This is a genomic window from Nodosilinea sp. LEGE 07298 (assembly GCF_015207265.1).
Taxonomy (GTDB): Bacteria; Cyanobacteriota; Cyanobacteriia; order Phormidesmidales; family Phormidesmidaceae; genus Nodosilinea.
The window spans coordinates 1-46073 of sequence record NZ_JADEXE010000014.1; the positions used below are offsets into that span (position 1 = coordinate 1).

General features: G+C 56.6%; 40 protein-coding genes. 18 read left to right on the plus strand and 22 right to left on the minus strand.

Annotated features, from left to right (window positions below; genetic code table 11):
* Positions 1 to 168 precede the first annotated feature (168 nt).
* The 4 genes from IQ273_RS03490 to rnhA form a co-directional block, all read right to left on the minus strand.
* Positions 169 to 2277, minus strand: a complete 2109-nt coding sequence (locus IQ273_RS03490; protein WP_194021787.1) for a peptidoglycan DD-metalloendopeptidase family protein — start codon at positions 2275 to 2277, stop codon at positions 169 to 171.
* Between the two features lie 983 nt (positions 2278 to 3260).
* Positions 3261 to 3716, minus strand: a complete 456-nt coding sequence (locus tag IQ273_RS03495) for a tRNA (cytidine(34)-2'-O)-methyltransferase (RefSeq protein WP_194021788.1) — start codon at positions 3714 to 3716, stop codon at positions 3261 to 3263.
* Positions 3717 to 3935: 219 nt separating this feature from the next.
* Positions 3936 to 5087 carry a glutamate--cysteine ligase gene (gshA, locus tag IQ273_RS03500; RefSeq protein ID WP_194021789.1) on the minus strand — a complete coding sequence of 384 codons (1152 nt, stop codon included), beginning with the start codon at positions 5085 to 5087 and terminating at the stop codon, positions 3936 to 3938.
* Between the two features lie 98 nt (positions 5088 to 5185).
* Complete coding sequence (gene rnhA / locus IQ273_RS03505) at positions 5186 to 5680, minus strand: ribonuclease HI (protein ID WP_194021790.1); 495 nt, start codon at positions 5678 to 5680, stop codon at positions 5186 to 5188.
* A 170-nt stretch (positions 5681 to 5850) separates the two neighbouring features.
* Between rnhA and IQ273_RS03510 the strand changes: the two genes are divergently transcribed.
* Positions 5851 to 6300, plus strand: a complete 450-nt coding sequence (locus IQ273_RS03510; protein ID WP_194021791.1) for a hypothetical protein — start codon at positions 5851 to 5853, stop codon at positions 6298 to 6300.
* Between the two features lie 64 nt (positions 6301 to 6364).
* Positions 6365 to 8323 carry a DNA polymerase III subunit gamma/tau gene (locus IQ273_RS03515; protein WP_194021792.1) on the plus strand — a complete coding sequence of 653 codons (1959 nt, stop codon included), beginning with the start codon at positions 6365 to 6367 and terminating at the stop codon, positions 8321 to 8323.
* Between the two features lie 6 nt (positions 8324 to 8329).
* On the opposite strand, the gene IQ273_RS03520 is transcribed toward IQ273_RS03515, so the two are convergent.
* From IQ273_RS03520 to IQ273_RS03545, 6 genes are all read right to left on the minus strand, one after another.
* Positions 8330 to 8683: a phenylpyruvate tautomerase MIF-related protein gene (locus IQ273_RS03520; protein ID WP_194021793.1), complete on the minus strand. Its 354-nt coding sequence runs from the start codon at positions 8681 to 8683 to the stop codon at positions 8330 to 8332.
* A gap of 148 nt (positions 8684 to 8831) precedes the next feature.
* Positions 8832 to 9314: a flavin reductase family protein gene (locus IQ273_RS03525; protein WP_194021794.1), complete on the minus strand. Its 483-nt coding sequence runs from the start codon at positions 9312 to 9314 to the stop codon at positions 8832 to 8834.
* Positions 9315 to 9436: 122 nt separating this feature from the next.
* Positions 9437 to 10072 (minus strand): peroxiredoxin, encoded by a 636-nt coding sequence (locus tag IQ273_RS03530; RefSeq protein WP_194021795.1) that lies wholly within the window; start codon positions 10070 to 10072, stop codon positions 9437 to 9439.
* Between the two features lie 275 nt (positions 10073 to 10347).
* Entirely contained in the window at positions 10348 to 10662 is a 315-nt protein-coding gene (locus IQ273_RS03535; protein WP_194021796.1) for a DUF6464 family protein, read from the minus strand.
* 723 nt (positions 10663 to 11385) lie between these two features.
* On the minus strand, positions 11386 to 11919 hold the full coding sequence (locus tag IQ273_RS03540) for a DUF3122 domain-containing protein (protein ID WP_194021797.1): 534 nt from the start codon (positions 11917 to 11919) through the stop codon (positions 11386 to 11388).
* Between the two features lie 10 nt (positions 11920 to 11929).
* Complete coding sequence (locus IQ273_RS03545; protein WP_194021798.1) at positions 11930 to 13390, minus strand: tetratricopeptide repeat protein; 1461 nt, start codon at positions 13388 to 13390, stop codon at positions 11930 to 11932.
* A gap of 230 nt (positions 13391 to 13620) precedes the next feature.
* Between IQ273_RS03545 and IQ273_RS03550 the strand changes: the two genes are divergently transcribed.
* The 6 genes from IQ273_RS03550 to IQ273_RS03575 all read left to right on the plus strand — a co-directional run bounded on the left by IQ273_RS03550 (position 13621) and on the right by IQ273_RS03575 (position 20329).
* Positions 13621 to 13968, plus strand: a complete 348-nt coding sequence (locus IQ273_RS03550) for a hypothetical protein (protein WP_194021799.1) — start codon at positions 13621 to 13623, stop codon at positions 13966 to 13968.
* A 256-nt stretch (positions 13969 to 14224) separates the two neighbouring features.
* On the plus strand, positions 14225 to 15982 hold the full coding sequence (locus IQ273_RS03555; protein WP_228052282.1) for a sodium:solute symporter family protein: 1758 nt from the start codon (positions 14225 to 14227) through the stop codon (positions 15980 to 15982).
* Between the two features lie 67 nt (positions 15983 to 16049).
* The gene (locus tag IQ273_RS03560; protein WP_194021801.1) at positions 16050 to 16280 is read left to right on the plus strand and encodes a hypothetical protein; all 231 of its coding nucleotides are present in this window, start codon (positions 16050 to 16052) and stop codon (positions 16278 to 16280) included.
* Positions 16281 to 17106: 826 nt separating this feature from the next.
* Positions 17107 to 17694: a 3-isopropylmalate dehydratase small subunit gene (gene leuD / locus IQ273_RS03565; RefSeq protein WP_194021802.1), complete on the plus strand. Its 588-nt coding sequence runs from the start codon at positions 17107 to 17109 to the stop codon at positions 17692 to 17694.
* A gap of 110 nt (positions 17695 to 17804) precedes the next feature.
* Positions 17805 to 19439, plus strand: a complete 1635-nt coding sequence (locus IQ273_RS03570; protein WP_194021803.1) for a hypothetical protein — start codon at positions 17805 to 17807, stop codon at positions 19437 to 19439.
* 197 nt (positions 19440 to 19636) lie between these two features.
* Entirely contained in the window at positions 19637 to 20329 is a 693-nt protein-coding gene (locus tag IQ273_RS03575; protein WP_194021804.1) for a GvpL/GvpF family gas vesicle protein, read from the plus strand.
* A 67-nt stretch (positions 20330 to 20396) separates the two neighbouring features.
* On the opposite strand, the gene IQ273_RS03580 is transcribed toward IQ273_RS03575, so the two are convergent.
* Positions 20397 to 21824 carry an ammonium transporter gene (locus IQ273_RS03580; RefSeq protein WP_228052275.1) on the minus strand — a complete coding sequence of 476 codons (1428 nt, stop codon included), beginning with the start codon at positions 21822 to 21824 and terminating at the stop codon, positions 20397 to 20399.
* Between the two features lie 191 nt (positions 21825 to 22015).
* Positions 22016 to 23806, minus strand: coding sequence for an aspartate--tRNA ligase (aspS, locus tag IQ273_RS03585; protein ID WP_194021806.1), 1791 nt, complete (start codon positions 23804 to 23806; stop codon positions 22016 to 22018).
* 146 nt (positions 23807 to 23952) lie between these two features.
* On the opposite strand from aspS, the gene IQ273_RS03590 reads away from it, so the two are divergent.
* Together IQ273_RS03590 and IQ273_RS03595 are read left to right on the plus strand one after the other, a co-directional pair.
* Positions 23953 to 24834, plus strand: a complete 882-nt coding sequence (locus tag IQ273_RS03590; protein ID WP_194021807.1) for an HAD family hydrolase — start codon at positions 23953 to 23955, stop codon at positions 24832 to 24834.
* A gap of 29 nt (positions 24835 to 24863) precedes the next feature.
* Entirely contained in the window at positions 24864 to 25430 is a 567-nt protein-coding gene (locus IQ273_RS03595; RefSeq protein WP_194021808.1) for a DUF1802 family protein, read from the plus strand.
* A gap of 106 nt (positions 25431 to 25536) precedes the next feature.
* Here the strand turns inward: IQ273_RS03595 and IQ273_RS03600 are convergent, their stop codons facing one another.
* The 3 genes from IQ273_RS03600 to IQ273_RS03610 all read right to left on the minus strand — a co-directional run bounded on the left by IQ273_RS03600 (position 25537) and on the right by IQ273_RS03610 (position 29962).
* A complete protein-coding gene (locus tag IQ273_RS03600; RefSeq protein WP_228052276.1) occupies positions 25537 to 27174 on the minus strand; it encodes a tetratricopeptide repeat protein in 1638 nt (545 codons plus the stop codon).
* Positions 27175 to 27242: 68 nt separating this feature from the next.
* Positions 27243 to 28523 (minus strand): ATP-binding protein, encoded by a 1281-nt coding sequence (locus tag IQ273_RS03605; RefSeq protein ID WP_194021809.1) that lies wholly within the window; start codon positions 28521 to 28523, stop codon positions 27243 to 27245.
* A 29-nt stretch (positions 28524 to 28552) separates the two neighbouring features.
* On the minus strand, positions 28553 to 29962 hold the full coding sequence (locus IQ273_RS03610) for a 1-acyl-sn-glycerol-3-phosphate acyltransferase (RefSeq protein ID WP_194021810.1): 1410 nt from the start codon (positions 29960 to 29962) through the stop codon (positions 28553 to 28555).
* Positions 29963 to 30361: 399 nt separating this feature from the next.
* Between IQ273_RS03610 and IQ273_RS03615 the strand changes: the two genes are divergently transcribed.
* Positions 30362 to 30925: an FHA domain-containing protein gene (locus tag IQ273_RS03615; RefSeq protein ID WP_194021811.1), complete on the plus strand. Its 564-nt coding sequence runs from the start codon at positions 30362 to 30364 to the stop codon at positions 30923 to 30925.
* Here IQ273_RS03615 and dprA read toward each other — a convergent pair.
* The 5 genes from dprA to IQ273_RS03640 all read right to left on the minus strand — a co-directional run bounded on the left by dprA (position 30922) and on the right by IQ273_RS03640 (position 36123).
* Positions 30922 to 31971, minus strand: coding sequence for a DNA-processing protein DprA (dprA, locus tag IQ273_RS03620; protein WP_313898013.1), 1050 nt, complete (start codon positions 31969 to 31971; stop codon positions 30922 to 30924). The two genes, IQ273_RS03615 and dprA, sit on opposite strands and share 4 nt — an antisense overlap.
* Positions 31972 to 32117: 146 nt before the next feature.
* Complete coding sequence (locus tag IQ273_RS03625) at positions 32118 to 32396, minus strand: hypothetical protein (RefSeq protein ID WP_194021813.1); 279 nt, start codon at positions 32394 to 32396, stop codon at positions 32118 to 32120.
* Between the two features lie 63 nt (positions 32397 to 32459).
* Complete coding sequence (locus IQ273_RS03630; RefSeq protein WP_194021814.1) at positions 32460 to 33989, minus strand: bifunctional aminoglycoside phosphotransferase/ATP-binding protein; 1530 nt, start codon at positions 33987 to 33989, stop codon at positions 32460 to 32462.
* Between the two features lie 129 nt (positions 33990 to 34118).
* Positions 34119 to 34739, minus strand: coding sequence for a 50S ribosomal protein L25/general stress protein Ctc (locus IQ273_RS03635; RefSeq protein WP_194021815.1), 621 nt, complete (start codon positions 34737 to 34739; stop codon positions 34119 to 34121).
* Positions 34740 to 34788: 49 nt separating this feature from the next.
* Positions 34789 to 36123, minus strand: coding sequence for an adenylosuccinate synthase (locus tag IQ273_RS03640; protein ID WP_194021816.1), 1335 nt, complete (start codon positions 36121 to 36123; stop codon positions 34789 to 34791).
* A 319-nt stretch (positions 36124 to 36442) separates the two neighbouring features.
* Here IQ273_RS03640 and IQ273_RS03645 point away from each other — a divergent pair, with 319 nt between their 5' ends.
* The 3 genes from IQ273_RS03645 (at position 36443) to IQ273_RS03655 (ending at position 39945) form a co-directional block, all read left to right on the plus strand.
* Positions 36443 to 37504 carry an adenosine deaminase gene (locus tag IQ273_RS03645; protein WP_194021817.1) on the plus strand — a complete coding sequence of 354 codons (1062 nt, stop codon included), beginning with the start codon at positions 36443 to 36445 and terminating at the stop codon, positions 37502 to 37504.
* Positions 37505 to 37701: 197 nt separating this feature from the next.
* The gene (locus tag IQ273_RS03650) at positions 37702 to 38595 is read left to right on the plus strand and encodes an AraC family transcriptional regulator (RefSeq protein WP_194021818.1); all 894 of its coding nucleotides are present in this window, start codon (positions 37702 to 37704) and stop codon (positions 38593 to 38595) included.
* A 165-nt stretch (positions 38596 to 38760) separates the two neighbouring features.
* Entirely contained in the window at positions 38761 to 39945 is a 1185-nt protein-coding gene (locus tag IQ273_RS03655; RefSeq protein ID WP_194021819.1) for an NAD(P)H-quinone oxidoreductase subunit H, read from the plus strand.
* A 209-nt stretch (positions 39946 to 40154) separates the two neighbouring features.
* Here the strand turns inward: IQ273_RS03655 and IQ273_RS03660 are convergent, their stop codons facing one another.
* Positions 40155 to 40481 carry an RNA-binding protein gene (locus tag IQ273_RS03660; RefSeq protein WP_194021820.1) on the minus strand — a complete coding sequence of 109 codons (327 nt, stop codon included), beginning with the start codon at positions 40479 to 40481 and terminating at the stop codon, positions 40155 to 40157.
* 332 nt (positions 40482 to 40813) lie between these two features.
* Between IQ273_RS03660 and trxA the strand changes: the two genes are divergently transcribed.
* Positions 40814 to 41137, plus strand: coding sequence for a thioredoxin (trxA, locus tag IQ273_RS03665; protein ID WP_194021821.1), 324 nt, complete (start codon positions 40814 to 40816; stop codon positions 41135 to 41137).
* Positions 41138 to 41239: 102 nt separating this feature from the next.
* Here the strand turns inward: trxA and IQ273_RS34295 are convergent, their stop codons facing one another.
* Entirely contained in the window at positions 41240 to 41365 is a 126-nt protein-coding gene (locus IQ273_RS34295; RefSeq protein WP_255534359.1) for a hypothetical protein, read from the minus strand.
* Between the two features lie 95 nt (positions 41366 to 41460).
* Here IQ273_RS34295 and glgA point away from each other — a divergent pair, with 95 nt between their 5' ends.
* The 3 genes from glgA (at position 41461) to IQ273_RS03680 (ending at position 45982) form a co-directional block, all read left to right on the plus strand.
* Entirely contained in the window at positions 41461 to 42993 is a 1533-nt protein-coding gene (gene glgA / locus IQ273_RS03670; RefSeq protein ID WP_228052277.1) for a glycogen synthase GlgA, read from the plus strand.
* A 407-nt stretch (positions 42994 to 43400) separates the two neighbouring features.
* Positions 43401 to 44714 carry a GTP cyclohydrolase II gene (locus tag IQ273_RS03675; RefSeq protein WP_228052278.1) on the plus strand — a complete coding sequence of 438 codons (1314 nt, stop codon included), beginning with the start codon at positions 43401 to 43403 and terminating at the stop codon, positions 44712 to 44714.
* A gap of 2 nt (positions 44715 to 44716) precedes the next feature.
* On the plus strand, positions 44717 to 45982 hold the full coding sequence (locus IQ273_RS03680; protein ID WP_194021822.1) for a URC4/urg3 family protein: 1266 nt from the start codon (positions 44717 to 44719) through the stop codon (positions 45980 to 45982).
* Positions 45983 to 46073 lie beyond the last annotated feature (91 nt).

Genomic DNA, 46073 nt, shown 5'->3' on the forward strand with positions numbered 1-46073 from the left:
TTATTCTCCGGGGGCTAGGGAGCAGGGGGGCTAGGGAGCAGGAGAGCTAGGGAGCCAAGCGATTCGGAATGGTGGACATATTTCAGCCGTCGAGTACTAGAAAATTTCTCAATCAAAAAGCGAGCCGATAGACCTTATCGGCTCGCTTTTTGATGACAAAAACACCGGCTAGCGATCGGGCAAATAAGCCATCGGGTTAACGGCTCCACTATTAGGCGGATGAATCTCAAAGTGAAGGTGAGGACCGGTACTATAGCCGGTACTACCCATCTCAGAAATCTGCTGTCCCTGTCTGACCTGCTGACCCTCACGCACCAGTAGACGGCTATTGTGGGCGTAGCGGGTCATACTGCCGTCCGCATGGCGAATATCCACTAGGTTGCCGTAGCCACCGGAATTCCAGCCTGACCGCACCACTACACCCGTAGCAGCCGCCACAATTGGCGTACCCACTGGTCCAGCAATGTCGATGCCCCGGTGCATGCGGCCCCAGCGCCAGCCATAGCCCGAGGTGAACGTACCCTGGGTAGGCCAAACAAAGCCGTTAGACAGACTGGGTGCCTCAGGCAGAAACTGGTCAGCCCCAGGCATCATTGGCATGTTAGGCGTGACGGTCTGCCCTACTGGCATATTGGGTGCAACCCGATATGCGTCGGCACCTAAAGGTGCGGCAGCTAGCAATTGACTGGGGATAGCGTCACTCTCAAGCTGAACAGGAGCGGCCTGTGCAGGTTGCTCAGGAGTTTCAACAGTAGGGTCAAGCGACGGGCCAAGAGCTGCAACGGCCTGGGGCTGGTCCTTGGCTACGTCGGTAACCGTCCATTGGGTATCGGTGGTTTGAGCACCTTCTCTAACGGCCAAAGCTGTAGCACTAGCCGATTCAACACCGCCAGTCGCCGCTGGCGCAGCCAGAGCAGCAGGTTGAGAGGTGTGATATTCAAGCGACACTGCTGCTGGACTATCTGCACCAGTGCGGCTACGCTCTAGCTCTTGGCGAGCCTCACGGATGCGAGCATTCAGCTCGTTGCGATCGACTAAAGCGCTGTTAGATTCACGGATGCGGGCCAGATGATCGCGAATGACCTGCTCTCGGGTTCTGGGGGCTGCGGCCAGTTCGCTGACTGCCGAGCTAACGAGTTCGTCAGCCTCAGCTACTTCAGCAGGAACTGATGCTACCGGGATACTAATGCTGTCGCCAACCAGTAAAGCTTCAGGGCTTTGTACGGTGTGGTTATGGCTGAGTAACTCGTCTAAGGTGACACCATTGCGTGAGGCAATAGACCAGAGCGTATCCCCTGGCTTCACCTGGTAGGAGTGCAATGCACCGGAGTCGGTAACTGCACTTGTACTTGACATGCTTGACGACCGCAGCGGTAGCGCAGCCATCGCAAGGTCTTTCTTGCTTTCTACGACCTGAGCACTTGCGGTGACCGGAGTCGGGGTCTGATTGGCTACAGATGCCTCGTTCCCGTCGTGGAGGGGCAAGCTGGCCTGCCATGCGTCGACCGGGGCTGCTTCAACGATAGGTTGCACAGTAGGGACTACGACGCCGCGTTCCGTGGCCTGCTGACTGTCGGCTAAGGCACCTTGAGCATCAGCGACCACCCAGGCTTCATTAGCACTAGAAACGGTTGCCTCAGAAGCGGTGGTCTCATTGCTAGACAGTACCGAGACAGTCTCGATAGGCTCTAGCTCAGTCTCAGCGCCGATATCCTCTATCGGCAGTTGATTGAGGTCTGAGTCGGCCAAAAGCTCTTCAGAAAGCTCATCTTCTTCGTCCAAAGATAAGGTTTCGTCCAGCTCCCAAGTTTTTTGAAATTCATCTACGGAAGGGATATCGCTGGTAGGCAGTAAGCCGCTAGCGGCGGTTAAGTCACCCCCAACCCCTCCAGATACGTCAGCCTTAAGGGCAAAGCGAGAGGCATCAGCAGCGGTAGTCAAGTTATCCATGCCTACGGCAGGCACCCGAATAACCTGTCCAACTCGCAACATGTCGTCGGCAACAATGCCATTGGCCGCCTTAATGGTCTGAACATCGGCCTCGTGTTGAGCAGCGATTTTCCAAAGGCTCTCACCAGGCTCAACCGTGTGATAAGCCGACGAAGTGATCGCCTGGGCCGGGATCAGCTTGGGCGTTTGGCCTTGCTCGCGATGGGCAGCGGGCAATACAGTCAAGTTGGGGCCATCGGCAGCTAGGGCTAACTCGGGCTCGGTGAGTAGCGGAGCAGAAGCTCCGAAAGATAGGGCTAGGCCCAGCATGGCTGCTGAGGTTTGCACTCGACGATAACCTCCTGAAGTCTCCGATTGAGCGCCACTCAAACTAGAGGGTAGACAATCAACTTTAGACTCTTTGGGAACTACGCGTTTCAAGGAACGACCTCCTGTAAACCAGCGCTTAGCAGCCTGTAAAATGCCTTATCAACCAGCAGACACGGGATTAACCGGTGGGAAAAAGCCCTGTCTTAAGTTAAAAGCTGTAAGGCAAGCTGCTAGCAGAAGAACAACAACGGATCGACAGATTTACGCCTTGGCTTGGTCACGATAACCCGCTTTGGCAACCTAGGCAAGTTTACATGAGTTAACACGAAAATCAATACCCAGACATTCACTGTCATTTCCCTGAACACTAAGCTCGTGACCGGGAACTTCACGTGCACAACATAAACGTTTAACCCTAAAAAAAAGTATTTGGCAAGCGTATTGCTTTGACCCTGACCGAGAAAACACGATGGACACCAGATGGGCACCAAAGCAGGGCTGAGCTCGGATGGCGTGCGTTTAGAATGCACGAAAAGCTTGGCCCACAAGCGCGATCGCGGTCTTGGCGCGGTCTTAGCAAAGGGCCTTTAGAGGGTCTCAAAGCCTAGGGCGCAACCCGAAATAGGGGCGATTGAGCCAGGCCATATAAATTTCTTATCTGGGGTGCCTCAATTTTGTATCCTCGGCAACCGCTTATTTTTGGAGCCTTTTTTTTAAGTAACTTGTTACTAAATAGAGCCTGGTTTTAGGGGATAAGCCCTAAAAACGCTGGTTCAAACCGATTTTAGGCCACGTCTGTAATAGGGTTGAGCTACAGTCGTTTCATTACTTTATGGCTATTGAATATTGCCATTTAGGTGTAAAACCTTCCTTGAAAATTGTTCCTGGGCTTGAGCTCCGCTAGCGTAAGGGGCAGCGAGGCGGCGATCGCTATTGGCAGGAGTCGCCAAAAACTGAGGCTTGGCTCAAGAGCAGCTTCACGGCAGATCAGAATCGGGTTGTTAGGATGACAGCTGCCGCAGAGCCTCAAATAGGGCAACAGCGGCACTAACCGACAGGTTGAGACTGCGAACGATGCTGCGATCCATAGGGATAAAGGCCGTTTCATCGCAGTCGGCCAGCACCTGTTTTGGCAGCCCTTCAGTTTCGCTGCCAAAAAGAAGCCAGTCATTGGGGCGATAGGTCAAATCTGTATAGCTACATCGCCCCGAGGTACTAAAGCCGATGGTTCGTCCTCCCCGTTGACGCTGCTGGGCGTGAAAAGTTCCCCAATCGGGGTGCAGAGTGAGGTCGACTTGAGGCCAATAGTCTAGGCCAGCTCGCTTGAGGGCGCGATCGCTAAGGTCAAACCCAAGCGGGCCAACCAGGTGCAGAGGGGTTGCTGTAGCGGCACAGGTGCGAGCTATATTGCCCGTATTGGGGGGGATTTGGGGATTGACCAGAACAATAACAGGCATATCAACCAGAACTAGAACAGGGAGCTTGACCGGGTGGGTCTAGACTCGTCTATGGCAAAGGAAAAAATGTCTAGAGGATATAGTTTTTATTAATATATCCTTCGGTAGTTTCACCCTTGTCAGAAATTTGTCGGTAAGGGGTGAATCGGGCTCTAAAGATAATGCTTTCCTTATTACACCTATAAGGAATTGTTTACTCTTGGGTAGCCTGTGGTGCCCTCAAGCGGCACAGGGTTCGCAGAGATCTTGGGCTAGGATCGCCTCGGTAGTCGCGACCTCTGCGATCGCCTCCTGTACCACCTGGGCAACCGACTGTCCAGATCCGTGCTGCCGTAGCCAGCGCTGGGCTTCGTTACCCTCCCGCAAAATTTTCTTCACCGGACTGAGGAAGCAGCTAATACCGTTGGCTTTAGCGATCGGCCAGACCTCGTCGTAGAGCTGCTGCACCCACTGCCGCGCCAGAATGGGGCGACCATCTTGCCAATGACGCAGTTCGGCATCCAGGCTGTGCCTGGCCACGGCGGCTTCGTTGGCGTCGGTAAGGGCAACTAGATCACCATTACGGCTGCTTTCGGGAAACTTGCTCATTGTTAGCGGATCCAGCCCAGGGTTTTGAATTAGCTGAATCAGCCGCGCTTCAAGCAGCGTGGTAACCGCCAGCAGCGCCACCGGGTCGCTAATCAGGTCGCAAATGCGCAGCTCCAGCCGGTTGAGGTTGTAGGGGCGGCGATCGCCGTTGGGCCGCACCGCCGACCACAGGTGGCGCACGTTTTGCATAGTGCCTGCCGCGAGCTGATCCTCCATCCACTGAATGTGGTGGGCGTGGCTAGTAAACAGGGGCACCAACTCCGGGGTTTTCGGAAAAACCTGCCAGCGGCTGGAGTGGGAGCCGGTAACTTGGCCACCCAAAAACGGTGATGACGCAGTTAGAGCCAGGTACAGGGGGGCTTCGACCCGCACCAGACGACAGGCCCGCATAAGAATCTCTGGGTCGGAGAGGCCGATATTGATGTGGACGCTGGCGGTGACAACGGTGGTGCCGTAGGTTTGCTCGATATAGCTGTGGTAAGGGTTATGGGGGTCAGAGCGATAAAAGCGATCGGTTGGCCCCAGAGCCAGAGTGCTGCCGGGTATCAGCGTGTAGTTACCCAAACCTTTGAGGTAGCGGCGCAGCTCGTGGCGGGGGCGCACTAGCTCGCACAGCAGTTTTTCGTACTGGCAGAGGGGTGGTGTGGTGTACTCCACATTGCGGCTGTCGGGCTCTCGCACAAAGCCGTTGAGGTCAGCCACAATCCGATCGGAGAGACCGACAATTTCCCCAGCTGGGGTGCCGGTGTACATCTCAATTTCAAACCCTTTAGACAGCAGCACGGCATTCCTCGCTGGAGACAGCACACTATATATAGTCAGACTCAGTTGGCTCTTAATCATCCTATCGACAACCGCCACCCTTGCATGGGGAACGGCGGCTAGGGTAGCACTGCCGTAGCGAGGGCGATCGCACGGTTGGCCGCATAGGCGCGGGCAATGGTATCGCAGCGCTCGTTACCCACATCGCCGGAATGGCCACGCACGTAGATCCACTGGAGGGGGCGATCGAGGGTTTGGTTGACCTCAGTGGTGACTACGTCCAGCACTTCCCACAGATCGCGGTTGAGTACGGGCTTTTTGGCTGAGTTCACCCAGCCTCGCCGCTTCCAGCCCGCAATCCACTGGGTAATGCCCTTCAGCACGTACTCACTATCGGTGTGAATGGTGACGGGCGTCGTTTGCCCGCTGTCGCGCAGCAGAGTGAGACCTGCGATCGCCGCCTGCATTTCCATGCGGTTGTTGGTGGTTTGGGCGGCACCGCCACCGAGTTCGTGTACACCACCGTCGGTCAAGTACAGCACGGTGCCCCAGCCGCCTGGGCCAGGATTGCCGGAGCAGGCTCCGTCAGTATAGATTCGCTCAATAATTGCCATTTGGATTTACAAAAGTCCTTAAAAAATGCAGGGTTACCTCTGTAGGCTGCAGGATCGTGAGGGGGCATCCTAACGGTAAGACCTAATTGTCCCTGTGGACGTCAGACATCAGGTCATGGGCAGGATGCACCTACCTTCGTCACAGCTCTCCTACTGGTGAAGTTACCCCCATGATGCTACGAGAACTGGAAGCCTTTGAGGCCTGCTGGCTAGATCTTAAGGATGTTTACCCCACCAGTGGCCCCGATACCATGCTGATTACCCACGCCATGGGCCAGCTGGTTGACCTATTCGAGAAACCCGCCCAGGTAGAACAAGGGCTACCCGACCACCTCAAAATCTTGTTTCGGCGCTTGGCACTGGCCTATTTCCAGGGCTATTTCCCGAGGCAGGCGCAGTCAGATATCCGCTTAGCTGCCAAGTCCCCTGTCCAATCCAGCGATCGCAGCGATCGGCAGCGACGCCAGGAAATTGCGGCGGCGGTAGACCGGGTGAAAGCGCTAGCCAAAAAGTCTCAGGCACGCATGTGTAAAGCACGAGGTCAGGTTACTCAGTGCGCCACCTCTGAACTAGAAACACTGATTATTGATTTTCCAGAGCATTGGCAGCCAGTAGCCTGAGTTCGGGCAAACCAAGGGCTGCTCCAGCACCCAGATTGGCGAGTAAGCAAGGTATCTTAGTGCTATGGCCTACGAACCCTTGCACCATAAGTATCGCCCCCAGACCTTTGGCGCTCTGGTGGGGCAAGATGCGATCGCGACCACCCTGGCCAATGCCCTACGCCAGCGGCGCATCGCTCCGGCCTACCTCTTTTGCGGCCCTCGGGGCACGGGCAAAACCTCCAGCGCCCGCATTTTAGCTAAATCGCTCAACTGCATCGCCCAAGACCACCCCACCCCAGACCCCTGCGGCACTTGCGAAACCTGCCGCTCGATTACCAATGGCTCGGCCCTCGACTTCATTGAAATTGACGCCGCCAGCAACACGGGAGTCGACAACATCCGTGAACTGATCGAGCGGGCTCAGTTTGCCCCGGTGCAGTGCCGCTACAAGGTATATGTCATCGACGAGTGCCACATGCTCAGTACGGCGGCGTTCAATGCCCTGCTTAAAACGTTAGAAGAGCCGCCCAGCAACGTCGTCTTTATTTTGGCCACGACCGACCCGCAGCGGGTGCTGCCAACCATCATCTCTCGCTGCCAAAAGTTTGACTATCGGCGCATTCCCCTAGAGCCAATGATTGGCCACCTGCGCAAAATTGCCGATCTAGAAGAAATTGCCATCGACAACGACGCCCTGCGCCTGGTGGCCCAGGTGTCTCAGGGGGGGCTGCGCGATGCCCAAAGCCTGCTCGATCAGCTCAGTCTGTTGGAGCCTCCGGTCAATGCTGATGCCGTTTGGGATCTGGTGGGAGCCGTGCCCGAGCGCGACTTGCTGGCCCTCGTGCAGGCCATTCTCAGCGACGACGGTACCGCCGTACTCGACAGCGCCCGCAAACTGATGGATCGAGGCCGGGAGCCGCTGATTGTGCTGCAAAACCTGGCTGGGTTCTATCGAGATTTGCTGATTGCTAAGACGGCAGGCGATCGCCAGGACCTGGTGGCGATTACGCCTCCTACCTGGGCCGACATGCAAGCCCTGGTACAGAGCCTGGATCCAAAGCTTTTTTTGCTGGGTCAACAGCACCTGCGCGCTGCCGAGGGACAGGTTAAAAACACTACCCAACCCCGGCTGTGGCTAGAGGTAACGCTGCTGGGGCTGCTGCCCTCTACTCTGGCGGGGCAGGCAGGGGGCACGACTGCGATCGCGCCGCCGCCATCCATATCAATTGCTAGGCCAGCGCCGCCCGTCAATTCATCCTCCCCATCCGCATCACCGATCGCGCCTGCACCCGCCGCCTCAGTTTCCCCTTTGTCTTCGACTGAGGCGGCCCCTGGAGTCGCCCCTGGGGAACAGATGCCGGCATCAACCAATGGGGCAATGCCTGGTGGACAATCCCTTGATCCTGCCGTCGCATCTAACTCACCACCGCCCGATGCTCAAAATGCTCCACCGCCCGACCCTGGCGCGACCCCAGCGCCCAATCTAGACCAGCTCTGGCTCCAGGTGATTGCGGTGCTAGAGCCTCTAGGCACCCGCGCGCTCATGCTGCAGCAAGGCAGCCTGCTCTTTTTTGATGGCGTTGTCGCTCGGGTGGGTATTAGCTCTAGGCCTCTGTTTAAGATGGCCCAGGGTCGCGTAGAAAATGTCGAAGCGGCCTTTCAAAAAGTGCTCAATCAAAAGGTGCAGGTTTCCCTGGAGGTGCTGCCCGACCCAAAGCCTGAGGCTCCAGCCCCCACGATTGCCCCGGCTCTCAGCCAGGGAGTAGAACCGCGCCCCGCCCCTGTTGATCTACCGCCTACCCCATCACCTGTTTTTGAAGCGCCCGCCCCCGTCGCCCAGCCCGAGGCGAGTCAGGCAGATGCTTCGCCGCTGCCAGCCATTGCCAGCGACTTTGATCGGGCCGTCAAAAACTTTGCCCACTTCTTTAATGGTCAGGTTGTCGACTTAGACGACGGCCCTAGCCTCGATCAAACACCGCTCAAACCCTCTGAGGCAGCGGCTAAGCAGCCCTCTCACCCCGACAAAGACGTGCCGTTTTAGGGTTGGCTAACCAAAGGTGCTGCCGTTCCAGCCCCACATGGCACCGGGGGCATCGGCAAACTCAATATAAGTGCGGTTTTTGGGCACGCCCAGAGCCGTTTCTAGCTGGGCACAAAACTCCTGGCTCATGGCGCGGGTTTTAGCGCCACCCATGGTGCCCACACTTTTGATTTCGACATAGCAGACGGGCTCGGTGGTGCCGCCAAAGGTCATTGGCACACCAGCCTCAAAGGCCGTCATCACATAGGATTCGGGCTTGCCCAGGTGGCTGGCCAAACTAGCAGAAAGATCCTTCAAGAGCCCTTCGACCTCAGCCTGATCGGGTGATGAGATCGACGTCTGAACTTTGATCAGAGGCATAGTGCTGGAAATTAGTAAAGGAATGTAGAAATGGCGGAAAGCCCCGCAGAGCAGTATTCGTGGAGTGGTAGAAGAGGGGGGCACTGGGTAGAAGTAGCAAGCTCACAACGGTTCATCCACCCATCTACCCATCTACCCATCCACCCCTTTAGCCGCCGTAGTTCCAACCGGTGCTCTCCAGCAGAAGGGGTTCGCCATCGCGGTGGACAGCCGCACCAACGACCTCGCCCACAAAGACAGTGTGGTCGCCGTGCTCTACAGTCCCAACAACCCGACACTCGACATAGCCTAGGGTGTCTTTGATGATGGGGCAGCCGGTTTCGGGGCCGGGGTAAAACTCTATGTCCTCAAACTTGTTGCCGACTCGGCGCAGCGGCTTGAAGAAGTTTTGGGCCAAGTCTTTTTGACCCGCCTCTAAAAAGCTGAGGGCAAACACGCCGCTAGCTTTGACCATAGCGTGGGAAGTGGAGTCGTTTTTGACGCAGTTGACTACCAGGGGCGGTTCGAAGGAAGCCTGCATCACCCAACTAGCCGTAAAGCCGTTGAGATCTTCCCCATCTTTAACGCCACAGACATAGAGGCCGTGGGGAATTTTGCGCAAAAGCGTCTTTTTAGCCTGTTCGTCTAGCACTACATAACCTGCGGAATGCGTCTCTAGGGCGAGTGTAATACAGCATCGCGTTCCTTCTCTACCTAATTAGGTATAAAAAAGGCGCACCGCGGTGCGCCTTCATGGTGGTAATCGACTCAACCTTACTTGTTAGGCTGGGGAGTCATACGCAGGTAGGGCTTGATTTCGGTAACGCCCTTGGGAAAACGTTGCTTAGCTTCTTCGGTGGGAATGGTGGGAGAGACTACAACGTCTTCGCCATCCTTCCAGTCAACGGGGGTCGCTACGCTGTAGTTGTCGGTAAGCTGTAGCGAGTCAAGCACCCGCAAAATTTCGGCAAAGTTGCGTCCGGTGCTGGGCGGATAAGTGATGGTCAACCGCAATTTCTTGCTGGGGTCAATCACAAACACGCTGCGCACGGTTACTTTAGCGTTGGCGTTGGGGTGAATCATGCCGTAGAGGTCAGAGACCTTTTTGTCGTCATCGGCAATGATCGGGTAGTTGACCGAAACGCCCTGAGTTTCATTGATATCGCCAATCCAGCCTTGGTGCGAGTCGGCGCTGTCTACGCTGAGGGCGATAACTTTAGCGCCACGCTTTTCAAACTCGGGCTTGAGCTTGGCTACGCTACCCAGCTCGGTGGTGCAGACAGGGGTGTAGTCAGCGGGGTGAGAAAATAGCACCACCCAGCTATCGCCAGCCCAGCTATAAAAATCAATTTCACCCTCGCTGGTTTGCTGGGTGAAGTTAGGTACCTGATCGCCAAGTTGAAGCGCCATCTCAAATCTCCGTTAGTCTGTGCAAAAAACGTTGCCTAGCGTTTACTCTCGCTATTCTCCCATAAACCCCGGTATTCCGGTCGGAGTTTAGAGGATTGTTTTAAGGATTGTAGCGCAAGCCTTCTGCAACGTGGCTTTGGGCACTAGCACTCGGTTAGTTTTAGCTAGCGATCGCGCCCCACCCATAAATAAGGCACCCAGAAAATCCAGGTGCCTTATAACGTTATGCTCTGCCAGCCCAGGGCTTGCAGCCTGTGCTCATGCCTGGGTTGACTCTATACTTGGCGGTCAAAGACTTTGGGGGCATAGGCACTGCACCCATCGCAGGGACCCATGGGGTTGGTAGCGCAGCGCAGATAGGGCGATCGCGCGTTGAGGTCGCAGGTAATATCGCCCATCATGTAACCCATACCATCAACGTAGTGCAGGTCAGTATTGTTGTCGAGCAGCTTGAGCATGCTCTGGCCCAAGGCCGTTGGCGCAGGCGACGCACTGCCGTACTTTTCGTCCCGGTCAGCGCGAATACTCATCCACGCTGACACGATGGCTGGGGTGAGGCCGACCACAAAAATCAAAACAATGACGAGCATGAAACTGACACAGGTAACTAGCAGAATCATCCTACCCTGACAAATCGGCAGGTCATCTACCAGGGGCGGGGGATTGGTACGTACCGTTGCGTTACTTAGTCTTTCGCAATATTGATAGCTGGTCCAGTTTGCCTTGATTACGCTGGTCGATATAGGTATAGAGTCAATGCGATCGAACCGAGGGGCGACGAAACAGCCTTTGAAAAGTTCCCGCCCACAGATATTGTTTTGATGAATTTGTAGTTAGACTTTGAAAAAGAACGGTTTTCGCTTCAGTTCTCGACCAAAACAGGGCCGTTTGCCCATCACCTGAATAAGGTCCTGAACTTTTCAGAACTTTCATGTATTGGCGGATTCTGTTCTATGACCGATTATCTAGACATCCTGTAGACTCGCGTGTGCTCCAAAGCTAAGACCGGGTAGGGCCACAGGACATTGTGGAGGTTCGCTCCTCAGTGATAGCGCCTTACCCGGCTTTTTATTCTTTAAACATCGAAACCACTGGCGGTACCCGTCCGAGACTAGCCCTAATGCGTTGGGCCGGTAGCTGAAGTACATCAGCCGATCTCAGCTGCAAAGCTCACTGCTGGTACACTACCAGGCAAGCCAGCACTCTTAGTAGAGCTAGAGACCGCGCTTGCTATAGCCACTCCAGCCCCTGCACTCACCTTGACCTCTAACTAATGCTGCCTTCTGCTGAGCGACGCTTAAGTGAAGTGCTGCCTAGGCGGCGACTTCAGGGTCGTCTTCTAGCGAGTAGACATGCAGCCACTCCTCAACAACGTAGGGCGCTACTACCAGCCGCACGACAGTCCCGGTGGCCAGGGGTACAACCAGGGTTAGTGGACCGGGACGCTGAATGTGGCTCAAAATCGTATCAACGTCGTACTGAGCTACGTTTTCTGGCAGGTCTTGAGTTTGGGAATCAAGTAAGGGGGCCGCTGCCCACTGGGTTGCGGTGCCGGTCTGCACCAATAGATCGCTCTGGCGATCGACCAATCCCTGGCCTGGAAACCCCACCAAACGCAAGTAAACACCCTCTAAGTGCCCTTCTTGATAGCGCTTAAAGACCGTCGCCTGCCACGCCACATCGTTTTGGTCTCGCAAACTCTGGCGCGATCGATGGGTTGTCTGCCCCGGCTGCTCATGGTACGTGTGCACCGAAGCCATCGCTGGTTCGGCTAGGGCCAGCAACAGCAGACAGCCCAGCAGCAGAGCCAAAATCGTGAGCCGTAGGGCGCGCCAGAGGTAAGGCATGGGGAGATAGTTACAACTGGCTCATCTGGTTCAGTGTTTGTCGATATCCGGCCGCTTCGCCTTGCTGTAGGTAAAGCTGGGCGGCTTGCTCAAAGTCGCGGCGGGCACCGGCATCGTCGCCGAGGCGGGCACGCACAATGCCTCGGTTATAAAACAGCTCTGGTTCGGCACGGTTGGGAGCGCTGGCAATGGCCTGGGTGAGGTCTTGATAGGCATTTTGGGACTGGTTTACTTGCAGGTAGGCCGACCCCCGAGCCGAGAAGGCTTCTAGATAATCGGGCTGGGCAGCCAGAGCCTGACTGTAGTCATCGATCGCACCAAATACATCACCCGTAGCAAGGCGAGCATCGCCTCGGGCTTTAAAGGCGGTGGCATAGGTGGGGTCTAGAAACAGAGCCTCGGTGTAGTCTGCGATCGCAGCGGTCGCATCCCCCGCTTGCAGCAGCGCGTCGCCTTTTTGCTTATAAGCCATGGCCGAGTCGGGGTTGAGCTGTAGCACCCGAGCAAAATCTTGCTGAGCACCGCTCAGATTGTCTTGCGCGGCGCGAACAGTGCCCCGGCTCATGTAGGCCTCGGTCAGGCTGGGGTTGAGCTCAATGGCGCGATCGAGGTCTTGCAGAGCGCGGGTAGGTCGCCCCTGACGATAGAACACATAGCTGCGGTTGAGATAAGCCCGAGCCATACTGGAATCGAGCTGCACCGCCTGATTCAGGTCATCGAGGGCAGCATCGTAGAGCCCTAAGTGGTAGTAGGCCACCCCTCGTCCCATGTAGGCTCTAGGCAGGTCGCCCTGTAGCTCAATGGCGCGGCTAAAGTCGGCTACAGCGTCGCTGTAGTTGTTGACGCGATCTAGGGCAAAGCCCCGCAGCACGTAGGCCGAAGGGTTATCGGGATCAAGCTCAATAGCGGTGGAGAAGTCTTCTAGGGCCAAGTCGTTGCGGCCCTGCTGCGAATCGATCAACCCCCGGTAGAGGTAGGCATCTACCGCATCGGGGTTGGCCTCTAAGGCCGCATTAAAATCGGCCTGGGCCTCGGTGGAGTTGCCCTGGCGATAGTAAATGCTACCCCGCGCAAAGAGGGCATTGGCGTTGCCCGGATCTAAACTCAGGGCCTGGTTCAGGTCGATTAGAGCGCGATCGTAGTTGTTTTGGTCGGCATAAATTAGGCCTCGATACAGATAGGCAGCAGCCAGGGTTGGATCTTTTTCGAGGGCCATGTCAAAGGCTGTGAGGGCGGCTTCGTAGTCGCCGCTGGTGTAGCGTTCGACCCCTAGGTTGTAGGCTCCAACCGCCGTTAGACCAGGCTCCTCTGGCTCGGCCTCAGCTTCGGGAGCAGGGGCCTCTGGTTCGATCTCAACTTCGGGTGCGACCATGTCAGGCTCGGTGGTCGGGGCCTGGGCGTAGGCTCCTAAGGGCGCTACCCCTGCTGCCAACCCCATGCCTAGTAGCACAACTAAATAGCGAAATTTCATGGCTTCCCCTCCACCGACGGTGTTTGCAGATTGAGTAGATTGGTGCCGCCCCTCAGCGGGGGCCTTTGTCAGAATACCCACCTACGTTGCGATCGATAATGCTAATGGAGCTAATGATAGGTCAGCTTATTTAGGTTGAGAGACAGGGTTAGAGAGTTTTTTTTAGAATTGGGGTACCCGGTCTCAACCAGTCCAGTTGCGGCAGAGGGGATCGGCGTCAAGGAGATGATATGGCGATCGCACGTTGGTCAATTGGTATTTTGCTTGGGGTCTTGCTTTGGCTAGGGCTAGGGCACTACGCCAACGCCCAGAGCGAGGCCCGCATAGACTCACGGTTAAACCGCCTAGAGTCTGAACTCGGTCGGCTCAGGTCGCAGGTCAGACAGATAGAATCTCAGCTGGCCATTCCCAATCGTCCGGCCCCTAACCTGCCCACGATTACCTCACCAACCCCAGCCCTGGCAGAGCCTTCCTTAGAAGAGCAGTTCGACAATCTGGCCACGCTGGCGATCGAACTCAAACAGCAGGTCAGACAGCTCGAAACCCGTGTCACACAGCTCGAAAGAGCGACATCCTAACGCTAACCGGCCTGTTCTTGACGAAGTAGGCCTACAGTTAGCTCCAAACTAAATTGAATCCACTGCCGCTACAGCCAAGGGTTTTACGTCTACAAACCCATGCCAGCTCACCAGATCGAGGCGCTGCTGGCCGAGACTCCCCGTGCCCATCCTGCCCAAAGTAGCGGTCTAGTCAAATCAGTATGGCAAGATAGCATCGGTGTTTGACGGGTAACCCGCTGTGATTTGGATTGACTGGGCCATTGTGGTCGCTTATATGGCCTTTAGCCTGGGTTTGGGCCTGTACCTTTCCCGCAAGGCATCGGGCGGACTGGTGGACTTTTTTGTGTCGGGGCGATCGCTGCCCTGGTGGCTGGCGGGCACCAGTATGGCGGCCACCACCTTCTCTATCGACACGCCGCTTTATATCGCTGGCGTGGTTGGCACCCGAGGCATTGCCGGTAACTGGGAATGGTGGAGCTTTGGTATTGCCCACGTGGTAATGATCTACGTCTTTGCCCGACTGTGGCGACGCTCTGAAATCATCACCGATGCCGAGCTGACGGAGCTGCGCTACGGCGGTTCTACAGCAGCCTGGCTGCGGGGCATCAAAGCCTTTTTGTTTGCGGTGCCGATCAACTGCATTGGTATTGGCTACGCCATGCTGGCCATGGTCAAAGTGATCGACGCCCTGCAAATCTGGCAGTCGGTTGGCATTGAGCCCGGCGAAAGCCTAAAGCTGCTAAGCGTGATTGGGGTCAGCCTGTTGGTGCTGGTCTATGCCGGGTTTTCAGGGCTGTGGGGGGTGGTCGCGACCGACTTTTTCCAGTTCTTTTTAGCGCTGCTGGGAGCCGTGATTGTGGCGGTGGCAGCCGTGGCCAACCTGGGCGGTATGGGCAGTCTAATCGACCAGGTAAGGGCCACTGGAGGCACCGATCTACTCGCCTTTGTGCCCCTGGAGCGGGGAGCGGGCGGCTGGTACCAGTGGAGCGAGACCGCCGGTATTTCGGTCAGCACCTTTTTGGCCTATGTAACCCTACAGTGGTGGGCCTTTCGCCGCAGCGACGGCGGTGGCGAGTTTATTCAACGATTGGCTGCATCTAAAGATGAGGCTGAAGCCGAAAAAGCGGCCTGGTTTTTCAACATTCTGCACTACGTCATTCGCACCTGGCCCTGGGTGGTGGTGGCCCTGGCGGCGGTCGTCATCTACCCCAATTTAGAAGACCGAGAGCTGGGCTACCCCATGCTAATGCTCGACTTTTTGCCGCCTGTGCTGCTGGGGCTGGTGGTGGCTTCGCTGATTGCCGCTTTTATGAGCACGGTCTCGACCCTGATTAACTGGGGCGCGTCATATCTCACCAATGACCTGTACGGACGATTTATGCGGCCTACGGCCACCGATGCCGAACTGGTGCTGGCTGGGCGAATTGCCTCGGTGGTGGTGACGGGGCTAGGGGCGATCGCCGCCTTTTACTCCCAGGATGTAGCCACGGTGTTTCGGCTGGTGATTGCGATCGGCACTGGGCCGGGGCTGGTGCTCATTTTGCGCTGGTTCTGGTGGCGCATTAATGCTGCCGCCGAGCTAGCCTCCATGCTAGCCGGTTTTGTTGTGGGGTTGGTCACCAGCGTCGTGCCCATCCTGACCATTACCGATTTTGGCCTGCGGTTGCTGGTCACCACCGCCATTACCACGGTGATTTGGGTCGCTACCATGCTGCTCACCGCCCCCGAGAGTGACGCCACGCTAGATACCTTCTACAGCAAAGTACGCCCCGGTGGCCCCGGCTGGGCACGCCAGCGCCAGCGTACCGGCCTTTGGCCCGCTCAAGCACTGGGCCGCGATTTACTTAGGGCAGGCGCGGCCCTACTGCTGTTGCTAGGGTCCATGCTCGGCGTCGGTGGTTTTCTACTCTACCAACCCCTTACCGGTTGGTTTTGGCTGCTAGTAGCGGTAGCTGGCTGGGTTTGTCTACGACGCATGGGTAAGACCGTGTTGCCCATGCCAAGGCCGGAGGTGGATGAGCCGCCGGGATGAGGAGGAGATGGGGAGATAAGCGGTAAGATGAGAACATCGGTTACATCCCTTCACACGCGATCGCCCTATGTCGTTTTTTCGGTCTTACATTGCCCCCCTGCTGATTGTGCTGATTTTTGCGGTGGCCATGCTGGCGGTGAGCGCCCGCATCTTTTTGCCCAGCGACATGATGGCCCCCGCGCCGATTGAAGAACCCATATCAACGGTGAATTCTGCCCCGATCGCTCACACTGATGGGGTAATGCCTGAGCTGTCAGAGCTTATTCACGGCCCCGAGAGCGATCGCGTTGCCGGTTAATTGGGCAAAGTAGACCCACTGCGGATTATTGGATCAACGTAAGTTGGCCCATTTACCTGTGTGCGCTTCCCTAAGCGGGAGTTTTTCCCGATCGAATTTGCTTGCTAAGGCTAATTTAATTTAATCAAAAGGGAACCCCTTGGCAAACATATCTGCCAAGGGGTTCTCAACGTAGACTTGATGTAGCTTTTGCCTGTTACTCAACAAATTGCCGGAAGTAAAATGCCAACAATAAATGGCATAGGCAAGATGTTTTTGAAATGTTTCGGAGACAGCAGCACTTTGACTGGTCGACTTGAGAGTTTTCCTCAAGAAAGTTCCGATTAATTAGAGATGTTTAAATGCCGTCGTAAAGAAACCATCGCGTGGGGTTTATAGCGTCTCTGGGCATTTCTTACAGAGCTCTCGATCAGCTACAGAGAGGAAATATCAACAACCGAGTAAAGTGCTGCTGGTATTTGACGAAATAGATTCAGACGTTAACTCGATAACGTACCTCCTATTTAACAGGACTGAACTATTTGAACTGTCAGAGGAAGAAATCACGTTTTGGTGTCAGGTGATTCACTTCCTTATTTACTAAGATACTCCCCTGATTCAGGCATGGCTAGTGATGATACCAAAGTTTATGATTTGGTTAATGGCTACTCTCATAGCGTTGGAAAACCTAGGATTTTCGCCCTACCTAGAATATCTAGAATGCCTGTAGGCAGGGCAGCAGGAGGAATGTTGCGGGTACGTTCAGACGCTACTATTGATAGGCGGCTATCTCGGTAGAGGTGGTCACTGGTTTAAGGCAGCGGACTAAGGGTAAGGAGCGATCGCAGTGACGCAGATAGAAAAAATCACGGGAACCGGCATTCCGCTACGGGGGAACGACATCGATACCGATCGCATTATCCCGGCTCGGTTTCTCAAGTGCGTGACCTTTGACGGACTGGGCGAGCAGGTCTTTGCCGACGATCGCACCGCTTTGGCGGGTAGCCACCCCTTTGACCAACCCCAGTATCAGGGCGCGACGATTTTGGTGGTGAACCGCAACTTTGGCTGCGGCTCGTCGCGGGAACATGCCCCTCAGGCGATCGCCCGCTGGGGCATCCAGGCCGTGTTGGGAGAAAGCTTTGCCGAAATTTTCTTTGGCAACTGTGTCGCGATCGGCATTCCCTGTTTGACCGCGACCACTGAGGTTGTAGGACAGGTCCAAGCCGCTCTGGAGAGCGATCCGTCTACGTCAGTAACGCTCGATCTGGCCACCCAGACCGTATGCTTTGGCGGTAAAACCGAGGCGGTATCGATGCCTGAAGGGGTGCGCCAGACATTTTTGGCTGGCACCTGGGATGCCTGCGGTCAGCTTGTCGCCAATGGCGAGGCCATTCGCGCTACGGCGGCCCAACTGCCCTACGTGACCTGGTAGGGGCACAGCATGCTGTGCCCCTACCCATAAATTTGCAACGATCTGTGGATTTTGCCGTAGAAACAGGCACTCTCTAGGGAGATCCCTCACTCCCAGCGCGGGCTGCTGCTATGGTTTCATCCGTTGTGCGATCGCTTACTCCCTGGTTGCCGTCCGAACCTACGGCGCTACCGGGAGCAACGGCCCCGCTTCTAAGCAATACGGTATGTCGCATGGCTCCCCTGGCCATAGAGCGGCCTACGCTAGAACGGGTGCCGGAGGTGGCGGCAGCGCTAGAGCAGCTCGTGAGACAGAGCATGACGCTGCGATCGCCCATTGGCGGCTGGCCCACCGATCTACCTCAAACACCAGAAAACCTGGCCCTTTACCTCAGCGAAGAAACCTGGGAACTGTTAGACGCCTTGGAGACTGCGGCCGCTTCCCCGTCCGTGCGCGCGCCTGGTCTGCTTCCTGTCACCGTTTTGGTGCCTCAGCTACTGTGGATGCTGGCCAGCGGCGGCTACGAGATTATGCGGCTTATTGAAGGGGTACAGGCCCGTGTCTCTGGTCTCGCTGCCTCAGGATCAGGGCACATTGTGCGTCTGGTGCCGGTACTTGTGCTTACCCTAGAGGAGACTAGCTATGCCCTCGACCTGGTCACCCAAACGGATCCAACACCGGCCCTCTATCTCTCTGAAACCGCTGAAATTTCTCTGCTAGACAATGATCTAGACAGCCAGCCCTGGCTCTGCAAAGACCTGCTGGGACAAGTGGCCGAACTGCTGGGCTACGCTCAACCAGGGCTCGTTTCCCTGCTGGGCAAGGGCGACCCCGTTGAAGCCCTTCGCCCCTTCCAACCCTGGCAGCCCGCCCGCCTGCACCTGCACCTACATTTGGCTCAAATGGAGACCCGGATACCATCTCAGCCCTCCGGCAGCGAAGCGTCTCCTGGCCAGAATGCGCTGTACCTGCTGCCAGGAGAGCCGCAAAACACTGGGACAGCCGCCTCAGGCTTTACCCTTGACGACTTTGCCAGCACCCTAATCGAAGACCCCAGTGACGCTACTGCTGGGGTGCTGGGCGACTGGCTCACCTTTACCGACGAAAGCTGGATTCAAACCTTTTTGAGTACCTGCACCCAGCGAATCATCGCTCAGAATTTACCCCAGATGGCGCTAGGCGAGGTTGGAGAGAATGCCGCCGCCGAGCAGTTACGCCAGCGCGAAGCCTTCTGCAACCTCGTGACCCATACCGCCACTGATCTGGTGCAGGGAACCAACGGCCTGTTTAAACACACCTTTGTGCACGAACCGGTTCTGGTTGCTGACGTGTGGCCCCGGCTACGCTGGTACTTGGCCCAAAGCTCAGAACAGGTGATGCAGCTCATGGGTGGGGTCTCGGCTCAGGTGCTGCCCCCTGGCCTCAGCTGGCAGCAGGGCAGCCTCTATCTGCGCCCGCTGATGCAGCTTACGACCTCTAGCCGCAGCTGGATTATTGACCTCAGCCGAGGGCGACTGCTGCCCACCAGCCCTCTAGCCCTACCCGCCGATGCTGCCGTAGACATTGCCGATGCCCCCTGGCGCACCCCGCTTACGGTAGCTGATCTAACCGCCCGCATCGATCGCGATTTGGGTACCTATACCCCGGCCATTGCCACGCTGCGCCACGGCACCCCTATTCACCTGCACAGGCTCGACGCCGAAGCGGGCTGCCAGCCGGGCCAGCTCACTCTAGACTGGTGTTTTACGCTACAAACTACCCTGTAAATTTTGCCAGTATGGGTACTTAAAATCAGGTGCTCCACCACGGCCTGTCCCTACTTTTATCCCTACGGTTTGGGTAACTATTGGGCTGTCTTAAGGGCCGTAAGTTTTATGGCGTTTTTATAGAATGACACCCCTCGACAGAGGTTAGATCACCTAGAGTGAGATCGAACCTAGCGCAGCCAAAGGCGTTTGATACTGTGTCTCCAGAGTTGACTTCAGGGCCTATCTACCTGTACAGCATTTGCCCCCGACCGCAGCAGCCGCTAACGCTACCCCTGGGGCTGGCCGAACCTACTCAGCTGATTGCCGTAGACGATATTGCCGCCGTGGTCGAAACGGGTGTTGACCTGGAGACCTTACAAACCGACGAACCTCGCCTGTTGAATGCGGTGCTCAGCCACGATCGCGTCATCTGCGAGTTGTTTCAAGCCACGCCGTTGCTCCCCCTGCGGTTTGGCACTCAGATTGCCTCCCTTGAAAACCTCAAGGATCACCTGGCCCATCAGGGGGCAGACTACGCCGCTAAGCTTGAGGCCCTAGCTCAAAAAGCTGAGTACCAGCTCAAGCTAATTGCCCAGGAGGTCGAGCTACCGCCCCTGGCTGAGGGCCTCACCGGGCGTAACTACTTCTTGGCCAAAAAGCAGCGCCTCCAAGACCAAACCACAGCCCAAGCCCAGCAGCAGGCAGAACTCGCTCAGGTGCTTGACTATATCTACAGCGCCTACAGCGATTGCCTTGAGGCCGAAAGCCCCGCCGGGGAAGCACGGGTCTATATTCTGATCGATCGAGATGATCAGAGCCTGCCTGAGAAAGTAGACGAGTGGCGATCGCAGGCCACCCACTGGAGCCTTATGCTCAGCGATCCACTCCCCCCCTATCACTTTGTCTAGCAATTTTAGATTTGGATTTTTCCAGGCCCATCCCAATCCAAAATTACAAATCCTCAATCTAAAATCATTACGGTCCGACTTGAAACTCTGGATACGCCTCCATTGCGTGCTCGCCCAGGTCGAGGCCCTGAATTTCTTCGGCTTCAGAGACCCGAATGCCCACGGTGGCCCGCAGCACCAGCCAGCACAATAGGCTAAAGGTCACCGTAAACGCCCCCACGACGACGATACCCAACAACTGCACCAACAATTGTTGAATGCCACCTCCCATGAACAGCCCGGCCAGGGGACCATTCCCTTCGCCATACCACGGGTAAATACCGGGGGTGGTGCTAAACAGCCCCAGGGCAATGGTGCCCCATACGCCGCATACCAGGTGTACCGAAACGGCCCCCACCGGATCATCAATCTTTAGCCCATCCAGCAGCGTGACCGAAAACACCACAATGATGCCTGCTACTAGGCCAATCAGCGCCGCGCTACCCAGAGAAACGTAGGCACAGGACGCCGTTACGGCGACTAGCCCCGCCAGCACGCCGTTAATAATCATCGACAGATCGGGCTTGCTCAGATAAACCCAGGAGGTGACGGTGGCCGCCAGGCCACCCAGAGCAGCGGCTATGTTGGTCGTAACCACAATGTGGCTAATGGCATAGGGGTCGGCAGCCATGGTAGATCCGGGGTTAAAGCCAAACCAGCCCAGCCACAAAATGAGACAGCCTAGAGCCGAAATACTCAGGTTGTGCCCCGGCATAGCCACCGGGCGAGAGTGGAAGCGACCCCGGCGCGGCCCCAGTAAAATGGCCCCAATCAGCGCTGCCCACCCTCCGACAGAGTGCACCACCGTCGATCCGGCAAAGTCGTAAAAGCCCAAGCCAGCAAGCATGCCATTGCCCCACACCCAATGGCCGGTAATAGGGTACGACAGCCCCACCAGCAGCAGGCTAAAGATAAAGAAGGCCAGAAACTTAATCCGCTCGGCTACGGCCCCAGACACAATGGTGGCCGCCGTACCCGCAAAAGCTAGCTGAAAGAAAAATTTGGCATTGAGCGGCACTCCGGCCCAGCTGAGGGCGCTGAAGGTGCCCCGATAGTCTTCACCGATCGCAGGGCTATTGTCGGCTCCCTGCAGCAAAAAACCTGAGAAGCCAAACAGGGGGTTGCCATCACCAAACATGAGGCCAAAGCCCACTACCCAAAACGCTAGCGTCGAGAGGCCAAACACAATCAGGTTTTTGGCCAACAGGTTAACGGCGTTTTTGCTGCGGCAAAAGCCAGTTTCGAGCATGCAGAACCCAGCGTTCATAAAGAACACTAAAAACCCGGCTACCAGTACCCATACGGTATCTAGGGCTACCTGAAGGTCAGCCGTGCTAGCCGCCTGGGCCAAAGCAGCAGGGCAAAGTATCAGCAAGCTACCTAATGTCAACCAGGGCAAGTAGCGCCATCGCCCTCCAGACTTTCCCAGCGGGTGCAGGGGTTGTTTTAAAGCCATTTCCTGCTGCTGCAACATACTCAACGTGTCTCCCAATTGGCTTTCTCTAATAAGCCCATAGGTTGCCATGAATTACTGTTAGTGGCGCAAGTTTTTATACCACCGCAAGATGAGCGGCGGTGAGCGTGCAGGGTACGCCAAGGTTCTCCCCACAAAATGAGGAGGGCCGGCCTATCTAGTTACTCACTCACCTATTCTTCTTCGGGTTCGTAGGTGGAGGCGATGCTCAGATCCTTGAGCTGCGATTCATCTACAGCAGAAGGGGCCTGGGTGAGCAGACAGCGGGCCTGCTGGGTTTTGGGAAAGGCGATCGCATCTCTAATCGACTCCTCGCCCGCCATCAGCATGACGATGCGGTCGAGCCCGTAGGCAATGCCGCCGTGGGGCGGGGTGCCGTACTCAAAGGCTTCGAGCAAAAAGCCAAACTTGTTGCGGGCTTCTTGCTCAGATAGGCCAATTATTTCGAACACTTGACTCTGTACTTCAGGTTGGTAGATACGGAGGCTGCCACCGCCGATTTCGTAGCCGTTGAGCACGATGTCGTAGGCGATCGCGCGGGCGGTCTTCAGGTCGTCAATGTCCTCAGGATTGGGCGCAGTGAAGGGATGGTGCAGGGCCTCTAGCCGCTGCTCGTCGGCGTTCCACTCAAACATGGGGAAGTCGGTCACCCAAAGCAAATTCAGGCTGTCTGTGGGGATCAGGTCCATTTCTCGGGCGATCGCCTGACGCAGCCGGTCGAGGGTGGCATTGACGGTATCGGTTGGCCCCGCCCCAAACAGCAGCAGGGTGCCTTCGGTCGCCCCGGTGCGGCGCAGCAGTTCCGCCATCTGCTCCGGACCCAGGTTGTCTTTAATCGCTCCGATGGTGTCGACTGCGCTATCGGCCCGCACCCGCACGTAGGCCAAGCCTCTGGCTCCGGCATCCGCCGCAATTTTGAACAGATCGCCGCCGGGCTTGATCCGCACGTTGGAGATCTGGTCGTTGCCATTGGGGATGGGCAGCACTTTAACGATGCCGCCATCGGCTACTGCGCCAGAAAATACCTTAAAGCCGCAGTCTTTCACTAGGTCAGACACATCCACCAGCTCTAGGCCGTAGCGGGTGTCGGGCTTGTCGCTGCCGTAGCGATCCATCGCCTCAGCATAGGTCAGCCGGGGAAAGGGGCGAGGAACGTCAACGCCCTTTACGGCTTTAAAAATGTGGGCCATCAGCGCCTCGTTGAGATCCAGAATCTCGTCCTGGGTCATGAAGCTCATTTCCATGTCGAGCTGGGTGAACTCGGGCTGGCGATCGGCGCGCAGGTCTTCGTCGCGGAAGCAGCGGGCGATCTGGTAGTAGCGATCGATCCCCGAGACCATCAGTAATTGTTTAAACAGCTGGGGCGACTGGGGCAGAGCGTAAAACTCGCCGGGGTTGACCCGTGAGGGCACCAGATAATCGCGCGCGCCCTCGGGGGTCGAGCGAGTGAGAATGGGGGTTTCGACTTCGTAGAAGCCCTCTTGATCTTCTAAAAAGCGGCGAATGGCTTTGGTGACCTCGTGGCGAATGCGCATGTTCTGGGCCATGCGATCGCGCCGCAGATCTAAATACCGATAGCGCAACCGCAGGTCTTCCCGCACCATCTCGGAGTCGGCGGTGGATACCTGAAAGGGCAGAGGCTTTCGCACCGCGTTGAGCAGTTCAATGGTATCGGCGTAGATTTCTACTTCCCCAGTCGGCAGCTTAGGATTGACGGAGCCCTCCTGGCGTTGGCTGACTCGGCCCTCAATTTTGACGACGTACTCGTTGCGCAGCTGTTCGGCCTGAGGATAGGATGCCGGGGTGCGCTCGGGGTCGCTGACAATTTGGACAACACCAGTGCGATCGCGCAGATCAATGAAAATAACGCCCCCATGGTCGCGGCGGCGATCGACCCAGCCGAACAGGGTAACGGTGCTGCCAATGTCGCTGGCCTGCAAGGTGCCGCAGTAGTGGGTGCGCATAGTGAACTTAGCTTATTTTTCAAAACCTTCCCATTATCTAGGATAGTGGCTGAGCTTGAAAGCAAATTTTTTGAGCAACTTGCACTGGCCTTTAAGTCAGCGTTCCCTGAATAAAATTGGAGGTCTTACCGCTAGGGGATGCCAATATGCAGGGTCCCCAAGCGGGAAAGGGAATGCTGGCCTACAGTCAAATAGAGGCTTTGAAATTCGACAACGGCAGGTTTGAGGATATAGCTATGGTTTGGGTGCGGTGCGGGCAACAGTGGATGGCTGATATAGACGCGATCGTCTTTGATAAAGATGGCACCCTGGCCAACTCCCATCAACTGCTGCACCGCACAGCTCTGGCGCGGGCAGAAGCCTGTGCAACAGCGGTAGGGGCCGGAGATGAGATAGTGCAGGCCCTGCTGACTTGCTTTGGGGTTTCCCCCCAGGGCATCGACCCCGATGGACTGATGGCAGCGGGCACGCGCGAGGCCAATCGACAGGGGGCCATAACGGTGCTGGTGCAAGCCGGTTATCCCCAAGAAAAAGTGACAGCGCTGGTAGCCGACTGCTTTGCGGCAGTGAATGCAGCTCGCAACGGCAAAGCGGCCTACACGCCACCCTTTGAGGGCACGGCAGCCATGCTGGAGCGGCTGCACCAGAGCCCTTTGAAATTAGGAGTGCTGTCGTCCGATAGTCCGGCTTATGTAGAAGAATTCTTGCGCTACTACGACCTCATGCCCTGGGTAGATGAGTGGCAGGGGACAAGGCCACAGGATCCGCCTAAGCCCGATCCCACGCTGCTGCTAGAGGTTTGCGATCGCCTCCAGGTCTCAGTAGCGCACACCTTAGTTATCGGCGACAGCTGGGCCGATTTAGCTCTGGCAGAACAGGCCAACGCGGCAGGATTTATTTCGGTATCAGAACCCTGGGGGCGATCGCCCGTCCCCGGCGCTACCCGAATTTTGAGTCAGTGGGATGATTTAGTCGTGGTGGATTCCGCTCAGCCTGGATTATCAAGCCCGTGCGATACCCTGAAATAGTGCAGTGGTAGTGCAGCGGGGGCCAACCAATGGTGTCATGGGTACTTAAAGAATGGCAGGTGGCCGTTACCGCCCTGCTGCAAGGCGAAACCATTTTGCTGCTGCGCAAGGGCGGCATTCGAGAGGCCAAGGGGCAGTTTTCGCTGGCGGCGCGGCAGGTGCTGCTGCTGCCCACCGTAGAACATCAAAAAGCCGCTCTGCTGAAGGATGAGTTTCAAGAGTTGGCCCAGGAAGACGGCATACCCGACGCGGATCCGGTGCGATTTGACGGCTGGGCTACTATTACCCACGCTCTACCCCTTACCGCAGAGACAGATTTAGCGCCGCTGCTGCCCTACCTGGTGTGGAATCAGCAGTTTGTGGCCGAACGGTTGAGTTGGCAGCCCGATCGCCCCCTGTACGCTCTGCTGCTGCGGGCCTATCGATTTCAGAATGCTCTGATGCTGCCTCGCCATAGGGGCTACAGCGGCTGTCGATCGTGGGTGGAAATTGGCGAATCGGTGCCGGTGGAGAATAGCACCACTGCCCTTGCTGAAGCCGATTACACCGACCAAGTCAACGCCATTTTGGCCGCGCTTCCCTCTGTTATCCGCTAACTACAAGAGCCTAAAGACTTGAGCTCATCGCTTGCGCTCGATCGCCAGGCAAAGGCTTCCTTGCTTCGCTAATCTTTGGGGCTTTCTTTGGTTCTACTACTACCATCTAACCAAGGTCATAGATGGCTTTATCGCAATCTGCAACGTCTTGTTGTGAGCCCATATCTTGGTACAGCGCCTTTGCGGCTTCATAAGATTGGCGGGCGTCCCATTTCTTATCAACTCTGTCCAGGGTACTGCCAAGATTAAAAAGAGAATTGGCTTCACCGTGACGATCGCTGATTTCCCGCGCAATCGCTAACTGCTGCTGGTGATAATCAATAGCCTGCTGGTATTGACCCAGCGAATCGTACGCACAGCCTAAATTGCCCAGGGAATTGGCCTCGCCAAGGCGATCGCCGATCTCCCGCGCGATCGCTAAGGTCTGCTGGTGGTACTCAACGGCCTGGGGGTATTGCCCCAGAAAATAGTACGCAATGCCCAAGCCACCCAGGGAATTAGCCTCGCATTGGCGATCGCTGATCTCCCGCGCGATCGCTAAGGTCTGCTGAAGGTACTCAATAGCCTGGGGGTACTGGCCCAGCGAATAGTACGCAATGCCCAAGCCACCCAGGGAATTAGCCTTGCCTTGGCGATCGCCGATCTCCCGCGCGATCGCTAACTGCTGCTGATAGTATTCAATGGCCTGGGGGTATTGGCCCAGCAAACGGTACGCATTGCCCAAATTGCCCAGGGAAGCGGCCTCGCCTTGGCGATCGCCGATCCCCCGCGCGATCGCTAAGGTCTGCTGGTGGTACTCAATGGCTTGGGGGTACTGCCCTAAAGCCTGGCAGGCAAGGCCCAGTCGGTTCAGTGCTTCTTCTTCACCTTGTCGATCGCCCAATTCCCGATACTTGCCCAAGGCCTGCTGATAATAGTCCACTGCCTGAAACGGTCGCCCGCACTCCCTGAGCGCATCTCCTAAATTGCGAAGCGATCGCGCCTCCCCGGCGGGGTCACTTTTGGCTTTAGCTAGGGTCAGCGCTTTTTCGTAGAGTTCTAGCGCTTGTTTGTAGTCGTACTGGCTTGCATAGGCTTCACCCAGGTTGTTGTAGAGCGTGATCAGCAGCGGCGACTCTGGTGACGTCTGCTCTAGCTGGGTGATTTGCTGTTGCAGGTCGTCTGTCGCTACCGGGCTTTGTTCCCGTTCTTCCGTCATTTCGCGGCTGGGCATTAGCACCATTTCACCCCGCTCCGGCATCCGCGCCTCGGCCACAAACTCAAACACGCCGCCGCGCCAGCTCCAAAAATCGGGGGCTTGCTGGGCCATGCGAGTCGCTACCGCATCCGGCAGCCACAGCACAATCGGAAAGGCAAAATTTCGCAGCGCCTCCCGCGTCCACTGCAACGAAAAGAAAAACTTCTCCTGCTCAGATTTTTCGTCGCTCAGGCGCACCCCCAGCAGCTCGCCCGCGTTCAGCACCGTTACCACGGCTGGTTCCCTGTTTTGTAGGGCGGGGGTTTGGGCCACCAAGACTTCTAGGGTGGCGCGCAGGCTGGGGCGCTTGGGGTCGAGGCGGGCGCGCAGGGGGGCAATGCCCTGGGCTTTTAGGTAGGCTTCATAGGCGGTGATTAGCTGGTCTTGCAGGTTGCGATCATCCGTAATGGCCACCAGCAAATCGAGCTGCTGGCTGTTGAGGGTCAGCGTCAGCAGCAGCTTGCGGTACTCGCGATCGTTTAGAGGTGATAGGTCGGCGGGGGGCATGAAGGTCTGCCGGTGGGAGAGCAGATCCCAGGGTTCTTAAAGAACCTTGGGATCTTAGTCTGAGGGAATCAGATCAAGTTCTTGCGTTTCAATAAGTCGATCACCAGGGGGTGCAAGTCGTACCAGAGATCATCGTTCTCATATTCCAGCACATATAACCCATGAAGGAGTTCTAAAAACTTAGGATCGCCCGCATCGGGTGGCGTAAACGACTGATAGGTTTGCCGCAGCAGGTCGTAGAGGTTGTTGCCTAGAGGGCGAGCATACTGCTTGCGGAGTTCTCTCACGGCTGCCGCCAAAATCTCACCGTTAATTTTGACGTTGAGATTTTCGGGTTCTAGCTCAAATCGCAACATACATTCGCGGCAGCATTCTTGTCCTAGGCGTACCAATTCTCTTAACACGCCGCCACTGAGCAGTACCATTTGCCGCAGCACATCAGGTTCGATCAAATCAGGATCAATGCGCCTTTTGAGAATGCTTTCTAGCCGAGCCACATTAGCTTCTATGGGTTGGGCGTCGGGCTGGTGAGAAGCCTCGCGAGTAAAAAACTTGGTTACCGAGAGCAGCAAAATGGAGCTTTGGGTTTCTAGAATTTCGACTAATTCTGGCTCTCGCACTACCGCAATGGGAATGGTAAACAGAATACGAATTCGGGGAGAAAAAAGCGCGTTGATGTTGTCGCGAAAGATAGGTTCTACGACACCTAGATCAAGCTTGTCTAGGTCGTCGATGATAACCAGCACTTCTTTGCCCGTGGCGATCTGAATGGCAGTGGCAATTTGGTCAATATGCTCGGCTAAGTCAGATACCCGGCGCTCGTAGGTTTCTTTGATCTCTTCGCGAAACGAGTCTTCTTTTTGCAGCTTGGCCGTAAACAGCTTGAAGAAATCGCCTCCTAGCCCCATTTCTTGCTTAAGCTGGTCGGTGTAGGTGACCGACTTGGTCTGAGTAAACCAGCTCTTGAGATTTTCCTGAATGTTGGCGGGAATGGGTACTTCGTTTTTAATCGCCCGTCGCAACAGCCGCAGCGCGATCGCATAGAGAATGTTGATGTGGTTCACGTCCGACATCTCAACCATATTGGCGATGGAGAAAAATTCCACAAACAGTCCCCGCTTGCGCACCTCCAGGGCCAGTTCGTTGAGCAGGGTGGTTTTGCCGCAGCCCCGGTGGCCGGTAAAGATCAGCTTGCCGTTGGCTTCGCTGGCGACGATGGCGCTGCGCAGTCGGGCCAGGGTTTCTGGGCTGTGGGTAATGCGAAACCGCTCGATATCCTCGGACTTCAGCAGTGGAAACAGATTCAGTTTGCGGTAGGTGTCGATATACCGCTGATAGAGGTCGTTCACCGCGCCAGCCTCGTAGAGAACCTAGCTCATCATACCGAAGACGCAGGCGGAATCATGGCCTCTAGCGCGGTTTGTAGGTCGGCCGTGAGCTGGGCGACAGCCTGCTTGCGGTTGGCTTTGTAGGCGGGCCAGCGATCGCTGACCGAGATCGGCTCCCCGACCGTTAGCACCGCTCGCTGGGGTCCTAACTTGGGCCTGGGGAAGGGGTTTTTGCCCTGAATTAAGCACACCGTATCGCGCAAAATCATGACCGTTTCGGCAAAGCGCTCGGCGGAGGGGCGCTGCTTAACGTACTGCCCGGTGACGGCGACAAAGCTTTCCACCAGGCGCATGTGCCACATCCGTAGGCAGGCTTCCTCGGCCTCGCGATCGGCCAGACCTCGCTCTACCGGCGACAGTGACCGATCGCCCCCAACATCCTGGCGGAAGATGCGCTCCCACCCCGCCTGTTCGATGCGGCGACAGCGATCGATGGTGCTGCCCTTGGCGGGGAGCTTAAAGTACGTTTCGGCGACCTGTAGAGCGGCATTCATTAGGGCTTCGAGGCGATCGCCTAGGGCATTGGTCGGCAACACCACATCGGGACTGGGGTTAGGCTGAGCCAGGGCAGTACCGTAGATACGGTTGTAGTAGCCCTCCATTAGCGTCAGCAGGTGTTCGCCCAGGGTATAAAGCCGCTGGTAGCGGTGCTTCATTGCGTCGTCGCCAGTGTCCCCCAGCGCATAGGCGGTGGTAGGTGTAGCTAACCCGTTTTCCTGCTCCAGGCGATCGAGCCAGCGATCGAGTTCTTTCCAGGGCGGGGTGATATAGCAGTAGGCAATACCCAGAGGCGCGATCGCTACCCGTTCGGTCCTGTCCTGGTTGTGCATATCTTCTACACACCAAAACCCCATCTGGGCCACCCCTGGCTCCAGGGGGCTAACAATTTCGGTGTGCCCATTATTACCGCCCTCAGGTGCGGCAGCGAGGGGAAATTGACCGTTGGCCAACAGGTTGCGGGCCGACCTCAGCCCCTGGCGATCGACCTTACCCCGCTGAATGGGTGTGCCTCCCAGACGGCTGTAGATCCATCCGACCCAGTCGCCTGCCCAGAGGGGAATGCCGCGATCGTAGATGAAGTGGCTGTGAACCGGGCGCTTTAAATCAATCCCTAGCTGGCTGGCTCGCTGGGGCACTGCATACCACAGCAAATGGGCCAAACAATAGGAATCGAGCGGGCTGGGATGGCGGAAGGCCAGTAAAAACCGAGTTTCCTGGGCATTGAATGCTTGCAGCAGATGCACTAGCCCATCGGCATTGACGACATCGACCTGCTGAATCTGCTCGCGCCAGCGTCTCCAGTAGGGCAGCCCCAGACGTACCAGAGCCAACACTCGCAAATTTAGCGCGGGGGGAATGAAGTCCAGGGGTGGCTGGGCTTGGGTGGAGGGGTTGACCACGGGTTCATTCCAGGGGCAAGAACACCCCGATGATATAGCAGAGTAGCCCTAAACTCCTTAGCTTCTGGCGGGTGATTAAAGCTCCTCCGTAAATTTGCGGATAAATCATAAAGCTTTTATAAGCAACCTTACCCCCAGGATTGTGCAACCTGGGCAAACCCAGTTTAATGGCAGGAGCCAAACCCGACCGGGCCAGGCGCTTGAGAAAATCGTCGCGTGTTACGTACACATTCCCTAAGGAGTTTCTATAACGCCCTGGGCCAAGTGCCTAGAGCGCAGGTGCATAGACCAGGTACAGCATCCATTACGACCACCACAGAGAATGGGCTAAGGCCCAAGCTGCTGGGCTGGGTGAGTACCTTTTCTAGAGACGTAGTTAGTGGTAGATGACGGTTCGCTATGGTTTCCTCACAGTTTTTTTCTGCTAACGCAGGGCAGCAGTCCCCTGGTATCGCCCCTATCAACCCTGGTAGTAGCAACCCAGCGGCTTCTCCTCCCTGGATTTTAGACACCCTCTTTCGCAACCTGAGCTATGACTTAGAGCAGGTTGCCGATGTCATCGACCCCATTCTGACGGCCCAAAACCACTGCTACCGCACTGACTGGTACGTTCAGGGTATTGTGGCCGAAGAACGCGCCTTTCTAAGCACCAATATCAATTCCGATCGCGCTATTCAGGTCACCCTCTGTGGTACCCGCTGGCTATTGGGCCAGGGCAGTCGCTGCACGGTGGCCATGCCCCAGCCTGGTATTGCCGACTGCCATGCGGCTCTCAATTTTGACCCGCTGCAGGGCTTCTTTATTACCGATCTGGGTACCAGCGGCGGCACCTGGGTGAATGGTCGTCGACTGACTCCGACCCAGCGCCATTACCTGCAAGATGGCGATCTGGTTAAGCTAGGTAGCCTGCGGTTTGAGTTTTTGCAGCAGTGCTGCGACCAGCCTGTATGGCATGACGACTAGCCGCGCTGGTAGCGCATTCCCGGCAGCTGCGTTACCAGACCCAGGAGTTCTAGCTGTACCAGGGTAGCCAGTACCTCGCCCGTAGGCTGAGCGACTTTTTGTACCAACTGATCGAGAGTCGTGGGTTCGGCGGTGATGGCTGCCAGCACCTGAGCCATCGCTGGTGACAACGATGGCTCAGGTGTGCTACGGGTTGTGCGATCGCGCCCGTCGTCTGCATCATTTGGGCTGAGCGCGGCTGGGTTAAGCTGCGGCAGGTCACCCAGGGCTGTAATTAGCGTCGTATCGCTCAAGATCATCTGGGCACCCTGGTTAATCAGCTCCAGGCAGCCGTAGCTGTTGAGGTTGTCGAGCGACCCAGGCAGCGCAAATACGTCGCGGCCATAGTCATTCGCGAGCTGCGCCGTAATCAACGCCCCCGACCGGGCTGGCGCTTCGGTGACGACCACCGCTCGGCTAAGCCCGGCAATAATGCGGTTGCGGCGAGGAAAATGCGATCGCTCAGGGGGGGTGCCGTTGGGGTGCTCACTGAGCAACAGTCCGTGGCGGGCAATGCGATCGTGCAGATCATGATTAATCGAGGGATATACCTGGTCAACCCCCGTCCCCAACACTGCGATAGTGAGCCCATTGCCGTCTAGAGTCTGCTGGTGAGCATAGCGATCGACCCCCTTCGCCAACCCCGAGACCACAATGACATTGTGGGTCACCAGCTGCTGGATCAGGCGACGAGTCCACCGCTGACCGTAGTCGGATGGGTTGCGCGTGCCCACGACTCCTACCGAGGGCATGAGTTGCAGGGCACTGGCTAACTCCAGCCGACCTCGATAGAAGAGGATTGGCGGCGGGTCGACAATTTCGTAGAGCAGCGTTGGGTACTCAGCATCAGCGGGGGTCCAAAAATTAGCGTGCTGCTGCTCATAGCTCGCCAGCAACTCTACAGGCGAGACTGTCTGGCGGTACTCCAGCAGGCTGGTTCCTAGCCCCAGGCCAATACCTTCGACTTCCAGCAGCTCGGCCCCGCTGGCGCGCCAGGCAGTGGCCATGGTGCCAAAATGGCTGCATAGACGTTTCAACAAAATCGGACCCAGGCCCTTAGCCTGGGCCCAGGCCAGCCAATACGCTCGTTCTGCCATGCCGGGCGGTGAAGAATTGCTACGGCTCAGTATGCCCGTCCACCGCCTGAGTGCTGCTATCGACGCGCCCGAGGTACACGCTGGCTGCGGCCGCGCCTAAAAAAGTTGCCCAGGGGTAACCGCTTGGGGTTGAGCTGGCGCAAAGAAACCGGCAATTCTAGGGTGGTGGTGGGTTCGCCGCCTGGGGTGATCCACCAAGCCTGAATGGTACCCCCCGCAAACCCAGCGATGGCTCCAAGTAAAATACTCGGCACCACCTCGTAACCTAGCAGCAAAAACAAAAATAAAAAGGCCAGCCAAATTTTCAACGCTGGTGGAATGATCTTATCGGCCACCGATTTGTCCTCTCTGAAGCGCTAGTGAGGCAAGGCAGATCGCCTATGCCCCTACTATAGCGACTAAATTATAGTGGCTAACTGCTGAGGCACAGCCTGGGTAGTGTCGATCGCCTGCACCAGCGGCTGCTCGCTCTCAGTAAAGGGCTCCATGTGCTGGCGCTGAAGCACGGCCACGGTGGCATCGGCAATGTCGCCTGCGCGATCGCGTACCCGCTGTTCCAGCACCGCTGCCGGAGCCGTGCAGTGCAGAATGGCCAAGGGTAATGCTGCTGCTTGGACCCGCTCGATTGCGTCCTGTCGCAGGCTAGCGCGATCGTACTTAGCATCGAGAATCACCGGATACCCCGCTTGGGCCAGGGCAATACCCAAAATAAGGAGGCGATCGTAGGTTTTCTCGCTCATGGCGGGCGTGTAGAGGCTATCGTCGCCCCGCTGGTCTAAGGGCACGCCCGCCATGTGTTTACGCACCGCATCGCTGCGCAGGTGAAGGGCATTGATTTGACTGGCCAACAGCTGGGCGGTAGTTGACTTACCCGATCCTGATAGACCCGCCATGAGATATATCCGGCCGTTCCGGGGCTGACACACTGACCAGGCCAGGCGGTAGTAGCCTGCCGCCGTCTCAGAGGCCTGACGTTTGGTATCCTCATCCACCGATGGATCGCCCAGCAAAAACGAGGTTACCTTGGCCCGCACGTAGGCCTGGCGGCTAATGTACAGGGGCAAAAGCTGCACCCCTTCCCAGTCGCCCGTGCGCTCCACGTAGTGATTTAGAAACACGGTGGCCAAACCAGCGCAGTCCTTAGAGAGCAAATCCATCACCACAAAGCCCACGTCGTACATTACATCGACGTAGCGAAAGGGCTCATTGAACTCAATGCAGTCGAACAAGTAGATCTGATCGCGCCAGCGGCACAGATTATTGAGGTGTAGATCGCCGTGGCAGGCGCGAATCCAGTTTTGGGCTACCCGTCGCTCAAACAAATCCTGGTGGGCCGCAAAGAAACTATCCGTGTAGGCTTTAGTTTCATCGAACTGGATCTGGGTCTGGGGACCACCGATAAAGCCTTCGGTTTGAGCATAGTTTTCGTCAAAGGCCTGGCGAATTTGCTCTACCGCGCCAAAGCTACGAATGTGGTCGCTGGTTTCGGCCCCCAGGTGAAAGTCGGCCACCGCCACCGCTAGCTCCTTGATCAGGGCTTCGGTGAGCTCGCCGCGATCGTACAAGGCACTGAGCAGCGTGTCTTGGGGAAACTGCACCATCTTGACGGCGTACTCCACAATCGTGCCGCTGCCAATCTGATAAGTATCGTCAGTCTGCCCCAGGGGTACTACCTCCAGGTACAGCGCTCCGGCCCCTCGCTGGTTCAGCCGCAGTTCTTCGTGGCAAAAGTGGTGCCGCTTTTCCAGGGTAGAGTAGTCTAAAAAGCCAAAGTTCATCGGCTTTTTCACCTTGTAGGCGTAGTCGCCGGTCAGCAGCACGTAAGATACGTGGGTTTGCAGCAGGCGAATTGGCTCAGCTACCGGGTGGGGATAAAACTCCGGTTGACACATCTGCTGAATGAGACCAGGAAGCGCGGAAGCGGCCATTATCTACCTGCCAAAAACTGCTTAACACTATAAAGGGCCAGGAATACCATTCCCAGCCCCTACGCTTATACCTGTACCGTTACCAATACAACCTTACTCCCTTCAGGATGACGCGTCCTGAAGCGATGACTATTCTGCCGCTAGGGTCTGGGTTGCAATGGGCACAGATTCTTCACCACCCTCGCTCTCAGCCTTGCGGCCCTGGAGCACGGTAGCAACGGTTTGAGTCTGGTCGCCAGCCACCATAGCGCCTTCGGGCAGCACCAGATCGGCTACGGTTAGCGAATCGCCCACACCCAGGCCAGACACATCAACATTAATCACTTCAGGAATGTCGATCGCCTTGCACTTGACGGTGACTTCGTTGACTTCAGTGTTGAGCACACCGCCGTCGTTTTGAACGCCAGTAGGCTCACCCACGAAGTTGAGGGCAACACCCACTTCCACCATATCCTGAGCTTTAACTGCAAAGAAGCTGAGGTGGTACAGCGAATTTTTCCAGGGGTGAGCCTGCACTTCCCGCAGCAGCGCCTTGCCATTCCAGGGCATATCAGGAATTTTCAGGTCAATCATGGTGTTGTTGACCGCAGCTTTGCGCAGCAGCATATCAGCTGCGTGTCCATCGACAGTTAGCGACACCGACTCAGTGCCCTCGTGACCGTAGAGTACGGCGGGCAGCAGCCCCTGACGACGCAAGGCATTGGGTTTGGCCTTAGGGTCGCGTGGTTTACACTCAATAGCTAGTTCCATGGAAAATCCCCCCGTTGATAACAGATAAAAAACAAACGTTGCCCAACCTCTAGGCTACCTGAGACTCACCATTCTCGTAGAGCAGCGCCCGCTTTGGCCCATGAATGGGGTCTTCTACGATGATGGTCTGATCGCGGCTAGCCCCCAGCGACACGATCGCAATCGGCACCTCCATCAGCTCGGCCAAAAACTTGAGGTAGTCTAGGGCGGCTTTGGGCAGATCGCTCAGCGACCTACAGTGGTCAGTGGGCTGTTTCCAGCCGGGCATGGTTTTGTAGATCGGCTTACAGCGGCTGAAGGCATCGGCACCGGCCGGTAGCTCTTCGCAGCGCTCACCGTCTAGCTCGTAGGCCACGCACACCTCGATTTCGTCCACATCGTCAAGCACGTCGAGCTTGGTGATGGCGAGACAGTCGAGACCGTTGATGCGGACGGCATAGCGGCCAATCACGGCGTCAAACCAGCCGCAGCGGCGACGACGGCCCGTGGTGGTGCCAAACTCTGCGCCGCGATCGCAGAGCAGTTCCCCCACCCCACAGGTCAGCTCAGTGGGGAAGGGGCCTTCGCCCACCCGAGTGGTGTAGGCTTTGGCCACGCCGATCACGCGATCGATCACTGTGGGGCCAATGCCGGTGCCAATGCAGGCCCCACCGGCCACTGGGTTAGAGGAGGTAACGTAGGGGTAGGTGCCGTGGTCGAGGTCGAGCAGAGTACCCTGGGCACCCTCAAACAGCACGTTTTTGCGATCGCGAATCGCCTGGTAAACGTGCAGCGAGCTGTCGATAATATGGGGCCGCAGCCGCTCAGCATACTCAATATATTCGTCTACTACCGCTGCCGGATCGAGGGGCTCAAGGTCGTAAAGCTTTTCGAGAATGGCGTTTTTGTACTGAACGGTCCACTCCAGCTGCTTGCGCAGGCGAGCATAGTCCATTAAGTCGATGATGCGAATGCCGATGCGCTCTGACTTATCGGCGTAGGTGGGGCCGATGCCGCGCTTAGTGGTGCCAATTTTGTGGTTGCCCCGGCGCTCCTCTGCCGCCTGATCGATCAGGCGATGGTAAGGCATGGTGACGTGGGCCGCGTTGGAAATGAAGAGTTTTTTAGACGAAATCCCCAGCTCATCGAGCTTATCGAGTTCGCCAATCAGCGCTTTGGGGTCGATGACGGTGCCGCTGCCAATTACGCATTCAGTATCGGGGTAGAGAATGCCAGAGGGAATCAGGTGCAGCTTAAATGTCTGACCTTTAACGACGACGGTGTGCCCTGCATTAACTCCGCCCTGGTAGCGCACAACTACGTCTGCCGAACGACTCAGCAAATCAGTAATTTTGCCCTTACCTTCGTCGCCCCACTGGGCCCCAATTACTACAACGTTTGCCAAGGGAATTCAGCTTCTAAAGTTCACACAAATTCCCATTATCACTAGGTAAACGTCATTGTGTCAACTCAAAATTTTGCAGCCCGGCAGAACAAATTCTCGCTAAAGCCCAAATCCTTAGCAAATTAAATGTATTTAACCTTATACCCAATTAGTAAAATATGCGATAGAACAGGTGAATACCCAATTTACATTTCTTTAGATTTCCTTCAAGTTCGCGATGGCCACAGGTTAACCCCCTATTGGTGCCCTCGGGGGCGGTCAAAAAGAGCGATCGCGGATCCTAGTCCATCTATCAACCCTAACTAAGGCGGAGGTTACTGTGAGCCTATATGCTGAACTACACCGCCACCTGGGCGGTTCAGTGGTGCCGAGAGTGCTGTGGCGTTATTTTGAGCGCAACCGCCCCGATCTCTCGGGCCAGTTTGTCGATTACCCTGCGTTTGAGCAATTTTATACCCGCCCCCGCAACACCCTGGCGGAGTACCTAGAGCTTCATACCTTGGTAGAGAGTGTGCAAACCCATGAAGCACTGCCCTACTTTATCTATCGCCTGATTCGCGGGGCGTATATCTTTGAAAACCTGGCTTACTTGGAGCTGCGCTATACCCCTTACCTGCGCACGCCCGAACATCTGGCTCAGAACCAGCGGATTGAAGCGATGGCTAACATTGTAGAGATTGTGGGTCAGGCTAGTCACCAGCCCGAGTACCCGATTGTGACCAAGCAAATTCTCTGTATGCACTCGCGGCTGCCCTACGAGGTGAATCGGGCCATTGTCGAGCTGGCGGGCCAGTATCCCGAGTACGTGTGCGCCGTGGATGTGGCTGGTGGTGATGCTAACTACGGCGATCGCATTGATGAATTTACTCAGCTCTACCAGCGTGCTCAAGACCTGGGCCTCAAGACTACTGGCCACCTCTACGAAACCGTAGATGGCAATCACCCGCAGCTGTTGCCTTACCTGATGCGTATTGGTCACGGCATTCAAATTCCTCTGCGGCACCCTGAGCTGCTCAGTGAGGTAGCGGCGCGCGGCCAGTGCCTGGAGGTGTGCCCTACCACTTATCTCAAAACCGGCACCCTAGACGAAATTCACCAGCTCAAGGTCGTCTTCGATCGCTGCTTTGAGGCCGGGGTCGACATCGCCATTTGCACCGACAACGCCGGGCTGCACAATGTGCGGCTGCCCTTCGAGTACGAAAGCCTGCTTACCCACGATGTCATTGGCTTTGAGGAACTACAGGCCTGCCAGGAAGCCGCTTTTCGCCATGCCTTTGCCTGGCCGCACAGTCTGCCCCCCGCCACCTTGCTGACGGATATACTGCAACTGCCAAGTCAGGCCCATCCTGTAGATAGCGAAGGGATGTTAGCGCTGTCTTAGGCCAAAAGGTGACTGGGGCCAGACCGTAAAGTCTGCCCTTACACCGTAGACCCTGGGTTTTGGATAGAAACACCGTCTGTCATCATGCTGTGAACTGGCTGTTATCTGAGGGATGGCTAGGTTGTCTTAAACTAAAGGTATCCAGAGCGTTTACTGGAACGTTAATGGCGGAATCGTTGAGATAGGGCAACTTGGGTATGCCACCTCGACTTCTATCTACGGCTAGCCAGGTGGAGGCTGTATTTACGGCCCCGCCGCTGTTGTCTACCCGCGACTTTTGCTGGCACGGCACCTACGTAGACTGCCGTTGGGAACCACCTGGGGAAATCCAGGAGGAAGTATCTACGCCCTGGCACAGCATCGTGCTGTTTACTCAGTTTCCCGAGCCCGAGTCCGTTGTGGCAGAGCGTGCGATCGATGGACACCTTAAGGTGGAGCGGGTGCATCCGGGGGATATTTTGGTGCTGCCCGCTGGGGTGGGGCAGCGATCGCGCTGGAATGCCCCCGGCGAGTTTATGAGCCTGGTCTTTGAGCCTGACGCCCTGGGGCGCTCGCTCGACGAAGCTGCCGATAGCACTACCTTTGAGCTAATTCCTCACTTTGCCACCCAAGATCTGTTGGTTTTGCAGCTGGGTCTGGCCCTCAGACGGGTGCTTCAGAACGGGGGCGATCGCATCTATGCTGAATCGCTCACCACCACCCTGGCCGTGCATTTGCTACAAACCTACGCTACTCGCAAACCCGCCCTCAAAACCTACACTAATGGGCTCGCTCGCCCTCAGCTACAGCAGGTGGTGGACTATATTCACAGTCACCTAGATGCCGATTTGAGCCTGGCGACCCTGGCGAAGCTGGGGGGCATGAGCGCTCACTACTTTGCACAACTCTTCAAGCAGGCCACTGGAGTTGCCCCTCACCAATACGTGATTCGCTGCCGGGTCGAACAGGCCAAGATGCTGCTGGGGCAGCCTGATCTCGCCATTGCCGACATTGCCTATAGGGTAGGCTTTGCCCATCAGAGCCACCTGAATCGTCACTTTAAGCGGCTGTTGGGTACTACGCCAGGTCAATGGCGGCAGGACAGAGGCTAGTCTGCTTTAGTTCTATATGCAACCGGCACCGCTGTCTCACCACGAAGTTGTCCCTGCGCTGGATCGGCGATCGGAGGTTTGTGCAAACGAGCAGAAGAACTTGCAAGACAGAGCGCGATCGTCTTCGCGATACTAAAACCATGCGCTCTGACTGGAGAAACGCCCATGGTGCAGCTTGAAACTCGAACCGAGCCGATGGTGATTAACTTTGGCCCTCACCATCCCTCCATGCACGGCTGTTTTCGGATTATGGTCACCCTTGACGGCGAAGATGTGATCGACTGTGAACCCGTAATCGGCTACCTGCACCGAGGCATGGAGAAAATTGCCGAAAGCCGCACTTCCACCATGTTCATTCCCTACACCAGTCGGTGGGACTACTACGGTGGCTTGTTCAACGAGGCCGTCACCGTCAACGCGGTAGAAAAATTGGCGGATATTGAGGTGCCTAAGCGGGCCAGCTATATTCGCGTGATTTTGCTGGAGCTGACCCGCCTGGTCAACCACCTGCTGTGGGTTGGCCCCTTTGTAATGGATATGGGGGCGCAGACGCTGTTTTTCTATTCGCTGCGCGATCGCGAACCCATTCTCGATCTATTTGAGGCGGTGAGCGGCTACCGTATGGTCAACCACAACTACTTTCGCGTGGGCGGAGTGGCTGCCGATTTGCCCTACGGTTGGACCGAGAAATGCCAGGATTTTGTCGATTACCTAGCCCCTAAGCTCGATGAGTACGAGCGCCTAGTCACCGACAACCCGGTGTTTCGCCGCCGCTGTGAGGGCCTAGGCGTTGTTACCCGCGATCAGGCAATTAGCTGGGGCTGCTCTGGCCCCATGCTGCGGGCATCTGGTGTGCAGTGGGATCTGCGCAAGGTTGACCACTACGAATGCTACGACGATTTTGACTGGCAGGTGGCTTGGCGACCCGAGGGTGACTGCCTGGCCCGCTATCGAGTCCGCCTAGACGAAATGCGCCAGTCGCTCAAGGTTATTCAGCAGGCTCTCGATGGGCTGCCGGGTGGCTCCTGGGAAACTCTCGAAGCCAAGCGTCTGGCCGAAGGGCCAAAGTCGCCCTGGGACGGGTTTGATTACCAGTTCATCGCCAAAAAAATTGCCCCCACCTTCAAGATTCCTGCCGGGGAGCACTACGTGCGGGTCGAGTCGGGGCGGGGCGAACTGGGCATTTTTCTGATCGGCAACGAGAGCCCAATGCCGTGGCGGTGGAAGATTCGCCCTGCTGACTTCAACAACTTGCAGGTGCTGCCCTACCTGCTCAAGGGCCAAAAGGTGGCAGATATTTTCGTTATTCTCGGCAGCATTGACGTGGTCATGGGGTCGGTGGATCGATAAAGCGCTAGTGCCATGGTCAGCCCTCGGGCTAGCGCACAACACTGCTGCTAGCGTAGGAATGCGCCATAACCCTATCAATTTGGCTTAGCGCCATCCCCGAACGGTCGATGGCTGGGCATACAGCAAACAGGGTTCAGACATCTCTGCCTAAACCCTGTTTGCTGTTTAGCTAGACTTAATCGCTAGGATCAAGTCTAGGATTTAGAGGTTTAGTAGCCACCGCGAGAGAAGCTGTCGCCGCCGCCTCTGCGACCGCCGCCACCGCCAAAGTTACCACCGCCGCCACCGCGATCTTCGCGGGGCTTGGCTTTATTGACTTTGAGGTCGCGGCCCATCCACTCTGCACCGTCTAGGGCTTCAATGGCAGCGGCTTCTTCAGAATCAGCAGCCATTTCCACAAAAGCAAACCCGCGCATGCGCCCGGTTTCGCGATCGGTGGGAAGCTGAACCCGCTTAACAGACCCATACTCTGCGAATACAGAGGTTAGATCTTCAGCGGTAGCGTCATAGGACAGGTTGCCTACGTAAATTGACATGGTTGGTCTCCAAAAGTTAAAGGACGTGTAGAGCAAAATTTTGGAGAGAAGTCTGTCAATGGAAAAACGGAAAAACGCGTTAGTACTAAAAACAAATACTGCTAACCAATCTCTATATCTCTTGAGACACCGTAGCATGTTTGAAATGAGGATGGTGCGTTGGGGTGTGAAGTCACTAAAAAAACGGGTTCAAAATTATCCAACTCGCCCAAAACCATCTCCTGTAGGCAACTGTATAGCTAGAGCCGCTGTGTAAAGATTTGTGTCTGGAGCGTGGTGCTGGTGCTGGGGCATCGCCGTGGGAGAATGAACCTTTAATTGAGACTTAATGTATGCCTGCTGCCTATATTGAAAACGAAACCGAGTTTGACGCGCTGCTAAGTGCAGAATCCTTGTTTGTGGTCGACTGTACGGCGGCCTGGTGTGGCCCCTGTAAATTGGTTGCGCCTTTAATTGATCGGCTTGCCGATGAGTACGGCGATCGCGTCAAAGTTCTCAAGCTAGATCTAGACGCTAATCAAGCCGTAGCCAAGCGGTACGGCATTCGCAGTATTCCCGCCGTGATGTTCTTTCAGCAGGGCGACGTGGCAGAAACCCTGGTTGGTGCCAAGAAGTATGACGAGTACAGCGAAACCCTGAGTAAGTATTTGGGCTAGCCCCACTTATTCATCCACAGGTCTTGAGATATAGGTCGGAGTGAGCGGCTGTTTACCCCGACCGAAAGCTCCTGCCAGAGACCTTTGATCGCTGGGCGATCGCTACGAGCAGTCGAGCAACGACAAGTAGCCCTGGCAGCGGTGTTCAAACAGCTGGTGGGTAAGGGTAATAACTGGGCTAATGTCGAGCGTGAGGGCCGTCGTGGGTAGGGCTAAACGCCTACTCATGATGGGGCTATCTCAACGGCCCAAAGATCTAGGCAGAACGCCCACACCCCCGTAGACTGAGGACAACCGATTGATCCAACAGCAGAGCGGGCGATATGGAAATTCTTTTTGTGGCAGCGGAGGCAGCGCCCCTGGCCAAGGTCGGCGGCATGGGCGATGTAGTAGGTTCACTGCCTAAGGTGCTGCGCAAGATGGGGCATGATGTGCGCATCTTTATGCCCTACTACGGCTTTTTGCCCGACAAGGTCGATACCCCGATCCCAGCAGAGCCCGTGTGGCAGGGGACCGCCATGTTCAACGACTTTGCGGTGTACGAGACCACCCTGCCCGACTCTGACGTACCGGTGTACCTATTTGGCCACCCCGCCTTTGACCCCCGCAAGGTCTACGGCGGCGACGACGAGGCCTGGCGGTTTACCTTTTTTGCCAACGGCGCGGCGGAGTTTGCCTGGAACTACTGGAAGCCCCAGATCATGCACTGTCACGACTGGCACACCGGCATGATCCCGGTGTGGATGAATCAGTCGCCTGACATTAAAACAGTATTTACCATTCACAACCTGGCCTACCAGGGGCCGTGGCGGTGGGAGCTAGAGCGCATTACCTGGTGCCCGTGGTACATGCAGGGGCACAACACGATGGCGGCGGCGGTGCAGTTTGCCGATCGCGTCAATACGGTGTCGCCCACCTACGCTGAGCAGATCAAGACCCCTGACTACGGCGAAGAGCTGGAGGGGCTGCTGTCGTTTATTAGTGGCAAGCTGGGCGGCATTCTCAACGGCATTGATGTCGAGTCTTACGACCCGGCCACCGATCGGTACATCAGCAAAACGTTTACTCCCGACAGCTTAGAAAATCGACGCATCAACAAGGTAGCGATTCAGGAAGAACTCGGGCTAGAGGTGAATTCAAAGGCCTTTTTGGTCGGGCTGGTAGGCCGTCTGGTCGAGCAGAAGGGGCTAGATCTGATTCTGCAAATTTTGGATCGGTTTCTCTCGTACACCGACGCGCAGTTTATTTTGCTGGGTACGGGCGATCGCTACTACGAAACCCAGCTTTGGCAGATGGCGAGCCGCTACCGGGGCCGAATGGCCACCTACCTGCTCTATAGCGAGGGGCTGGGTCGCCGCATCTACGCCGGGGCCGACGCATTTTTGATGCCGTCGCGGTTTGAACCCTGCGGTATCAGCCAGATGATCGCCATGCGCTACGGCTGTATTCCGGTGGTGCGGCGCACAGGTGGCCTAGTAGATACGGTGCAGCACCATGACCCCGAGCACCACGCTGGCACGGGCTACTGCTTTGACCGCTACGAGCCGCTCGATCTGTTCACCTGCCTAATTCGCGCCTGGGAGGGCTATCGCTTTAAGGATGCCTGGCGGGCACTGCAGCAGCGGGCCATGGAGCAAGATTTTAGCTGGGACAAATCGGCGGTTGATTACGTCAAGCTCTATAGCGAAATGCTGGGGCTCGACTACCAAGAGCAGCTGGCTACAGCCAAGCCCACTCTAGCGACAGAATCCTCCACCCCAGGTGCCGCTGCGACAGAATCCTCAGTAGCCGGGCCAGTGGCTCAAGCTACCGCCACGCTTGACTCGTCCCTGCCTCAGTCCTCAACGCCCAAATAGTTTGAAGATTAAGGTCATTGCTTGAAAAGAACGTTTCCGCACTGGGCAAACGAGTGTGTAGCCTCTAGCCTTGCTGCGCTAACACCCTGTGATACTGAACCCGCCTTGGCTAGCCCTGGTTATACCAAATCCGAGTTCAAAACCCTCGGATCAAAGCAGGTATGCCGTAGGGGCAAACGGTTGTTTGCCCTTAACCAATCGAGGGTAGACAACTAGGATTTGCCCTGACAACAAGCTGATTCAGCTGGGATACGCTTGGGTAAAAACTACTTCAGAAAATTACCTCAGAGATAGGAGGAAGACGAGAGAGATAAGACAGTGCTGTCAGTTACTGTTGTCTGTCATTTATGAGCTATTCGTGGTGAGGGAATGTGGCACATTAGTAGTTCCTGTTACGCGAGGCAGCTATGAGCGAGGGTAACGGTTCGGCAGCGGGACATGTGGCTCCTTTGGGGAAGCCCTTTGACAAGACAGACGCCCCTAAGCGTCGCCACATTGTGCTCACATCTCACCCCAGTCGGTCGGGCCTGAAGGGTGCTCCAGTGTTATGGGGAAATGGCGATCCCCTCCAGCGGGGGGCGATCGTGGCCACGGTAACTGATCCCAGCCACCGCAACGCCATTGGCACCCACTCGGGTTCCTACGCGGTGTATCGTGCCCTGGCAGTGGCCAGCGGCGTGCTCCAGGCCGACCATCGGCCTGACTTTACCAATACCTCGCCAACGATCGCGATCGGCCCCCACCCCAGCTGGGCTGATCCTGAGAAAATTGTCTCTTTGGATCCGTTTGGGGCATTAGTAGGAGATGTGTATGAGTCTCTGCTGGCTGAAGGCATTGATATTCGCCCCACGATCGCCGTTACCCGCGCCCACATTCAAATGCCAGAGCTGCTAGAGGCCGTGCGCCAGGGTCGGATTAAAGAAGATGGTGCGATCGTCAAACCCGGCGGCGACCTGGTAGTTACGAAGGCTGCTGTAGAGCCAGTGTGGTATTTGCCGGGGGTGGCTCAGCGCCTGGGGGTGAGCGAAGACGACCTGCGCTATGCCCTGTTTGAGCAGACCGGCGGCATGTTCCCTGAGCTGGTGACTCGGTTTGATGTGAAGGTGTTTTTGCCCCCGATTGGTGGCATTACGGTGTACATCGTGGGGGATCTGGCCGCCGTTACCGACCCCGATCGCCCGCTAGCGGTGCGCGTCCACGACGAGTGCAACGGCTCTGACGTTTTTGGATCCGATATTTGCACCTGTCGCCCCTACCTGGTGCAAGGTTTGGAAGAATGTATCGCCACGGCTCAGCAGGGTGGGGCTGGCGTTATTGTCTACTTCCGCAAGGAGGGTCGGGCGCTGGGAGAAGTGACCAAGTTTTTGGTATACAACGCCCGCAAGCGCCAGGAGGGGGGCGATCGCGCCGACGCCTACTTTGCCCGCACTGAGTGTGTCGCTGGCGTGCAGGACGTGCGCTTTCAGGAGCTGATGCCCGATGTGCTGCACTGGCTGGGCATTACCCGCATCGATCGGTTTGTGTCGATGAGCGATATGAAGTACAACGCCATTGTGCGATCGGGAATTGAGATTGTGGAGCGGGTGCCGATCCCCGACGACTTGGTGCCGCCCGATGCGCGGGTGGAGATCGAGGCGAAGAAGGCGGCGGGCTACTACACCGATACAGTAGCTCCTAGCCAGGAGGATTTGGCCCAAGTGCAGGGGCGGGGTTTGGAGTAGGGATGGTGTCTTTAGGCGGAGATGGGGTGGTGGGCGGTGCCCGCCCTACGGAGTTTGTGGCTTACCTGCAAAGTCCGCAGGCGATTCGCGATCGCAGCCGCGCCCTTTTTGCTTTGGCCGAGCAGGATCAGCTCCAGCACTTTCGCTACTATCCCGAAGCTTTGCCTGCCGCTGCCGATTATGTCCTGGCGGTGATGCGGCAGCAGTACCCCAATGGCGATGTGCCGTTTCACTCCCGCTGGCGGCACTTTGAGGTGGGGGGGCGATCGCGCTTAGACTTGATGGAGCCAGCGCTGTCAACCTTGGATCCGCTGGAGCAGGCGCGGCTGAAGGTAGATTTGGCCATTACCAGCGTGCTGCTAGATGCGGGGGCGGGGAGTCAGTGGCGGTACGTGGAACCGGAAACGGAGCTGGAGTTTGCCAGATCGGAAGGGTTGGCGATCGCCAGCTTCCACGCCTTTACGTCCGGCCTATTTTCCAGTCAACCCAATCAGCCCTGGCAGGCGGATGCGATCGGTCTCACCCGGCTCACCCCAGAACAGCTCGGGCACGCTTTTCAGATCAGTAACGACAATCCTCTATTGGGCCTTGAAGGACGGGTGGCGCTGCTGCAAAAGCTGGGCCAAGCCCTACAACAGAAGCCTTTATTGTTTGGGACAAATTATCCTAGACCAGGGAATTTAGTGAATTACTGGTTACAACAGGCTCCTGATCGTCAGCTGTCAGCAGTGACAATTTTGCAAACTATCCTCCAGGGCCTCGGCCCCATCTGGCCAGGGCGAGTGGAGCTGGCAGGCACCAACCTGGGCGATGTGTGGCCTCATACCCAACTGCCTGAAACCAGCCCCGGCAGCAGCCTAATCCCCTTCCACAAGCTCTCCCAGTGGCTGACCTACTCGCTGTTGGAACCCCTACAAGACCTGGGCCTCACTATTACCGATCTCGACCAGCTCACTGGTTTGGCCGAATACCGCAACGGCGGCCTGTTCATAGACTGCGGCGTGCTGAGACTGAAGGATCCGGCGGCCGTTGCGATCGCCCATCCCCCTAGCTCCCCTTTGATTGTTGAATGGCGTGCCCTCACCCTGTGTTTGTTGGATGACCTCGCGGCAGAGATTCGCCAAAGCTTGGGCATGAATGCCGAAACCCTGCCTCTCGTGAAGATTCTCCAGGGCGGCACCTGGACGGCGGGCCGTCAGATCGCCGCCGAGAAACGAGCAGGTGGCGGCCCACCGATTCAGCTGGCTAGCGATGGCACCGTGTTTTAGACCGGTGAGGAGATCAGAAACTCTGGCAGCATCCAGGAACCTTTGAATACCTAAAAACCGTTGGATTTCCCCTTCCCATTCATCTTTACTC

What these genes read in the sequence shown, in the direction of transcription:
- IQ273_RS03570 (WP_194021803.1), top strand. Translation starts at nt 17,805, where the DNA reads ATGGTTTCATCCGTTGTGCGATCGCTTACTCCCTGGTTGCCGTCCGAA.
- IQ273_RS03545 (WP_194021798.1), bottom strand. Translation starts at nt 13,390, where the DNA reads ATGAAATTTCGCTATTTAGTTGTGCTACTAGGCATGGGGTTGGCAGCA.
- IQ273_RS03555 (WP_228052282.1), top strand. Translation starts at nt 14,225, where the DNA reads ATGGCCTTTAGCCTGGGTTTGGGCCTGTACCTTTCCCGCAAGGCATCG.
- IQ273_RS34295 (WP_255534359.1), bottom strand. Translation starts at nt 41,365, where the DNA reads ATGAGTAGGCGTTTAGCCCTACCCACGACGGCCCTCACGCTCGACATT.
- IQ273_RS03615 (WP_194021811.1), top strand. Translation starts at nt 30,362, where the DNA reads ATGGTTTCCTCACAGTTTTTTTCTGCTAACGCAGGGCAGCAGTCCCCT.
- IQ273_RS03530 (WP_194021795.1), bottom strand. Translation starts at nt 10,072, where the DNA reads ATGGCGCTTCAACTTGGCGATCAGGTACCTAACTTCACCCAGCAAACC.
- IQ273_RS03655 (WP_194021819.1), top strand. Translation starts at nt 38,761, where the DNA reads ATGGTGCAGCTTGAAACTCGAACCGAGCCGATGGTGATTAACTTTGGC.
- IQ273_RS03630 (WP_194021814.1), bottom strand. Translation starts at nt 33,989, where the DNA reads ATGGCCGCTTCCGCGCTTCCTGGTCTCATTCAGCAGATGTGTCAACCG.
- trxA (WP_194021821.1), top strand. Translation starts at nt 40,814, where the DNA reads ATGCCTGCTGCCTATATTGAAAACGAAACCGAGTTTGACGCGCTGCTA.
- IQ273_RS03600 (WP_228052276.1), bottom strand. Translation starts at nt 27,174, where the DNA reads ATGCCCCCCGCCGACCTATCACCTCTAAACGATCGCGAGTACCGCAAG.
- glgA (WP_228052277.1), top strand. Translation starts at nt 41,461, where the DNA reads ATGGAAATTCTTTTTGTGGCAGCGGAGGCAGCGCCCCTGGCCAAGGTC.
- IQ273_RS03590 (WP_194021807.1), top strand. Translation starts at nt 23,953, where the DNA reads ATGCAGGGTCCCCAAGCGGGAAAGGGAATGCTGGCCTACAGTCAAATA.
- IQ273_RS03515 (WP_194021792.1), top strand. Translation starts at nt 6,365, where the DNA reads ATGGCCTACGAACCCTTGCACCATAAGTATCGCCCCCAGACCTTTGGC.
- IQ273_RS03540 (WP_194021797.1), bottom strand. Translation starts at nt 11,919, where the DNA reads ATGCCTTACCTCTGGCGCGCCCTACGGCTCACGATTTTGGCTCTGCTG.
- dprA (WP_313898013.1), bottom strand. Translation starts at nt 31,971, where the DNA reads ATGGCCACTGCCTGGCGCGCCAGCGGGGCCGAGCTGCTGGAAGTCGAA.
- IQ273_RS03535 (WP_194021796.1), bottom strand. Translation starts at nt 10,662, where the DNA reads ATGCTCGTCATTGTTTTGATTTTTGTGGTCGGCCTCACCCCAGCCATC.
- IQ273_RS03635 (WP_194021815.1), bottom strand. Translation starts at nt 34,739, where the DNA reads ATGGAACTAGCTATTGAGTGTAAACCACGCGACCCTAAGGCCAAACCC.
- IQ273_RS03560 (WP_194021801.1), top strand. Translation starts at nt 16,050, where the DNA reads ATGTCGTTTTTTCGGTCTTACATTGCCCCCCTGCTGATTGTGCTGATT.
- IQ273_RS03595 (WP_194021808.1), top strand. Translation starts at nt 24,864, where the DNA reads ATGGTGTCATGGGTACTTAAAGAATGGCAGGTGGCCGTTACCGCCCTG.
- IQ273_RS03495 (WP_194021788.1), bottom strand. Translation starts at nt 3,716, where the DNA reads ATGCCTGTTATTGTTCTGGTCAATCCCCAAATCCCCCCCAATACGGGC.
- IQ273_RS03550 (WP_194021799.1), top strand. Translation starts at nt 13,621, where the DNA reads ATGGCGATCGCACGTTGGTCAATTGGTATTTTGCTTGGGGTCTTGCTT.
- IQ273_RS03680 (WP_194021822.1), top strand. Translation starts at nt 44,717, where the DNA reads ATGGTGTCTTTAGGCGGAGATGGGGTGGTGGGCGGTGCCCGCCCTACG.
- IQ273_RS03660 (WP_194021820.1), bottom strand. Translation starts at nt 40,481, where the DNA reads ATGTCAATTTACGTAGGCAACCTGTCCTATGACGCTACCGCTGAAGAT.
- rnhA (WP_194021790.1), bottom strand. Translation starts at nt 5,680, where the DNA reads ATGGCAATTATTGAGCGAATCTATACTGACGGAGCCTGCTCCGGCAAT.
- IQ273_RS03650 (WP_194021818.1), top strand. Translation starts at nt 37,702, where the DNA reads ATGCCACCTCGACTTCTATCTACGGCTAGCCAGGTGGAGGCTGTATTT.
- IQ273_RS03510 (WP_194021791.1), top strand. Translation starts at nt 5,851, where the DNA reads ATGATGCTACGAGAACTGGAAGCCTTTGAGGCCTGCTGGCTAGATCTT.
- IQ273_RS03580 (WP_228052275.1), bottom strand. Translation starts at nt 21,824, where the DNA reads ATGGCTTTAAAACAACCCCTGCACCCGCTGGGAAAGTCTGGAGGGCGA.
- IQ273_RS03675 (WP_228052278.1), top strand. Translation starts at nt 43,401, where the DNA reads ATGAGCGAGGGTAACGGTTCGGCAGCGGGACATGTGGCTCCTTTGGGG.
- IQ273_RS03520 (WP_194021793.1), bottom strand. Translation starts at nt 8,683, where the DNA reads ATGCCTCTGATCAAAGTTCAGACGTCGATCTCATCACCCGATCAGGCT.
- aspS (WP_194021806.1), bottom strand. Translation starts at nt 23,806, where the DNA reads ATGCGCACCCACTACTGCGGCACCTTGCAGGCCAGCGACATTGGCAGC.